General features: G+C 75.9%; 63 protein-coding genes (1 of these 63 only partly in view). 37 read left to right on the plus strand and 26 right to left on the minus strand.

Annotated features, from left to right (window positions below; all coding sequences use genetic code 11):
• Window positions 1-140: 140 nt before the first annotated feature.
• The 4 genes from C8D89_RS24215 to C8D89_RS30530 all read right to left on the minus strand — a co-directional run bounded on the left by C8D89_RS24215 (window position 141) and on the right by C8D89_RS30530 (window position 4270).
• Window positions 141-872 carry a DsbA family protein gene (locus tag C8D89_RS24215; RefSeq protein ID WP_116710707.1) on the minus strand — a complete coding sequence of 244 codons (732 nt, stop codon included), beginning with the start codon at window positions 870-872 and terminating at the stop codon, window positions 141-143.
• 88 nt (window positions 873-960) lie between these two features.
• Window positions 961-2934 (minus strand): cytochrome c oxidase assembly protein, encoded by a 1974-nt coding sequence (locus C8D89_RS24220; RefSeq protein ID WP_116710708.1) that lies wholly within the window; start codon window positions 2932-2934, stop codon window positions 961-963.
• Window positions 2915-3694: a zf-HC2 domain-containing protein gene (locus C8D89_RS24225; protein ID WP_116710709.1), complete on the minus strand. Its 780-nt coding sequence runs from the start codon at window positions 3692-3694 to the stop codon at window positions 2915-2917. Before C8D89_RS24225 ends, C8D89_RS24220 begins: the two co-directional genes overlap by 20 nt.
• A 12-nt stretch (window positions 3695-3706) precedes the next feature.
• On the minus strand, window positions 3707-4270 hold the full coding sequence (locus C8D89_RS30530) for a sigma-70 family RNA polymerase sigma factor (protein WP_116710710.1): 564 nt from the start codon (window positions 4268-4270) through the stop codon (window positions 3707-3709).
• A gap of 313 nt (window positions 4271-4583) precedes the next feature.
• On the opposite strand from C8D89_RS30530, the gene C8D89_RS24235 reads away from it, so the two are divergent.
• The 7 genes from C8D89_RS24235 to C8D89_RS29505 all read left to right on the plus strand — a co-directional run bounded on the left by C8D89_RS24235 (window position 4584) and on the right by C8D89_RS29505 (window position 10453).
• Window positions 4584-4820: a hypothetical protein gene (locus C8D89_RS24235; RefSeq protein WP_116710711.1), complete on the plus strand. Its 237-nt coding sequence runs from the start codon at window positions 4584-4586 to the stop codon at window positions 4818-4820.
• Window positions 4817-5482 carry a DUF5134 domain-containing protein gene (locus tag C8D89_RS24240; RefSeq protein WP_116710712.1) on the plus strand — a complete coding sequence of 222 codons (666 nt, stop codon included), beginning with the start codon at window positions 4817-4819 and terminating at the stop codon, window positions 5480-5482. Before C8D89_RS24235 ends, C8D89_RS24240 begins: the two co-directional genes overlap by 4 nt.
• A gap of 14 nt (window positions 5483-5496) precedes the next feature.
• A complete protein-coding gene (locus tag C8D89_RS24245) occupies window positions 5497-6933 on the plus strand; it encodes a PepSY-associated TM helix domain-containing protein (protein WP_116710713.1) in 1437 nt (478 codons plus the stop codon).
• 96 nt (window positions 6934-7029) lie between these two features.
• A complete protein-coding gene (locus C8D89_RS24250) occupies window positions 7030-8406 on the plus strand; it encodes a UDP-glucose dehydrogenase family protein (protein ID WP_116710714.1) in 1377 nt (458 codons plus the stop codon).
• 96 nt (window positions 8407-8502) lie between these two features.
• A complete protein-coding gene (locus C8D89_RS24255; RefSeq protein WP_116710715.1) occupies window positions 8503-8982 on the plus strand; it encodes an SRPBCC family protein in 480 nt (159 codons plus the stop codon).
• Between the two features lie 65 nt (window positions 8983-9047).
• Complete coding sequence (locus C8D89_RS24260) at window positions 9048-9848, plus strand: DUF1990 family protein (RefSeq protein ID WP_116710716.1); 801 nt, start codon at window positions 9048-9050, stop codon at window positions 9846-9848.
• A gap of 215 nt (window positions 9849-10063) precedes the next feature.
• Entirely contained in the window at window positions 10064-10453 is a 390-nt protein-coding gene (locus C8D89_RS29505; RefSeq protein ID WP_165825915.1) for a hypothetical protein, read from the plus strand.
• Here C8D89_RS29505 and C8D89_RS24270 read toward each other — a convergent pair.
• The gene (locus tag C8D89_RS24270; RefSeq protein ID WP_116710717.1) at window positions 10450-11409 is read right to left on the minus strand and encodes an endonuclease/exonuclease/phosphatase family protein; all 960 of its coding nucleotides are present in this window, start codon (window positions 11407-11409) and stop codon (window positions 10450-10452) included. The two genes, C8D89_RS29505 and C8D89_RS24270, sit on opposite strands and share 4 nt — an antisense overlap.
• Window positions 11410-11479: 70 nt before the next feature.
• Complete coding sequence (locus C8D89_RS24275; protein ID WP_116710718.1) at window positions 11480-13012, minus strand: heparin lyase I family protein; 1533 nt, start codon at window positions 13010-13012, stop codon at window positions 11480-11482.
• A gap of 526 nt (window positions 13013-13538) precedes the next feature.
• Here C8D89_RS24275 and C8D89_RS24280 point away from each other — a divergent pair.
• Together C8D89_RS24280 and C8D89_RS24285 are read left to right on the plus strand one after the other, a co-directional pair.
• The gene (locus C8D89_RS24280) at window positions 13539-14432 is read left to right on the plus strand and encodes a hypothetical protein (RefSeq protein ID WP_116710719.1); all 894 of its coding nucleotides are present in this window, start codon (window positions 13539-13541) and stop codon (window positions 14430-14432) included.
• A gap of 115 nt (window positions 14433-14547) precedes the next feature.
• The gene (locus C8D89_RS24285; RefSeq protein ID WP_133252051.1) at window positions 14548-15369 is read left to right on the plus strand and encodes an SCO4651 family lipoprotein; all 822 of its coding nucleotides are present in this window, start codon (window positions 14548-14550) and stop codon (window positions 15367-15369) included.
• A 97-nt stretch (window positions 15370-15466) separates the two neighbouring features.
• On the opposite strand, the gene C8D89_RS24290 is transcribed toward C8D89_RS24285, so the two are convergent.
• Window positions 15467-15790 carry a hypothetical protein gene (locus C8D89_RS24290; protein WP_116710721.1) on the minus strand — a complete coding sequence of 108 codons (324 nt, stop codon included), beginning with the start codon at window positions 15788-15790 and terminating at the stop codon, window positions 15467-15469.
• Window positions 15791-16156: 366 nt separating this feature from the next.
• Between C8D89_RS24290 and C8D89_RS24295 the strand changes: the two genes are divergently transcribed.
• Entirely contained in the window at window positions 16157-18175 is a 2019-nt protein-coding gene (locus C8D89_RS24295; RefSeq protein ID WP_243418343.1) for an acyltransferase family protein, read from the plus strand.
• 7 nt (window positions 18176-18182) lie between these two features.
• On the opposite strand, the gene C8D89_RS24300 is transcribed toward C8D89_RS24295, so the two are convergent.
• A complete protein-coding gene (locus C8D89_RS24300) occupies window positions 18183-18368 on the minus strand; it encodes a hypothetical protein (protein ID WP_116710722.1) in 186 nt (61 codons plus the stop codon).
• 205 nt (window positions 18369-18573) lie between these two features.
• Here C8D89_RS24300 and C8D89_RS29510 point away from each other — a divergent pair, with 205 nt between their 5' ends.
• Window positions 18574-18738, plus strand: a complete 165-nt coding sequence (locus C8D89_RS29510) for a hypothetical protein (protein ID WP_165825916.1) — start codon at window positions 18574-18576, stop codon at window positions 18736-18738.
• A 72-nt stretch (window positions 18739-18810) separates the two neighbouring features.
• The gene (locus C8D89_RS24305; RefSeq protein ID WP_116710723.1) at window positions 18811-19566 is read left to right on the plus strand and encodes a C39 family peptidase; all 756 of its coding nucleotides are present in this window, start codon (window positions 18811-18813) and stop codon (window positions 19564-19566) included.
• A 331-nt stretch (window positions 19567-19897) separates the two neighbouring features.
• Here the strand turns inward: C8D89_RS24305 and C8D89_RS24310 are convergent, their stop codons facing one another.
• The gene (locus C8D89_RS24310) at window positions 19898-20506 is read right to left on the minus strand and encodes a hypothetical protein (RefSeq protein WP_116710724.1); all 609 of its coding nucleotides are present in this window, start codon (window positions 20504-20506) and stop codon (window positions 19898-19900) included.
• Between the two features lie 245 nt (window positions 20507-20751).
• On the opposite strand from C8D89_RS24310, the gene C8D89_RS24315 reads away from it, so the two are divergent.
• Window positions 20752-21105, plus strand: a complete 354-nt coding sequence (locus tag C8D89_RS24315; protein ID WP_243418344.1) for a VOC family protein — start codon at window positions 20752-20754, stop codon at window positions 21103-21105.
• On the opposite strand, the gene C8D89_RS24320 is transcribed toward C8D89_RS24315, so the two are convergent.
• The 4 genes from C8D89_RS24320 to C8D89_RS24335 all read right to left on the minus strand — a co-directional run bounded on the left by C8D89_RS24320 (window position 21102) and on the right by C8D89_RS24335 (window position 23879).
• Window positions 21102-21383, minus strand: coding sequence for a hypothetical protein (locus C8D89_RS24320; protein ID WP_116710725.1), 282 nt, complete (start codon window positions 21381-21383; stop codon window positions 21102-21104). The genes C8D89_RS24315 and C8D89_RS24320 overlap by 4 nt on opposite strands.
• A complete protein-coding gene (locus C8D89_RS24325; RefSeq protein WP_116710726.1) occupies window positions 21380-21691 on the minus strand; it encodes a hypothetical protein in 312 nt (103 codons plus the stop codon). Before C8D89_RS24325 ends, C8D89_RS24320 begins: the two co-directional genes overlap by 4 nt.
• Before the next feature lie 133 nt (window positions 21692-21824).
• On the minus strand, window positions 21825-22337 hold the full coding sequence (locus tag C8D89_RS24330) for a mycothiol transferase (protein ID WP_116710727.1): 513 nt from the start codon (window positions 22335-22337) through the stop codon (window positions 21825-21827).
• 30 nt (window positions 22338-22367) lie between these two features.
• Window positions 22368-23879, minus strand: a complete 1512-nt coding sequence (locus C8D89_RS24335) for a class F sortase (RefSeq protein ID WP_116710728.1) — start codon at window positions 23877-23879, stop codon at window positions 22368-22370.
• A 159-nt stretch (window positions 23880-24038) separates the two neighbouring features.
• On the opposite strand from C8D89_RS24335, the gene C8D89_RS24340 reads away from it, so the two are divergent.
• Window positions 24039-24266 carry a hypothetical protein gene (locus C8D89_RS24340; RefSeq protein ID WP_116710729.1) on the plus strand — a complete coding sequence of 76 codons (228 nt, stop codon included), beginning with the start codon at window positions 24039-24041 and terminating at the stop codon, window positions 24264-24266.
• 2 nt (window positions 24267-24268) lie between these two features.
• On the opposite strand, the gene C8D89_RS24345 is transcribed toward C8D89_RS24340, so the two are convergent.
• Window positions 24269-24667 carry a hypothetical protein gene (locus tag C8D89_RS24345; RefSeq protein ID WP_116710730.1) on the minus strand — a complete coding sequence of 133 codons (399 nt, stop codon included), beginning with the start codon at window positions 24665-24667 and terminating at the stop codon, window positions 24269-24271.
• Window positions 24668-25173: 506 nt separating this feature from the next.
• Between C8D89_RS24345 and C8D89_RS24350 the strand changes: the two genes are divergently transcribed.
• Window positions 25174-26040 carry a Clp protease N-terminal domain-containing protein gene (locus C8D89_RS24350; protein WP_116710731.1) on the plus strand — a complete coding sequence of 289 codons (867 nt, stop codon included), beginning with the start codon at window positions 25174-25176 and terminating at the stop codon, window positions 26038-26040.
• Window positions 26041-26073: 33 nt separating this feature from the next.
• Window positions 26074-26346, plus strand: coding sequence for a hypothetical protein (locus C8D89_RS24355; protein WP_116710732.1), 273 nt, complete (start codon window positions 26074-26076; stop codon window positions 26344-26346).
• 4 nt (window positions 26347-26350) lie between these two features.
• On the opposite strand, the gene C8D89_RS24360 is transcribed toward C8D89_RS24355, so the two are convergent.
• Window positions 26351-28669: a CDP-alcohol phosphatidyltransferase family protein gene (locus C8D89_RS24360; protein ID WP_243418345.1), complete on the minus strand. Its 2319-nt coding sequence runs from the start codon at window positions 28667-28669 to the stop codon at window positions 26351-26353.
• A gap of 51 nt (window positions 28670-28720) precedes the next feature.
• Here C8D89_RS24360 and C8D89_RS24365 point away from each other — a divergent pair, with 51 nt between their 5' ends.
• The 3 genes from C8D89_RS24365 (at window position 28721) to C8D89_RS24375 (ending at window position 30397) form a co-directional block, all read left to right on the plus strand.
• A complete protein-coding gene (locus C8D89_RS24365; RefSeq protein WP_116710734.1) occupies window positions 28721-29698 on the plus strand; it encodes a zinc-dependent alcohol dehydrogenase in 978 nt (325 codons plus the stop codon).
• Between the two features lie 69 nt (window positions 29699-29767).
• Window positions 29768-29986: an FmdB family zinc ribbon protein gene (locus C8D89_RS24370; RefSeq protein ID WP_116710735.1), complete on the plus strand. Its 219-nt coding sequence runs from the start codon at window positions 29768-29770 to the stop codon at window positions 29984-29986.
• Window positions 29987-29998: 12 nt separating this feature from the next.
• On the plus strand, window positions 29999-30397 hold the full coding sequence (locus C8D89_RS24375; RefSeq protein ID WP_116710736.1) for a 6-pyruvoyl trahydropterin synthase family protein: 399 nt from the start codon (window positions 29999-30001) through the stop codon (window positions 30395-30397).
• 1 nt (window position 30398) lies between these two features.
• Here C8D89_RS24375 and C8D89_RS24380 read toward each other — a convergent pair whose 3' ends face one another.
• Together C8D89_RS24380 and C8D89_RS24385 are read right to left on the minus strand one after the other, a co-directional pair.
• Window positions 30399-30878, minus strand: coding sequence for a L,D-transpeptidase (locus C8D89_RS24380; protein ID WP_243418346.1), 480 nt, complete (start codon window positions 30876-30878; stop codon window positions 30399-30401).
• A gap of 95 nt (window positions 30879-30973) precedes the next feature.
• On the minus strand, window positions 30974-31282 hold the full coding sequence (locus C8D89_RS24385; RefSeq protein ID WP_116710737.1) for a DUF3040 domain-containing protein: 309 nt from the start codon (window positions 31280-31282) through the stop codon (window positions 30974-30976).
• A gap of 107 nt (window positions 31283-31389) precedes the next feature.
• Here C8D89_RS24385 and C8D89_RS24390 point away from each other — a divergent pair, with 107 nt between their 5' ends.
• The 5 genes from C8D89_RS24390 to C8D89_RS24410 all read left to right on the plus strand — a co-directional run bounded on the left by C8D89_RS24390 (window position 31390) and on the right by C8D89_RS24410 (window position 35840).
• Complete coding sequence (locus C8D89_RS24390; RefSeq protein ID WP_116710738.1) at window positions 31390-32412, plus strand: glycosyltransferase family 4 protein; 1023 nt, start codon at window positions 31390-31392, stop codon at window positions 32410-32412.
• 20 nt (window positions 32413-32432) lie between these two features.
• Complete coding sequence (locus C8D89_RS24395) at window positions 32433-33302, plus strand: methyltransferase domain-containing protein (protein ID WP_207787401.1); 870 nt, start codon at window positions 32433-32435, stop codon at window positions 33300-33302.
• A gap of 131 nt (window positions 33303-33433) precedes the next feature.
• On the plus strand, window positions 33434-34495 hold the full coding sequence (locus C8D89_RS24400) for a lysylphosphatidylglycerol synthase transmembrane domain-containing protein (RefSeq protein ID WP_116710740.1): 1062 nt from the start codon (window positions 33434-33436) through the stop codon (window positions 34493-34495).
• On the plus strand, window positions 34444-35040 hold the full coding sequence (locus tag C8D89_RS24405; RefSeq protein WP_165825917.1) for a histidine phosphatase family protein: 597 nt from the start codon (window positions 34444-34446) through the stop codon (window positions 35038-35040). The genes C8D89_RS24400 and C8D89_RS24405 overlap by 52 nt, the downstream gene beginning before the upstream one ends.
• An 83-nt stretch (window positions 35041-35123) precedes the next feature.
• Window positions 35124-35840, plus strand: coding sequence for a GNAT family N-acetyltransferase (locus C8D89_RS24410; RefSeq protein ID WP_116710742.1), 717 nt, complete (start codon window positions 35124-35126; stop codon window positions 35838-35840).
• A gap of 9 nt (window positions 35841-35849) precedes the next feature.
• Here the strand turns inward: C8D89_RS24410 and C8D89_RS29515 are convergent, their stop codons facing one another.
• The 4 genes from C8D89_RS29515 to C8D89_RS24420 form a co-directional block, all read right to left on the minus strand.
• Entirely contained in the window at window positions 35850-35999 is a 150-nt protein-coding gene (locus tag C8D89_RS29515; RefSeq protein ID WP_165825918.1) for a hypothetical protein, read from the minus strand.
• 126 nt (window positions 36000-36125) lie between these two features.
• Entirely contained in the window at window positions 36126-36251 is a 126-nt protein-coding gene (locus C8D89_RS30875; RefSeq protein ID WP_279323404.1) for a hypothetical protein, read from the minus strand.
• An 85-nt stretch (window positions 36252-36336) separates the two neighbouring features.
• On the minus strand, window positions 36337-36792 hold the full coding sequence (locus C8D89_RS24415) for a hypothetical protein (protein WP_116710743.1): 456 nt from the start codon (window positions 36790-36792) through the stop codon (window positions 36337-36339).
• 82 nt (window positions 36793-36874) lie between these two features.
• Window positions 36875-37852, minus strand: a complete 978-nt coding sequence (locus tag C8D89_RS24420) for a GDP-L-fucose synthase family protein (protein WP_116710744.1) — start codon at window positions 37850-37852, stop codon at window positions 36875-36877.
• A gap of 125 nt (window positions 37853-37977) precedes the next feature.
• Between C8D89_RS24420 and C8D89_RS24425 the strand changes: the two genes are divergently transcribed.
• The 6 genes from C8D89_RS24425 to C8D89_RS24450 all read left to right on the plus strand — a co-directional run bounded on the left by C8D89_RS24425 (window position 37978) and on the right by C8D89_RS24450 (window position 41098).
• On the plus strand, window positions 37978-38217 hold the full coding sequence (locus C8D89_RS24425) for a ribbon-helix-helix protein, CopG family (RefSeq protein ID WP_116710745.1): 240 nt from the start codon (window positions 37978-37980) through the stop codon (window positions 38215-38217).
• On the plus strand, window positions 38214-38648 hold the full coding sequence (locus C8D89_RS24430; RefSeq protein ID WP_116710746.1) for a type II toxin-antitoxin system VapC family toxin: 435 nt from the start codon (window positions 38214-38216) through the stop codon (window positions 38646-38648). Before C8D89_RS24425 ends, C8D89_RS24430 begins: the two co-directional genes overlap by 4 nt.
• 32 nt (window positions 38649-38680) lie before the next feature.
• Window positions 38681-39655, plus strand: a complete 975-nt coding sequence (locus C8D89_RS24435) for a glycosyltransferase family 2 protein (protein WP_116710747.1) — start codon at window positions 38681-38683, stop codon at window positions 39653-39655.
• A gap of 78 nt (window positions 39656-39733) precedes the next feature.
• Complete coding sequence (locus C8D89_RS24440; RefSeq protein WP_116710748.1) at window positions 39734-40411, plus strand: TetR/AcrR family transcriptional regulator; 678 nt, start codon at window positions 39734-39736, stop codon at window positions 40409-40411.
• Between the two features lie 94 nt (window positions 40412-40505).
• On the plus strand, window positions 40506-40712 hold the full coding sequence (locus tag C8D89_RS24445; protein WP_207787402.1) for a ribbon-helix-helix protein, CopG family: 207 nt from the start codon (window positions 40506-40508) through the stop codon (window positions 40710-40712).
• Window positions 40709-41098, plus strand: a complete 390-nt coding sequence (locus C8D89_RS24450; protein ID WP_116710749.1) for a type II toxin-antitoxin system death-on-curing family toxin — start codon at window positions 40709-40711, stop codon at window positions 41096-41098. Before C8D89_RS24445 ends, C8D89_RS24450 begins: the two co-directional genes overlap by 4 nt.
• Window positions 41099-41166: 68 nt before the next feature.
• Here C8D89_RS24450 and hepT read toward each other — a convergent pair whose 3' ends face one another.
• Together hepT and C8D89_RS24460 are read right to left on the minus strand one after the other, a co-directional pair.
• Window positions 41167-41586 (minus strand): type VII toxin-antitoxin system HepT family RNase toxin, encoded by a 420-nt coding sequence (gene hepT, locus C8D89_RS24455; protein ID WP_116710750.1) that lies wholly within the window; start codon window positions 41584-41586, stop codon window positions 41167-41169.
• Window positions 41576-41956 (minus strand): nucleotidyltransferase domain-containing protein, encoded by a 381-nt coding sequence (locus C8D89_RS24460; protein WP_116710751.1) that lies wholly within the window; start codon window positions 41954-41956, stop codon window positions 41576-41578. Before C8D89_RS24460 ends, hepT begins: the two co-directional genes overlap by 11 nt.
• A 104-nt stretch (window positions 41957-42060) precedes the next feature.
• On the opposite strand from C8D89_RS24460, the gene C8D89_RS24465 reads away from it, so the two are divergent.
• Entirely contained in the window at window positions 42061-43947 is a 1887-nt protein-coding gene (locus C8D89_RS24465) for a hypothetical protein (RefSeq protein ID WP_133252052.1), read from the plus strand.
• Window positions 43948-43954: 7 nt separating this feature from the next.
• Here C8D89_RS24465 and C8D89_RS24470 read toward each other — a convergent pair whose 3' ends face one another.
• Window positions 43955-44488 carry a helix-turn-helix domain-containing protein gene (locus C8D89_RS24470; protein ID WP_116710753.1) on the minus strand — a complete coding sequence of 178 codons (534 nt, stop codon included), beginning with the start codon at window positions 44486-44488 and terminating at the stop codon, window positions 43955-43957.
• A gap of 89 nt (window positions 44489-44577) precedes the next feature.
• Here C8D89_RS24470 and C8D89_RS24475 point away from each other — a divergent pair, with 89 nt between their 5' ends.
• Window positions 44578-45543, plus strand: a complete 966-nt coding sequence (locus C8D89_RS24475) for an alpha/beta hydrolase (protein WP_116710754.1) — start codon at window positions 44578-44580, stop codon at window positions 45541-45543.
• On the opposite strand, the gene C8D89_RS24480 is transcribed toward C8D89_RS24475, so the two are convergent.
• Window positions 45519-46355: a class I SAM-dependent methyltransferase gene (locus C8D89_RS24480; protein WP_165825919.1), complete on the minus strand. Its 837-nt coding sequence runs from the start codon at window positions 46353-46355 to the stop codon at window positions 45519-45521. The two genes, C8D89_RS24475 and C8D89_RS24480, sit on opposite strands and share 25 nt — an antisense overlap.
• A 135-nt stretch (window positions 46356-46490) precedes the next feature.
• Here C8D89_RS24480 and C8D89_RS24485 point away from each other — a divergent pair, with 135 nt between their 5' ends.
• Together C8D89_RS24485 and C8D89_RS24490 are read left to right on the plus strand one after the other, a co-directional pair.
• Window positions 46491-46733, plus strand: a complete 243-nt coding sequence (locus C8D89_RS24485; RefSeq protein WP_116710756.1) for an AbrB/MazE/SpoVT family DNA-binding domain-containing protein — start codon at window positions 46491-46493, stop codon at window positions 46731-46733.
• On the plus strand, window positions 46730-47095 hold the full coding sequence (locus C8D89_RS24490) for a PIN domain-containing protein (RefSeq protein WP_116710757.1): 366 nt from the start codon (window positions 46730-46732) through the stop codon (window positions 47093-47095). Before C8D89_RS24485 ends, C8D89_RS24490 begins: the two co-directional genes overlap by 4 nt.
• Here C8D89_RS24490 and C8D89_RS24495 read toward each other — a convergent pair.
• Window positions 47083-47991, minus strand: coding sequence for a hypothetical protein (locus C8D89_RS24495; RefSeq protein WP_116710758.1), 909 nt, complete (start codon window positions 47989-47991; stop codon window positions 47083-47085). The two genes, C8D89_RS24490 and C8D89_RS24495, sit on opposite strands and share 13 nt — an antisense overlap.
• 95 nt (window positions 47992-48086) lie before the next feature.
• Between C8D89_RS24495 and C8D89_RS24500 the strand changes: the two genes are divergently transcribed.
• The 3 genes from C8D89_RS24500 to C8D89_RS24510 all read left to right on the plus strand — a co-directional run.
• On the plus strand, window positions 48087-51428 hold the full coding sequence (locus tag C8D89_RS24500) for an ATP-binding protein (protein ID WP_165825920.1): 3342 nt from the start codon (window positions 48087-48089) through the stop codon (window positions 51426-51428).
• A 543-nt stretch (window positions 51429-51971) separates the two neighbouring features.
• Complete coding sequence (locus C8D89_RS24505) at window positions 51972-53444, plus strand: sugar transferase (RefSeq protein WP_116710760.1); 1473 nt, start codon at window positions 51972-51974, stop codon at window positions 53442-53444.
• A 68-nt stretch (window positions 53445-53512) separates the two neighbouring features.
• On the plus strand, window positions 53513-54567 hold the 5' portion of the coding sequence (locus C8D89_RS24510; protein WP_116710761.1) for a glycosyltransferase. Its footprint extends 295 nt past the window's final position; the window shows 1055 of its 1350 coding nt (coding positions 1-1055); it begins with the start codon at window positions 53513-53515; the stop codon falls past the right edge of the window.

The following is a 54567-nucleotide window of genomic DNA, read 5'->3' on the forward strand; positions in this document are numbered from 1 at the left end:
ATCCCGATCCACCGGTCGATACCTCTTTGCCACCCCAAGATCCTCCCGCTCAAAGGAGATCAACAGGGGGAGGCGCGCGATTTGGCAACAAGCTCTGAGATCGGGTCCGCGGAGCACCGGGAGCGATCACGGCGCTCGACTCACCCCGTCAGCACCGCGTCCAGCGCCGGCGAGCCCGGCTCGAGGCGCCGGCCGTCGAGCACGATCGTCGGGGTGCCGAAGGAACCGCCCTGCAGCAGCGCCGGGTTCGTCACCGCCTGCTGGTAGTTCTGCGCGATCTGCGCGTCGTACCGCCCGCTCTGCACGCACTCCGCGTACCCCGGACCCGCGCCGGCACGCTGACCGAGGTCGACGAGCTGCGCGGTGTCGTACGCGGCCCCGCCCTCGGCCGGCTGGGCCGCGTACAGGCTCGTGTGGACGGTCGGGAAGGCGCCGTGCTCGGCGGCGCAGATCATCGCGTTGCCCGCCGCGGTGGAGTAGCCGGGCGGGTCGGAGCGCTGCTCGAGCAGGTTCACGAGGTGGTAGCGCACCTGCAGCCGCCCGGCCGCGACGGCCTGGGCGATCGCGTCGCCCGCACGCTGCTCGAAGGACCGGCAGGCGGGGCAGAGCGGGTCCTCGTAGAGGTCGAGGGTGTGCGGCGCGGGGCCGCCCGCGACGACGACGCCGTCCTCGACGGTCGTCGGGTACGCCGTCGGCGCCGGGGTCACCGGGATCGCGCCGCTCGACTCCTCCGAGCCGCCGGAGAGCAGGACGCCGCCGAACACCACCGCCGCCACGAGCACGACCACGACGACCCCGACCACCACCGGCGTCCGGGACGTCGAGCGCCGGGGTCGGGCGGGGCGCCGGGGGCGCGACGAGCGCGTGGCCATGCGGGGGACCTCCTCGGGTCACGGGTGCGGGCGCCCTTCCGGTCGCGGCGCGGGGTCCGTGGGTTCCCGGCATACCCGGAACGGGTGGTCAGCGTCCCCGGGAGAGGTCGGCGAGGATCGCGTTCCACGCCGCGAGCTCGGCGTCGCCGTCGCGGTCGGCGTGCCGGTCGCGGCGGGCGGCGTCACGCTGGTCGGCCCGCGACCACTGCACGAGCAGCGCGGCGATGACCACGAGCACCGGCACCTCGCCCGCGGCCCAGGCGAGACCGCCGCCGAGGCTCTGGTCGGCGAGCAGGTCGGGCACCCACGGCAGGGAGAGCTGGCGGAAGAACTGCTCCCCGATGACGAAGCCGGCGCTCATCAGCGCGACGCCGAAGAACGCGTGGAAGGGCATCGAGGCGAGCAGCAGCGCCAGCCGCCCGACGTGCGGCAGCGGGCGGGGGCAGCGGTCGACGCCGATGATCGGCCAGTAGAAGAGGTAACCGGTCAGCAGGAAGTGCACGAACATCGCCTGGTGGGCCCAGTGGTAGGGCAGGGCCGTGGCGTAGAGCGGGGAGAAGTACAGCGCGTAGAACGAGCCGACGAACAGCACCAGCGCCACCACGGGGTGGGTCAGCAGGCGCGGGAGCGGCGCGTCGATCAGCGAGACCAGCCAGTCGCGGGGTCCGTCGGGCCCACCCCCGCCGCCGCGGGCGGGCAGCGCGCGCAGCGCGAGCGTCACGGGCCCGCCGAGCACGAGCAGGACGGGCACGAGCATCGACAGCAGCATGTGCACGCCCATGTGCGCGCTGAACGTCGCCATGGCGTGCGCGCCGAGGCCCGAGCTCGTCGCCCACGCCAGCAGCGCGCACGCCCCGATCCACGCCGCCGTCCGGCCGGCGGGCCACGCGTCCCCGCGCCGGCGCAGGTGCGCCACGCCGGCCAGGTAGGCGCCCGCGACCACCAGCGCCACGAGGGCCCACCCGAGGTTCAGCCGGCCGGGCCCGAGGAGGGCGAGCACGGTCGGCGGGTCGAGGGTGTAGCCCAGCAGGATCTCCTGGACCGTGGCCGCCGTGGTGGGAATCCACGTGGTGAGGGCGGGCGGCGGTTCGGTGGCCAGCAGGGCGCCCGCGCCGGCGGCGAGGACGAGGACCGACGCCACCGCCGGTCCGGGGACCCGGCGGCGCAGGGTCAGCCCCGCCGCGCCGAGCAGCAGGACGAGCTGGACGACGGCGAGCGCGCCGTGGAGCCCGGTCGGCCACACGCCCCGCAGCAGGACGGCCTCGACGACGACGGTCGCGGCGATGGTCACCCCGGCCGCGGCCAGGGCGACGGGGCGGGCGCGCGGGGCCGTCGCGCGGTCGGGGTCCCGGTCGCGGCCGGGGGCGGGGCACGGGGCGACGGCCTCGAGCACGGCCAGGCCCAGCCACACCGCGCCGGCCACGGCGGCCAGGGCGGCCGCGTCGGTGGCGATGTCGTGCCCGGCACCGGCGCTCGCCACCTGCCCGGCGACCACGGGCGCGGCCACCGCGAGCGCCGCGAGCGGCACCGCGCCGGCCACCGTGCGCCACGACAGCGTGATCCGGCACATCGCCGCCACCACCGTCGCGAGCGCCGCGGCGACGAGGAAGCCGACGGGCTCCTCGAGGGCGCCCGCCGAGACGAGGATCGCCTCGGGGCGGCGGAGCACCGCGACGTCGGCCCCGGTGCCCGCGAGCACGGTGGACAGCGCCGCGGCCAGGGCGGCGACGGCCCACACGACCGCCGCCGCGCCGGCGACGCGTGCCGCGCGGAAGCCGTGCGCGCCCAGCACCCGCGCCCCGCCCCTGGACGGGCGCGCGACGAGGGCGCCGACCAGCCCGCCGAGACACGTCCCGGCGGCGAGCAGGACGGTGAGGCGCAGCAGCGGCGTCGCGACCTGGACGAGCACCGGGGGGACCGTGACCTCGAGCGCCGCGTACGGCGCCCCGCCCCGCAGGACGGCGGCGACGGCCACGAGGACCAGGGCGACGAGCGCGGCGCCCGCGACGGCCGGGGCCGCGGCACGGGTCGGCGCGGGAGCGTCAGGCGACGTCGGACTCACGCTCCCACCGGTCCGCGACCGCGGGGGCGTGGCCGTCCGGCGCCCCCCGCTCGTCCCGCCGCCACCAGCGCGCGCCCGGCGTGGGCCCGGGCCCCGGCCGCGGGACCGTGCGCACGACGGCGAGCCCGAGCACGAACCCCGCGACGAGCAGCAGGTGCGTCGCCACGCGGGCGGGGTCGACGCGTCCGGCGACCAGGTCCAGCCCGCTGACCACGGCGAGCACCGCGATGAACGCCCCGAGCGCGGGCAGTAGCCCGGCCAGATGCCGGCTCCACAGCGCGCCGGCGAGGAAGGCCACGCCGAGCGCGAGGTTCCAGGCCGCGCTCTCGTGGGTCGCGTGCGCGATCCCCGCGCCGAGGACCATCAGCGGATCGGTCATCGCGTGGGCGTGGGTCACCGCGCCGAGCAGCGAGACCAGCCCGATCGTCGCCTGCGCCACGCCGACCGCGGCGAGCCCGGCGCGGGCGGCGGTGCCCCGCCAGCGCGCCCGCGGCCCGGGGGCGTGGTCGACGACGCGGGCGACGAGGTCGGGTCCGCCGGTCGCGAGCCCGGTGCGGGCGCGCCGGGTGATCGCCGTGACGTGGGCGGCGTCCTGCTGCCAGGCCCGGCAGTCCGGGCAGCCGGCGAGGTGCGCGTCGACGGCCGCCTGCTCCGCGGCTGCGTCCTTCGCGGCCTCGCCGTCGAGCGCGGCCGACATCGCCTCACGGCAGCGGTCGCAGCGGTCCCACTCCATGCCGTGCTGGTCGTCGACGGGACGCACTCGGTTCCCCGGCTATCCCGACCGGTGCGGGCGCTCGGCCGACGGCGGGTGCTCGCCGAGGGCGGCGACGAGGTCGGCCCGGGCGCGGGCCACGCGCGAGCGGATCGTGCCGATCGGGCACCCGGCGACGGACGCGGCCTCGTCGTAGCGCAGCCCGAGCAGCTGGGTGAGCACGAACGCCTCGCGGCGGTCGGGGTCGAGCGCGGCGAGCGCGTGCCGCACGGCGACCGACTCCGCCGGGTCGGCGCCGGACACGTGGCCCAGCGGCCGGTCGTCCTCGGCGAGCGTCGCCGGGCTGACCGGGCGCCGGGCGCGGCGGCGCAGGTGGTCCGCGGCCACCCGGCGGGCGATCGAGAGCAGCCAGCTGCGGGCCGGCGCGTCACCGCGGTAGCGCCGCAGCGACCCGAGCGCCCGCTCGTAGGTCTCCTGCGCCAGCTCCTCGGCCACGGACGCGTCGGCGAGGTGCACGAGCAGGCGCCAGACCTGCTGCTGGGTGACGGCCACGAACTCGCCGGCGGCGGCGCGGTCGCCGTCCCGGGCGCGCAGCGCCAGCGCGGTGATCCTCGCGTCGTCCACCCGTGCCGCTCCTCGTTCCACCTCGGCGCCGCCGCCCCGGCCCGCGTCGTCGCGCGGGGCCTCCGAGTTCCCGACCGTGAGCGTCCCGACAAGCGGGCCCGCGACCGCACCGACGGTCCCTACCGTCCCCGCCGACGGTAGTCCCACCCCGCTCGGCACCGCCTGCGCACCCGCTCCTGAGAAGGGACGCGCGCGGCGCTGAGAACGCTCCGCCGTCCGGGCACACCTGGTCCGCGCGCCAGGGCGAACGGTGGGCGGGGCAGGAGCACGCTCGTACCGTCCCCCGCACGACACCACCCCCACGGAGGACGCCATGACGGTCCAGGACCCGACGCCCACGGCCGGCCTGCAGCACGTCGCCACGTTCTGCGGACAGTGCTCGTGCGGCTGCCCGGAGCTCTACGTCGACCCCGCCGCCGACGACGACCGTCGCGTGGTCATCACCGACGACTTCGGCCAGGCGATCCGGATGAGCCTCGCGCAGCTCGCGGTGATCGTCGACGACGCCCGCGACGGCGTGCTCGACGGCCTGCTCGCCGACGCGCGGTGAACGTCCCCGCACCCCTCGCCGGGGTGTTCGCCGCGATCTTCCTGGCCGCCGCCGCGCTGTGCGCGGTGAGCCTGTGGCGTCGCCGGGGCCGCCACGACGGACCGGCCGCGGCGGCGGAGGCCAACCACGTCCTCATGGCGCTGGGGATGGCCGCGATGGTGCTGCCCGCCACCGCGACGGCCGTGCCCCCGGTCGCCGGCGTCGTGCTGTTCGCCGGGGTCGGGGCCGCGTGGACGGTCCGGCTGGTGGCGCTGCGCGCGAGGGGCCGGGCGCTGGGCTCGCCGATCGGCGGGGATCGGTGCGCGGCCCACCCGACGCACCTGCTGCTGTCCAACGCGGCGATGGCCGTCATGTACGCGGCGATGCTCCCGAGCGGCGGGGCGATGGCGGGCCACGCCGGCCACGGCGGGCACGGCGGGCACGGCGGGCACGCGGCCTCGTCGCCGCTCGCGCTGTCCGCGGTCGGTGTGGCGCTGGCCGTCTACCTGCTGGTGCACGCCGCGGCGACGGTCGCGGTGCTGTCCCGCTCCTCCGCGCCGGTCGCGGTCGCCGCCGGCGGGGGTGCCGCTCCGGTCGGCCGGGTCGTCGACGCGCCCGTGGTGCAGCTCGGCTGCCAGGCGGTCACCGGGGCCGGGATGGCCCTCATGCTCCTCGTCCACTGAGCCGGCAGCCCGCCGTGTCCGTCGACCAGTCCGCCCCGCCGCCGCAGGCCCCCGCCCCGCCCCGCCGGGGCGCCTGGGCGCTCCTGCGGCCCCTCGTGCTGCGCGTCCACTTCTGGGGCGGCGTGCTGGTGGGCCCGTGCCTGCTGGTCGCGGCGCTGACGGGGCTCGCGTACACGCTGATGCCGTCGCTGGAGCCGGTGGTCTACCGCGACGTGCTCACGGTGCCGGCGTCGGACGCGCAGGTCCCGCTCGCCGACCAGGTGCGCGTGGGCATGGACGCGATGCCGGACACCGAGCTGCGCTCCGTGCGCCCCGGCCCGACACCGACCGACACCACGCAGGTCATCGCGAACGACCCCACCCTGCCCGAGTCGTTCTACCGGACCGCCTTCGTCGACCCGCACACCGGCGACCTGCGCGGGGTGCTCGAGACCTACGGCTCCGGGCAGGCGATGCCGCTGCGCGCGTGGGTCGACCAGCTGCACCGCAACCTGCACCTCGGCGACGCCGGGCGGCTCTACACCGAGCTCGCGGCGTCGTGGCTGTGGGTGCTCGTGCTCGCCGGGCTCGCGCTGTGGATCGGCCTGGTCCGTCGGCGGCGCAAGGAGCGGGCCTCCGCCCTGCTCGTGCCCCGGACCTCGGGCGGGCGCCGCGCCCGGCTGCTGTCGTGGCACGCCGTGGTCGGGCTGTGGGCCGCGATCGGGCTGCTGTTCCTCTCGGCCACCGGCCTGACGTGGTCGACCTACGCGGGCGAGAACATCAGCGCCCTGCGCGCCCAGCTGTCGTGGGAGACCCCGGAGCCCGACACCGCGCTGCCCGGCAGCGTGGCCGTAAGGCCCGGGGCCGGGGAGCACGCCGGGCACGGCGGGACGGCGGGGATGGCCGTGCCCGCCGAGGTGGCGCCCGCGTCGTTCGACGTCGCCGCCCGGACCGCCGCCGACTTCGGCCTCGACGGCCTCATCCAGATCACCCCGGGCGACGAGCCCGGCGCGGCGACCACCGTCACCCAGATCGACCGGACGTGGCCCGAGGAGCACGACGCGATCGCGATCGACCCCGCCACCGGGCAGGTCACCGACGTCGTGCGGTTCGCGGACTGGCCCCTCGCGGCGAAGCTCGCGACCTACGGGGTCGACGCCCACATGGGTTACCTCTTCGGCGTCGCCAACCAGGTGGTCCTCGCGGTGCTCGCCCTCGGGCTGGCCTGCATGGTCGTGTGGGGCTACACGCTGTGGTTCCGCCGCGGGCCCGGGCGGCGGCCCGGCCACGTGCCGTCCGACGGTGTCCTGCGGACCCTGCCGCGCGGCCTGCTCGCGGCGGTGGCCGTCGTGACCGTCGCGGTCGGGGTCGCGGTGCCGCTGCTCGGCGCGAGCCTGCTCGCCTTCCTCCTCCTCGAGACCCTCCTCGACCGCCGCCGCACCGCGGCCCGGGAGGACGCTCCACGCCCGTGACGTGCTCCGGACCCGGCCCCGCCTCCCCAGCGTGATCTGGCAGCGTGTGCGGCGATCGAGGTCGGGGATCGTCCGCGGGAGACCGGAGGGGGAGCCGTGTTCACGCGTCGGGTCGCGGTGGTGGGGACGGGTTACGTCGGGTTGACGACGGGGGCGTGCCTGGCGTCGCTGGGTCATCAGGTGGTGTGCGCCGACATCGATGCCGTGAAGGTGGAGCGGTTGCGGCGCGGCGTGGTGGACATCGTGGAGCCGGGTCTGTCGGAGCTGGTGAGCGAGCAGGTCTCGGCGGGGCGGTTGTCGTTCGTGGTGGGGGCCGCGCAGGCGGTGAGCGCGGGGTTCCCGGGTGAGGGTGCCGGCGAGCTGGACGCGGAGATCGTGTTCCTGTGTCTGCCGACGCCGATGGGTGTGGGTGGGGTGGCCGATCTGCGGGCGGTGGAGGCGGTGGTCGAGGAGACCCGCGATCTGCTGGCGCCGGGGACGGTGGTGGTGAACAAGTCGACGGTGCCGGTGGGCACGACGGTGCGGACCGCGGAGCTGCTGGACCGGGCGGATGTGTCGGTGGTGTCGAACCCGGAGTTCCTGCGTGAGGGTTCGGCGGTGCACGACTTCCTGAACCCGGACCGGATCGTGGTGGGGTGCGACACCGCGGAGGCCGCGGAGCGGGTGGCGGCGCTGTACGCGCGGTTGGGGGCGCCGACGGTGCTGACCGATGCGGCGTCGGCGGAGCTGATGAAGTACGCGGCGAACTGCTTCCTGGCGATGAAGCTGTCGTATGTCAACGCGATGGCCGAGCTGTGCGAGCGGGTGGGGGCGGACATCTCCGACGTGACCGAGGGGATCGGTTACGACCGGCGGATCGGGCAGGCGTTCCTGTCGCCGGGTCCGGGGTGGGGCGGGTCGTGCCTGCCGAAGGACACGCACGCGTTGTTGCAGGTGGCGGACGCGGCGGACTTCGAGTTCCGGTTGTTGCGGGCGACCATCGACACCAACACCCGGCAGCGGCAGCGGATCGTGGACAAGGTGCGCGCCGCGGTGACGGGTCGGCGGACGGGGTCGTTGACGCGGGTGCGGTTGGGCCTGTTGGGGTTGACGTTCAAGGCGGGCACCGACGACCTGCGGGACTCGCCGGCGCTGGCGATCGCGGCGTTGTTGCGCCAGGCCGGGGCGGACCTGGTGGGCTACGACCCGGCGCTGGTGGCGGGTGGCTCCGACGGCGCCGTGGACGGGGCCGTGGAGGGGGTGGCCCGCGAGGTCGAGGGCGTGCCGCTGGTGTCGGATCCGGTGGAGGCCGCCCAGGGCGCCGAGGCGGTGGTGGTGCTCACCGAGTGGCCGGTGTTCCGCACGCTGGACTGGTCGGCGATGGCCGGGGTGATGAAGCAGCCGGTCGTGGTGGACACCCGCAACCTGCTCGACCCCGCGACCCTGCGCCGCGCCGGACTGACCGGCATCGGCCTCGGACGTCGCGAGGCCTGAGGCGGGTCTGGTCCCGCGATCCGCGCCCGCCTACCGTGGGTGGGCGTCGGGGCGGCCGTCGACACGGTGCGTCGAACCTCATCGGAGAGGTGAACCATGCGCTGCGAGATCGCGGTGGACGTCGACGCCGTCCCGGAGCACGTGTGGGCGGTCCTCACCGACGTCATCCGCTGGCCGGCGTGGACCAGCGTGGTGCGCGAGGCGACCCTCGTCGGCGGGGGCGCCCTCGCGCTCCACGGTGTCGTGCGCCTGCACCTGCCGCGCCTGCCCGAGCGCACGTGGCGGGTCGGCGAGTTCCAGACCCGGCGGCGCCGTTTCACCCTGCACGGCGAGGGGCTCGGCGGCGGCGCGAGCGTGCGCTTCGCCCTCAGCACGCCCGAGGGCGGCGGCGGCCGCACCCGCGTGGTGATCACGCACGAGCGGGCCAACCGGTGGCGCTCGGCGTTGACCCGCCTCACCGGACGCACCGTCGACGGGCACCTGCAGACCCTCGCCGGCGACCTCAAGGAGCACTGCGAGACCCGGCGACGCGCGGGGATCGCGACCGCGGTGCCGGGCGCCTCCACCGCGTCCTGACCCGCCGGCGCACCCGGTGACCGGCGCGACGGGGTGACCGGGGCGAGGGAGGGTAGTCAGCGGGCATGGCGCCCGACCCCTCCCTCTACACCTCGCACTGGATCCCGGGTCCGTACCAGGTCCTGCGGGAGGCACTGCTGCTCACGCGACTCCCGCGGGGCGTCGCCGGACTCCTGTGGCGCTGCGTGCGTCCCGACGTCCCGGTGCACGTGCGCGAGGAGATCGGCGACCACCGCGACATGCCCCCGCGCCTGGCCGACGCCACCGAGCGCGACCAGCCCATCGAGCACGGCTACGGGCCCGCGCTGCACCGCGAGTTCCGCGTCCGGGTGCTCGGCGCGCGGCGCCGGGCGTCCGAGCTGATCGACGCGATCGCCCGGGACATGAACCGCGCCGTGGTGCCCGGCGTCGCCCGGTTCGACTACGTGGCGTGCAGCGGGGAGATGACCGTCGGCGAGGAGCTCGTGGTGCGCATGCCCGGGCCGTGGGACGGGCCGGTGCGGGTGCTGCGCCGGGACGACACGGCGTTCCGTCTCGGCACGCTCGTCGGGCACCTCGAGGCCGGGCAGATCGAGTTCGCCGCCCGCGACCTCGACACCGACGAGCTCGAGTTCGCGATCACCACGTGGGCGCGGGCGGGTGACCCCGTCGCCGACGTCCTCTACACGCGGATGGGGCTGGCCAAGCAGGTCCAGTACCTGCTGTGGGTGGAGTTCTGCGTGCGCGCCGCGGCGCTGGCGGGCGGCCGGGTCTCCGGCGGCGTCGACGTGGTGACACGCACCGTGCACTGGCCCGACGGGGCCGGCCCGGACCCCGCCGAGGAGCCCCCCGAGAAGTCCCCCGAAAAGTCCTCGCGGGCCGTGTAACGACCGGCCGACCCCGGACGACATCCCGGGTGCCCCGCGCGGCCACCGGACCCCCGACCCGGTGGCCCGCGGGGCTCTTCTCGTCTCCGGCCCGTCTCCGGACCTCCTCGTCCGTGGCCCTCCTCGTGCCCGGATCGCGTGACCGGCGGCGCGCCGGGGACACGCGGGGTCGCGGTGCCGCGGTTCTCTCGCTCGGCGGGCTTACCCTCGCTCGCGTGGGCGACGACCTCCGCGTGACGACGGTGATCGTCGGGCTGCTCATCGCCTTCTGCGCCCTGCTCCTGGCCAAGTGGCTCGCGCTGGTCGCGTTCGCCGCGCTCCTGCTCGCCCTGGTCCTGCGTTTCGCGGTGCGCCGCGTGGTGCGCGCGGTCCGGTCGCGACGGGCACCGGTCGAGCCCGTCTCCGACACCGCTCTGGACCGGGCCGGCGGCGCGGCCCTCGACAGGGCGGGAGACCGCCGCGCCCCCGTCGTCCCGGTCACCGCGCGGACCGGCGCGCCCTGCTCCTGGTGCGGCCTCGTCGGGGGCCACCACGACCTCGCCGGCCGGCCCGTGCGTCCCCGCCACGCGCACGCCCTGCCCGCGCCGACGCGCCGGGCCTCCTAGCGCGCCTCCTCGCGCCCGAGCCGCAGGCGCACCACGAGGCCGCGGTGGTCGGAGCCGGGGACCTCGACCAGCGCGACGTCACGGACCTGCGGTCCGCGGGCGGTCAGCACGTGGTCGATCGGCGTGCCGAGCGCCGGCGGCCACCCGGCGGGCCACGTCCCGGCGAGGCCCTCGCCCCGCGCCGACGCCGCGTCCGTGCAGCCCCGCGTGCCCGCACGGAACGCGGAATGGTCCGGGGTGGCGTTGAGGTCCCCGACGACCAGTGCCGGGCCCGCCCCGGGCGCGCACCAGCGCTGCAGCAGCGCCAGCTCGCCCGGCCAGTACCGGATCCAGTCCGGGACGATCGACACGACGTGCACGGCGCCGAGCCGCACCGGGCCCAGCAGCCCGCCGGTGACCTCGGCCCACGGGTAGCGGGTGTCGGTCGGCGAGCCGGGCGGGTCGGAGATCACGCGCGCGGTCACGTCGCCCGCGCGGGGCGCCGCGAGCACGGTGATGCCCCGGACGTCGGCGGCGCGGGGCGGGACGTTGGTCCACGACCGGTACTCCGGCAGCAGCGCCGCGATCCGGCCGCGGAACCGCTCGCCGGCCTCGGGCAGCACGACGAGGTCGGGGCGCTCGCGGCGGACCACGCCGGCGAGGACCGCGACGTCGGCGTGACCCTCGAACGCGTTGAGCGACAGCACGGTCAGCGCCGTGCCGCCGGGCGGGGGCGGGTCGGCGGCGACGGTGCGGGGCACGACGAGCGAGGCCGCGACGCCGACCACGACCGCGGTGCCGGCGAGGGCGACCGCGCCGGGGCGCCGCACGGGCAGGCCCCGGCGCCGGCGGCGCCACCGCCGGGCGACGAGCAGCAGGACGAGCAGCGCCGTGGCCGCGGTGAGGGCGGGCCGCAGGGCGGCGAAGACCGCGAACGGGAGCCCGTGGTCGAGCGCGACGAGGTCGGGCAGCAGCACCGCGGCGGCGAGCAGGACGGGGACGACCGCCAGGGCCGCCGCACGGGCCCGGCCGGATGGGCGCCCGGGGTCAGACGCCAGCGCGCGGCCCGATGCCCCCGATCCCGCGGGCGTCGCGCCCGATCTTGAGGTCGGTGACCAGGATCGAGCCCGCCTGGTCGATCTTCGGGTCGCGGTAGAGGCCCATCTTGAGGTAGGCGCCCTCAGTGCTCATGGTGCCCTCGCGCGGGCTCCAGCCGGTGACGCCGGTGGGCCGCCCGTCACGCCACACCGTCACCGAGCTCTCGCCCGGGTCCTGGGAGAACTTGACGTGCATCGTCAGGTCGATGCGGTCGCCCGGCGCGACCGGGCCGATGGCCTGCAGCTCGTCCTCGCCGCTCGCCATCATCAGCTGCCCCTCGCGGACCTCCAGCGCCAGCGGCGGCGAGCCGGTGGGCGAGTTGTGGTGCCACTGCAGGATCAGCTGCCAGGACCGGGTGTCGGTCGGGAAGTCCTCGTCGAGGATCGCGGTGTAGCGGACGTACTGCTCGTCCCCGTCCTGCGGTTCGGTGCCGGGCCCCTGCGGCAGGACCTCGCTGCGCTTGCCGCCGGCGGGCACGGAGAACTGCCAGGCGCTGCGCCCCGGATCGTCGGGGTTGTCGACGACGCGGGGACGGGCGGCGCCCTCGACGAGGCCGGCGTCGCCGCTGTTGTCGAACAGGTCGGAGAACGGGCCGGTCGCCGCGTCGAACAGGGCCCCGATCACCGGTTGCGGCTCCTCGCTCGTGGGGGTCGCCGCCGCGAGCGGCGGCGCGGGCAGCGGGGACGGACGGACCGGGGGCGGGCTCGGCAGGACCGCGGACGCGTTCCCGGCCGGTGCCGCGAGCTGCGGCGGCACGTCGGCCGGGGTGGGCGCCGGCGGGGGCGCGCCGGGCGTGGTCAGGGCGACCACGGCGGCGACACCACCCACCCCGAGCAGGCCGATGGTGGCGCGCAGCGGAACCGTGCGGCGGGGCGCGGCGGGCGCGGTCGACGGGGTGGGGGCACCGACGGCGGCCGTGGGGGAGGCGGCGGCGGTGGGTGCGGCCGCGGCGGTCCGGTGGCCGGCCGGCCGGGCGGCGGGCGGGCCGGCGGGCGGCGCCGGGGGCGGGGTGACCGGCTCGGCGGCACGGTGGGCGCCGCGACCGGGGGTGCGCTCGCCGACCGCGTGGGAGCGAGGGACGGAGCGCGGGGTGGGCGAGGTGGTGCGGCCCGCCGTGGGGATGGCGCCGGTGGTCGGGTCGAAGGCCTCGCCGGGGTGGGCGGCGCGGTGCCGGCGGATCTCGCCGGTGGTGGTCGGCACGGCGGAAGGCACAGCGGAAGGCACGGCGGTCGGCACGGCGATCGGCTCGGTGCCGGGGGCGCGGCGGTGGCGCGGGCCGGCGTCGCCGCGGGGGTCGGGCGACGGCGCGGTGGGCGGCGTCGTCGCGGGAGACGTCGCGGGAGACGTCGCGGGGGCCCGGTGGGCGGCCACGCCGTGGGCGCCGCCGCTGGGCACCCGCAGGCCCAGCTGCCGATGGCGGCGGGTGCTGCGGCGTCCGTCACCCGGGGGCGTGGGGTCGGCGTGGGTCACCACGTCGGTCATCGAGGGCGTCTCCCGGGTCGGTCCGGACGGGGATGGCCCCGCCCCGCGGCCGTGCGGATCATGGTCGTGCGCGGACAGCGTGTCACCCGACCGTGGGCGCCGCGTGCTTCCCAGCGTGTCGCTGGGCCGAACGGCGTGCCCCCGGCGGCGGATGGCTGCTCCACCCTCTCGGAGCACCCGGGCCACGCCGCCTGGGCGTCTTCCGGCTCCGGAACCCGGCTCCGGTCGCGGTACGGTCACGGCGCGGTGTCGCCCCGGTGTCGACGACCGGTCCGGCGGGCGGCGGGGGTGATCCGGGGCGCCGGGCGGCGGCGGCCGTTCGGCGCGCGTCCTCGGCGGGTCGTCGCCGGGACGGCCGGCCCGATGTCCGGTCTGAGGGCCGGGTGGCCGGCGCCACGGGCGTTCGTGGTCCGAACGGGTGAGTGGCCCGGCCGGTCGTCGCGTCATGCGGGCGCGTGGGCGGCGGGGCCTTCAGGGATTCTCAGGTTCGCGGTCCGTGGCCGCTCGGCTCCCTAGCGTTCCCGACGTGCCGACGACGACCACCCCGGAGCGCCCCACCACGAGGCCCGCCTCGCGGACGCCCGGCTCCCGTGACGGTGCGGGCCTGCTCCGCATCGGGCTGCACCTGCTGCTGGCCGCGCTGCCCCTGCTGGCCATCTCGGCCCACGTCTTCGGCGTCATCACCATGCAGGCGTCGGCGGCGATGCTGGTCATCCCCCTGGCCACCGCGGTCGTCGCGCTGACGGTGCTCGCCCCGCACGCCGGCGACCGGGTCGTCGCCGACGGCATGCTGTGGGGCGTCGTCGGCTGCGCGATCTACGACGGTTTCCGCCTCACCACCGTGCACGTCTTCGGCTGGTGGGCCGACTTCATCCCGATCATGGGCACCTGGATCACCGGGGACCCGCAGGACCTCACCGCGGGCGCCGTGGTCGGCTACCTCTGGCGCTACATCGGCGACGGCGGCGGCATCGGCATCACGTTCTTCGCGCTCGCCTCCGCGGTCGGCCTCCAGCGCTGCTCGCGGCGCACCGCGGTGCTCGCCGCGGTCGCGTTCTCGGTCTTCCCGGTGTGGGCCGGGCTCATCGGCACGGTGGCGCTGGCCGAGCGCGGGCAGACGATGATGTTCCCCCTGACGTGGGTGACCCTGACGCTGTCGCTGGTCGGTCACCTGATCTTCGGTTTCGTCATGGGCCTGGGCTTCCACCGCTCCCGCGCCGTGCGCGAGTCCTGGCCCTGGGTGCCGCTCACCGGCGAGCTCCCGGCGGCGCGCCCGGCCCTGCCCGCACCGCGGGCCCCGCACACCCCGCCCGCCGGCCAGTCGCTGGACCCCGACACCTGGGAGCTCTGGCGCCGGCAGCTCGAGGCCAACGCCCTCGAGACCAGCACCCGCGGTCGGCGCGCCCACGGCGTGCGCTGACCCCCTGTCCCCGCTCCCCGGCGCCGCCCCGGCCCCGGCCCGCCCCGCGCGGGCCGGGGCCGTCGCGGTGGGGTCCCGAGGCGTGCACCGTGCCGGCAGCGGGCACCGTGTCCGGATGACCCGACCTCGCCCGGCGGTGCTGCTCGCGCTCGTGCTCGCGGCCGTCCTCGGCCCGCTCACCGCCTGTGCGGGGGCGCCGCCCGACCCGCTGACCGCGGTGCGGGCGGCCGTGGCGCAGACCTACGGGGAGGGGACCGCCCGGCTGGCGTTCACGTCGAGCACCGGCCCGCCGGGCGACCCCGGCACGCCGGTCACCGGCCACGGCGTCGCCGACCTCGTCGCCGGCACCGCGGACGCGACCGTCGAGATCCCGCTGCTCGGGGGCGGAACCCGGGTGCTGCTGGTCGGCGGCACGCTCTACGCCCAGGTGCCGCCGACCCTCGCCGCCCTCGTGCCCGGCGGCGCGCCCTGGGTGTCGGTCCCGCTCGACCGGCTCACCGCGCGGGCCGTCGGCGGCCCGCTCGCCCTGTTCGGGGGCACGCCGATCGACCCGCTGGGGCAGATCGATCAGCTGCGGGGCGTCACCGAGGCGCGGGTGGTGGGACCCGAGCCGGTCGACGGGACGCCGGCGACGCACTACGCCGCCGTCGTCGACCTGCTCACCACCCCGGCCGCCGGCGACCCGGCCCGACGCCCGGCGGTCGACCGGTTGATCGAGGAGATCGGCACGCGCCGCCTGCCCGTCGACGTGTGGGTCGACGACCGGGGCCTCCTGCGGCGGGTCGCGCAGACCGTCACCGCACCCGAGCGGCCCGGCCGCCCGGCCACGGCCACCACGACCACGGTGACGCTGACCGAGCACGGACTGCCGGTGACGGTGACACCGCCGCCCGCCGACCAGGTCACCGACGTCGGGGTGCTCCTGCCCGCAGGCTGATCGATCCGGAACACCGCCGGACACCCCCCGTACAGACCACGGCCCCGGCGACGGTTCGCGTGACGTCGCCGGGGCCGTGGAACCGTGCGGGTGGACCTCAGGCGGGGGTGGGCACCTGGCCGAGGAGGTCGCGCGCCGGCGGGCAGACGGCGTCGTGGACCGGCGCGGTCGCCTCGGTCCCGGCCTCGAACACCGGCGCGGTCGCGTCGCCGGTGGCCTGGTTGACGGCCTCCTCGCCCGCCGTGACGGTCGGGTCGACCACCGGGATCTCGCAGGGCTCCGGGGCGCCGGCGGCGTGCTCGTCGGCGAGTGCCGTACCGGCGGGCGCGCCGACCAGGGCGAGCGCGGCGGCCGCGGTGAACAGGCCGCGGCGGGCGAGCCCGGTCGTGGCGACGGGGCGGGGAGCGGTGTGCATGCCCATGATGAGGACCTCTCGCGTCGGGTGGGAAGCGGGTAGTGGCGCGCCGGGAGCACCCGGTCGGCCCAGGGAACGTGACGCTGCGTTCCTGGAGCGGCCCAACGAGTGACATCACGAACCGATAACGACGGATCTCGGAACGTCACCTGATCGAGGAGCAACCACGACGGTCATCCCCGGTCGGACAGGTCCCCACCCGCCGGGCGGCGGCGAGGGGGAAGACCCGAGGGGGCGGACGTCACACCGCCGTCGGGGTGCCCGACGTCGAGCACCGTCCGGCATCAGGGAAGCTGGAGGGCGCGGCGTGTGATGGCCGCGGACACGGGCCGTGACGGCGACGGCGCAGGAGACCGCAGAGGGGGGCGAGGGGTGACCGGAGCCGGGGCCACGGTCGGCACGCACACCCCGACCGCGCGCAGCGCCCGCCGCCCGGAGATCGAGGGGCTGCGCGGCCTCGCCGCCGTCCTGGTGGTCCTCTACCACGTGTGGGTCGGGCGCGTGTCCGGCGGCGTGGACGTGTTCTTCCTGCTCTCGGGCTTCCTCGTCGTCGGGATGCTGGCCCGTACGGCGATCCGCGGTGCAGCGATCGACGTCGTCGGCACCTGGACCCGGCTGTTCTGGCGCCTGGTGCCGACCGCCGGGCTCGTGCTGCTGGCCAGCACGATCGCCGCCGCGGTCCTGCTCCCGCCGTCGACCTGGTCGCGCAACCGGCACGAGCTCCTCGCCGCCGTGGGCTTCGTCGAGAACTGGCGGCTCGCGGCCGACGCGGTCGACTACTACGCGAGCAACGGCGCCGCGAGCGTCGCCCAGCACTTCTGGTCGCTGTCGATCCAGGCGCAGTGCTACCTGCTCGCGCCGCTGCTGGTGCTGCTCGTGGCCTGGTGGGCGCGTGCGCGGGGGGCGGACGTCCGCGCCGCCCTGATCGCCGCGCTCTCGGCCGTCGCGCTCGCGTCGTTCACGCACTCGGTCCTCGCCACCGCCTCCGACCAGGCGTTCGCCTACTTCGACGCCCGCACCCGCATCTGGGAGTTCGCGCTCGGGGGCCTGCTCGCGCTGGTCGTCGACCGGTTCGTGCTCGGCCGCCGGACCCGGGCCGTGCTCGGCTGGGGAGGCGTCGCCGGGCTGGTGACCTGCGGCGCGGTGCTCGACGTGGGCGCGGCGTTCCCCGGGTACCTCGCGCTGTGGCCCGTGCTGTCCGCGGCGGCGGTGATCGTCGCCGGGCGTGCCGGCGCCGGGGACCGGCTGCTCACCACCCGCACCGCCCAGTACCTCGGGCGCATCAGCTACCCGCTCTACCTGTGGCACTGGCCGGTGCTCGTCGTGTCCCTCGTGCTGTCGGGGCGGGCGGTGGCGGGCGCGGTGGACGGCCTGGTCGTCGTCGTGCTCGCGCTCGGGCTGGCCGTCGTGACCCACCACCTCGTGGAGGAGCCGCTGCGGCAGGTGTCGGTGCACGGGCGCCGGCTGCGCGCCCCGGTGCTCGTGGCGCTGCCGCTCCTGCCGGCGCTGGTCGCGCTGGGGGTGTGGTCCGCGGCGGCTGCGGCGAGCACGGGGCCGCCCGTGGCGGTCGGCGACCCGGACCACCCCGGCGCGGCGATCCTCCTGCAGGCCCACGCGCCGATCTCGGAGGTGGCGCCGGTGCGCCCGGCGATCGCGCAGGTCCAGGACGACTGGGCGCAGTACCGCGACGGTTGCGCGCCGGTCGAGGGCCACCCGGTGCTCGAGGAGTGCGTCCCCGTCCGCGCGGAGGGCGAGCCGCAGCGCCGCGTGACGGTCGTCGGCGACTCCCACATGCAGCAGTTCCTGCCCGCCCTCGAGCCACTGGCCCGCGAGCGCGGCTGGGAGGTGCGCACGCTCGTCCGGGCGCGGTGCCCGTTCGCGACGACCTCGGAGAGCGACCCGGCGGACAGCACCTGCGTCGAGTGGAACGCCGCCGCGATCGAGCACCTCGCCGCAGACCCACCCGACGCCGTCGTCACCAGCGCCACGCGCGACGTCCGCGTCGGGCTCACCGAGCAGACCCCGGACGGGTTCGTGGCCGCGTGGCAGCGCCTCGACGGGCTCGGGATCCCGGTCCTGGCCGTGCGCGACAACCCGCGCTACGACCACCGCCCCTCGGAGTGCCTGGAACGCCACGGGCGCGGGGCGCCGGAGTGCGAGGTGCCGCGCGGCGACCTCCTGGCCGCCGACCCGCCCTACGCGCTGCGCGACGACGTGCCGTCCGGCGTCGCGTTCCTCGACCTGTCGAACGAGATCTGCACCCCCGCCACGTGCCCGCCGGAGATCGGCAACGTGCTGGTCTACCTCGACGACAACCACCTGTCCGCGTCCTACAGCCGGACGATGTCGGCCGCCGTGCGCCAGCAGGTGCCGACGCTGCTCGGCTGGTAGGGGCCGGCTAACTGGTGGGTTCGTCGGCGGCGCCGGCGAGGCCCTGCTCGTCCGGCTCGAGGTCGATGTCGAACGCGGGCTCGACGTCCTGGGGGGTGTCGTCGGGCGCGGCGTCGTCGGTGGGTTCGGGGCGGGTCATGCCCACCTCGGCGTCGAGGGCCTCTTCGTCGGATCGACCGGGGTCGGTGCTCATCACGGGATCCGTTACCCCCGCGCCGCGGTGCCGACGCCCCGACCGTGTCACGGGCAGGTGACGCCGCCGAGGTTGCGTCCGGGTCGTCGGGTCGCGGCGTGACGTGGGTGACGGGGTGTAGCCGCCAACCCGCGGGCCCGACACCCGTCTGGATCCGTGAGTGCAGGGCGTACCCGGCACTCGCGGGACGAGGGAGAGAAGAAGGATGTTCGTGATCGTGGGCCTGGTCGTCGTCGGTGTCGTTTTCGTGGTCGGGGCACTCCTGGGTGTCAGCGTCGCGCAGAGCTCGGCCTCCGACCGCGCGCGCCGCGACGCCCGGGACCGCCGGGTGTCGGCCCTGCGCACCGAGGCGCTGATCACGCAGCCCTGAGCCCCGTCGGAACACCGCCGCCCGAACGAAGCGCGTCGGAACAAACCGCCGCCGGCCGGCCGTCGAAGGGTCGTGGACCTGGACCCGGCCGAGCTGTTCGAGCTGTGCGGTGACCTCGACGACGAGGGGCACGTCGACGTCTCCGCGGTGGACACCGACGGCGACGGCGTGCTCGACCTCGGCTGGACCGACCTCGAGGGCGACGTGCTGGTCGTCGCCGACGCGGTGCACCCGATCACCGACGGCGGCCGGTCGACCGACTGGTACCGCCACGAGGAGAACTTCCGCGACGGGGTGCTGCCGAGCGAGGCGTCCGCGGCCCGCGACGACGGGATGCACGGCGACCCCGAGCAGGCGTCCTCGTACTGGTACGCGCAGTCGGTCAACGGCTACTGCGTGCCCGCGGCCGTCGCGCAGATCGTGGGCGAGTGGCAGGGCACCAACGTCGGGGAGACCGAGGTCGTCGCCCGGGCCGTCGAGCACGGTTGGCTGACCACCACCGACACCGACGGCGACGGCACCGTCGACGACGCGTCGGGCATGACGTCGTCGGAGGCCGAGGCGCTGCTGGAGAGCTACGGCATCCCGGCGACCACGACGCACGGCGGGATGGACGACCTCGCGGCCCTGCTCGACCAGGACCGCGACATCGTCGCCTACGTCGACTCCGACGAGGTCTGGTACGACGCCGAGGACGACGGCACCGACGGCGGGGCGGACGCGGACCACGCGGTGGTGGTGACGGGTATCGACGACGAGAACGTGTACCTGGCCGACCCGGGCGACCCGAGCGGGGCGATCGCGGTCGTGCCGCGGGAGACGTTTTGACGACGCCTGGTCGGACTCGGGGTACGAGATGCTGGTGACCGACACCGCGCCGCCGCAGTCGGTGCCCGCGGACAACGCCCCGCAGCACGAGCTGCCGGCGGAGGGGCCGGCCGTCGACGGGACGTTCGCCGCCGAGACCCCGGGTACCAAGCCGGTCCCGGCCGCGGGCGCTCTGATCGCGCCGGGGTCGACGGGGGTGGTGCTGCTGCCGGTCGTGCTGCGCGACGTCGCGGTGGCCACGGCGAGCGTCTCGGCCCTGCTCGTCCGCCGGGGTGGCCCGTCCACGTGCGTGATCTTCCGAGCTATAGCTCGGAAGATCACGCACGTGGGGTCAGGAGGCGCAGGTCGCGGCGACCGATTGCGCGACGCGGGTGCTGACGGCGCCGTAGTCCTCGGGCGCGTCCTCGCGCAGCCAGCCCAGGATGTCGTCGGCCCCGCCGGCGTAGGCGCGCTGCTCGCGGGAGGCCTCGCCGTAGGTCGCGCCCAGGGACTGCTCGCGGGCCTCGACCACCTGCGCCCACTGCCCGCTCGGCGTGCGCCCGAGCTCGGTGACGGTGTCGTCCAGGGCGCCGGCGACCACGGTGGCGCACTGGCCGACGACGGCCGGGGCGGGTGCGGCCTGTGCGTCGGTCGGAGCGGTGCTGGCGGTGGTGGCGGTGACCGCGTCGACGAGCCCGGGCAGCTGGGCGCCGACCCCGATCAGCCCGACCGCGGCGCCCGCGACGGCGACCGCGAGGGGCGCGCCGGTGCGGGCGGGCCGGCGGCGCGCGAGGGCCGCGCCCCACGGGGGCGTCGGGACCCCGGTCACCGGGTCGCGGCGGTACGAGGTCGGCGCCGGGTAGCCGAGCCCGGCGGGCGGCGCGTCGTGGGGCACGAGCGGGACGTCCGGGACGGCGTGACGGGCGACGTGCCGGGCGACCGGGGCGAGCGTGACGGTCACGGCATTGTCCTCCCGCCAGTGGTGCTGCCCCATGGTCACTCCCCGAATGGCCTATCGCGCGGTGCCGTTGCGGACGCTGTGTGAGCGGTGTCGCAGCGGCGATCCAGGTCGTTAGCGTGCGGCGTGCCGCAGGGCCGGGGTTCACCACATGGAGTGACGGAAAACGTGCCGCGGCAAACTGACGGAAGGTGTCAGGAACGGGTCCTACCGTCGGCCGCGTCCGTACCCCGAGGATCGGAGGATCGGTGTCGACCACGCTGGCGATGATCAACCTCGACGGCCCCGACCCGCGCGCGCAGGCCGCGTTCTACGGCGCCCTGCTCGGCTGGGAGACCGTCCACGCCGAGGACGAGTACGCGATGATCTCGGGGGAGGGTGCGCCCGTCGGCTTCGGCCGGGTCCCGGGCTGGACGGCGCCACCGTGGCCCGATCCCGAGGGCGCGAAGCGCTACCACCTCGACCTCGCCGTCGACGACCTCGACGCCGCGGTCGCCCGGGCCCGCGAGCTGGGCGCGACGCTGCCCGAGCACCAGCCGGGCGAACGCTGGCGGGTCCTGCTCGACCCGGTCGGCCACCCGTTCTGTCTGTGTCCGCGCTAGCCGGCGCGTGTGGTGAGCACCTGGGTGGCGAGACGGGCGGCGAGGGCGTCGTCGCCCAGCCGGCAGCCGAAGTCGGCGTACGCCCGCAGCTCCCGAGCCACGAGCTCGCCGAGGGCCCCGGGGTAGACGCGCCGGGCGTGGTGGGCGGCGGCGCGCAGGCGGGAGGCCTCGTGGAACGGCATGCCCGCCGCGTCGCCGCGCACCCGGGGCGGGGCGGGGACGCCGTGGGTGGCACAGGCGCCGTGGACCAGCGTGGTGGCCCAGGTCGGGGTGGTCACCGGTCCGCTCCCTCGCGTGCCCCCGGGCCGGCCGTGTCGCCGTCGCGGACGGCCGAGAGCACCTCGGCAGCGAGGCGGGCGATGAGCCCGTCGCCGGCCAGCCGGTACCCGAAGTCGGCGAACGCCCGCAGCTCGCGGTGGACGAGCTCGCCGAGAGCGCCGGGGTAGGCGCGCAGCGCGTGCTCGGCCGCCTCGAGGTACCTCTGGCGTTCCCCGCTGTCGAGCCCGCTGTCGAGCCCGCTGTCGAGCCCGCTGTCGAGCCCCCCGTCGGCGCGGGCCGCCCGGCGTCCCGGTGTCTGCGTCGTCATCGTTGCCCCCTGGGGATCGCCCGCCCGCCTCCCCGGGCGTCGTGATCCCCCCCGGAGGCTCCCCGTCCGCCGCCGGGGCGGCGTCAGGGTCCTCCCCCGATCCTTACCGGGCGTGACCGTGTCCCCTCGGGCGTCAGGTGCGCCGGCGCGCCAGCCCCGCGAGGTAGGCGGCCTGGCCCGCGTGCTGGATGTCGTCGTCGACGACGCTCACCAGCCGCACGCCGCGCGTCACGGGCGGGTCCCAGGCGTCGTCGATGACCTCGTCGAGATCGGTGTCGGCCAGGGTGCGCAGGTAGGCGATGGTCCGCTCGTACACCGCGTCGTGGTAGCCGGTGAGCAGCGCGGGGTCGTCGACGCGCACCGACGCCACCTGCTCGCTCGTGTGCCCGAAACCGATGGACGCGTCGTCGAGCGGCAGGTCGAAGCGCCGGGCCCAGCCGTCGCCGGTGTAGGCCTGCTCGGTGCCGGCGAGCTCGGCGACGTGGTCGTCCTGCACCCTCGTCAGGTGCCAGGCCAGCCAGGCCACGTGGTTGGCCTCGGCGTCGGGCCGCCAGTTCAGTTGCTCGGCGGTCAACCCGTCGAGCGCCCGGGTGAGGTCGCTGCGCGCGCGACCGAAGGCGTCGGCGAGCACGTCGATGGCGTCCACGGTGATCTCTCTCCTGCCCGCCCCGGTCGCTCAGCGCGCCGAGGCGAAGACGACGACGTTGTCCTGGTACGACAGCGTGCCCTCGTCGAAGGGACCCCCACACGTCAGCAGGCGCAACTGGGGTGTCGTCGCCGGCCCGTAGATGCGGGCGGAGGGCATCGCGTCCTTCGGGAAGTACTCGACGGAGTCGACGGCGTAGCGCGCGGTGCCGCCGTCGGACCGGGGCACCTCGACGAGGTCGCCGGGGCGCAGGCGGTCCAGCTGGGCGAACACCGCCGGCCCGTGCCGGGTGTCGACGTGCCCGGCGAACACGGCCGGGCCGGGGTCCCCGGGCACGGCGCTCGAGGTGTACCAGCCGACCTTGCCGAAGTCGGTCGGAACCTGCAGGGCCCCGCGGTAGTCGATGCGGAGGTCGACGACGTTGAGCGCGGCCAGCCCGATCGACGGGACGGACATGCCCGTCGGGCGCAGGCCGTCCGGGACCGGGGCGGTCGCGGCGGCCTGTGGCATCCGCGGCGCGGGCGGGGCGTCCGGGGCGTCGGAGAACAGCCCGCCGAACCAGTCGCCGATCGAGCCGAGCACCGTCCGCGCCGCCGACCCGCCGAGCCCGGCCTCGGTGCCCCCGCGCGGCACCGGCGGTACGCGCGGCGGGGCGGGCCGGGGCGTCTCCGGGTCGGGCGTCGGCCGCGGGGTCGGCGTCGGGGGTGCGGGCGTCGGGGTCGTCCCGGGACCGGGCACCCCGGCCGCGGTGGCGGCGTCGGGGACCGCCTCGACGGCGATCCGGCCGTCGGGCTCGCGGGTGACGAGCAGGGTCGTCACGCCCGTGTCGGCGAGCGTCACGGTCGTCTCGTGCGTCGGGCCCCGCCGCGAGCGGACGTCGAGCTCCCACTCGCGCGCGGGCACCGTCGCGTACGGGGTGGTGGAGCCGTAGAAGAGGTCGCGGGCCAGCGGCGGGCCGCCGCGGAGCTCGACGTCGAGCGCGCCCACACCGCCCGCGCCCTGCACCATGCGCACCTGCGCCGTGCCCGGGGCAGCGGGCGCGGTCTGGTCGTCGAGCACCTGCAGCTCCGGGCGCCCACTGCTCGGCGAGTCGACGAACGCCGCGGTCTGCGCGGTCCCGCCCGGGACCTCCACCGACACCTCGACCGCCGGCGGGCTGTCCGGGCTCGCCCCCGCCGGGCGCGCGGTGATCGTGTAGGTGCCGGCCGGCTGGGTCAGGTACGGCGACGCGGCGCGGTAGGCGACCCCAGGCGCGACCAGGGTCTGCGGCTCGTCGGGGCCGGTCACGTACACGTCGATCGCGGACGTGGCGGGGGAGAGGTGCGCGAGCCGCAGCATGCCGGTCGACGTGTCGGCGGTCGCCGAGCGGACCCCGAGCGCGACCGTCACCGAGGCGACCGCGAGCACCACCGCGGCGACCGCGAGCCACAGCACCACTCGGCGGCGCGACCGGGCACCGAGGGCCCGCGCGGACACGAGCTCGGCCGGGCCGTCCGTGGGCGGGAGGACGGGGGCGGCCGGCTGGTCCGGTTCGGGCGGCACGGGGACTCCTCATGGCTGAAGAGGGGGAGCGCGGTCACCCTAACGGGCCACTGCTCTGATCGGAGCACTACCCGGAACGGCCGGTTCCGGGATCTCCGTCCCCTCCTGCCCTGGGCGAACACGGCCGCGCGGGCGACCTCACCGGGCCACGCTGGGCCCATGAGCTCCAGCCTGTACCTGGCCCTGCGCAGCGGCCACGAGCACACCGTGTCCAACCTCGACGACGACGCGGCCGCGGCGCTGCGGGCGAAGATCGTGGCGCACCTCGAGGCCCGCGAGTCGCACCCGACGCTCGACCTCGGCGACGGCACGACGGTGCGCACCGACGCCGTCGTGCTCGCCCGCATCCACGACGAGGGCCCGCGGACGGGGTTCGTGGGCGGCTGAGGTCAGTTCGCGGTGCGTGGCCGCGGGACCATGGGGGCGGTCGCGCACCGCGGGCAGGCCATGGCGCGCCGGCGGGCGAGGTAGGCCGCGATCCGCCGGCGCGCGGTGCTCGGGGCGGGGCGGGAGACGCCGAGGTCGTCGAGCGCGATGTCCCACAGCACGGGCAGGTCCGGGTCGTCCCAGTCGCGCCCGGCGAGGTCGACGAGCAGCGCGGTGTCCAGGCCCGCGCCGACCCAGGCGATGGCGAGCTCGACGATCTCGGCGGGGTCCCACGGCTTGCCCAGCACCTGCGCGGCCCGGGCCTCCGCGGGCGTCATGCCGCGCAGCGACGGCAGGGCCGCGAGGCCGAGGAGCCCCCGATCGGCGGTCGCCCACGCCGTGACGGTGCTCGTGCTGCCCATGGTTCCCCCCACGTGATGGCCGAGCGTGAGCGGGCGCCCCTCCCGTCTCACTCGCTCAGGCTATCGCGTTCCTCGCAGACGTGACCACGGCCACCCCGACACCGGCGTGTACCCGGCCGGCCGGGGGGTGGCACACGGGGTGTGCCAGCAATGCGGCATTGCTGGCGTTCAACGCCAGGATCGCCACATCCTCGCCGGCGCGACACGCCGAGGCAGCCGAGGCAGCCGGGGCCGCGCGGGCCCGCCAGGCACTCGTCCGTGTCCGTGATGTCCCGGTCCGGCGTGTCGCGGGCGGTTCCGCCGGACGTGGGTGCCTCGACCCCCGTCGTCGGCACCGGGTCACCGACCGTCGGCGACCGTCCCCCACGCTCGTCCCGCGCCCACCGGCGCCGTCCCGGTCGGGACCAGCGGACGTGACGACCGGTGGACCCCGCGACCCGGACGTGCCCGGGCCGGCGCGCCGTGGTTCGCCCGCCGCCGGGGCGACCCGGTAGGAGACACGGGCCATGGGGACCACGACACCCATCCACGACGCGCTCGCCGAGGCGCTGCGCGAACTCCAGCACGACCTCGACCTCGCCTGCGAGGTCCCGGTCGGCGAGACCGCTGACACCCCAGCGGACCCCGCCGACGCCGACCCGGCCGACCACGTCGACGCCGACCCGGCCGGCCACGCCGACGCCGACGACACCGACGACGCCCCCGAGCACGACACGCACGACGAGAACGACGGGCACGACGGGCACGACGCGCACGACACGCACGACGCGCACGACGGGCACGACACGCACGACGAGAACGACACGCCCGACGCGCCCGCGGAACCGGACATCTCGAACGCACCCGACACGCCCGCTCCGGACGACGCGGCCCCGACCGTCGCGGCGGACGCCGAGGAGGTCGTCGCGCTGGCGTGGTGCGAGGCCGACGAGCGGGGTCACGGGTGCTTCGGCACCGGACACCTGCTGCTCGGGCTGGTCCGCGCCGACGGCCCCGAGGCGGGGCTGCTCGCCGCGGCCGGTGTCACGCCGGGCACCGCCGACGCGGCCATGGTGCTGGTCGCGTCGAACTCGGTCTCGGAGCCCGTCGTGCCGGGCGCCGGGTACGACCCGGTCGCGGACGCGTCCGTCGCCGAGGTGCTCGACGCCGCCGCCACCACCGGCCACGTCACCGCGGCCGGCCTGCTCGCCGCGCTGCTCGCCCGCCCGTGGGGGCAGGCGGCCGAGATGCTCGCGGCGCTGGGTGTGGCGTCGAGCGACCTCGCGAGGGCGGCGGACGCGATCGCGGAGAAGCCCTCGGCGCCGCCGCGCCCGCTGCCCCGCGACCCGAGCGGTCTGCTGTCCACGGCCTGGCGCGCCCCGGTCGACGCGTGACGATCACCGCCCCGGCAGGGCACGATCGCCCCCATGGCGAAGCCCAGCTGGATCCGCGCCGCGGACGGCGACTGGTACCGCGCGTCGGAGGTCGTCGCGGTCAAGACGATGCCGCACAACCCCGAGGGCGGCTTCATGGTCACCGTCGAGACCCACCGTCACGACAACATCGACGTCACCGGCCGCATCACCGACGCCGACGCGGCGGCGAGCTGCCGCGACGCCCTCGCCCACCTCCTGGCGCAGGCCGACGAGGGCACGGTGATCACCTACGGCGAGGGCCGGTTCGCGACCGAGAGCGTCTGACGTCTCACGGCTGCGGCCCGTACGCGTCCAGGAACCGGTCGCGGAAGGCGTCCATCCGCCACACCGGCGCGCCGGCGTCGGGGCTCAGGCCGTCCGACCAGCCCCAGGACGCGATGCGCTCGAGGACGGCCGGGTCGCGGCTGAGGATCGAGACGGGCACGTCCCGGCTCGCCCCGGGCCCGGTGATCATCGGGTAGGGCTGGTGGTCGCCGAGTACGACGAGCACGGGCGCGCGCTCGGGGTGCTGGACGGCCTGGCGTTCGGTCCACGCGACGACCGTCTCCAGCGAGTACTCGATCGAGCGCCGGTACTCCTCGCGCACCTGCTCCGCGGGCGTCGTGAAGATGGACTCGAAGGTGCGCTGGGCCCCGTCGGCGGGCGCGAACACCGACCCGTCGCCCACGGCCTCCCACGGCACGGTCCGGGGCAGGGGCGCCCACGGCCCGTGGCTCGAGGTCAGCGCGATCTCGGCCATCAGCGGGGGACGGTCGGCGCGCCCGTACTCGAGGCGGTCGAAGGCGGCGAGCGCGTACTGGTCGGGCATCGTCGACCAGCTGTAGCGCGACCCGCGGTAGCCGAGGTCGGCGGCGCCGTAGGCCCGGTCGTAGCCGAAGAACGACGCTTCGGGCCACGCCTTGGTGGTGCCGGGCGCGACGGCGACGGCGCGCCAGCCGGCCTCGTGGAACGCGAGGGGCAGCGTGAGGCGGTCGGAGGCGACGAGGTCGCGGTGGCGCTGCTCGCCGTCGATCCACAGCCCCGACAGCAGCGTCGCGTGCGCGAGCCAGCTCCCGCCGCCGGCGACGGGGGAGGTCAGCACGCCGGTCCGTGCGTCGTAGCCGAGGGCGCCGAGGCGACGCTCGCCGTCGGCGAGCACCTCGCGCACCGGCCCCGACAGCGCCGGGTCATCCAGGGCCGACATCCCGTAGCTCTCGACGACGGCGACGATCACGTCGCGCCCGCGCAGGGCGGTGAGCAGCTGGTCGCCGGGCACGTCGCGGTAGGCGTCGACGGACGCCTCGGCCTCGAACGCCTGTTGGTCGCGCAGCCCGTCCTGCACCGCGAGCGTGCGCTCGACCGTGCGGATCGACGCGTCGCGCGCGGCGAGCGGCACCCCGGGCACGAGCTGCGCCGACCCCGCCCACGCCACGGCCCACGCCACCGTCAGCACCGCGGCCAGCCGCAGCGCCCCCGTCCGGTGCCGGCCGGCGATCCGCGCCAGCCGCGCCACGGCCCCGCCCGTCGCCGCCAGCAGCGCCACCCCGAGCAGGGCGACGAGCACCGCGACGACCGTCCCGACCGCCGGCCCCGAGGTCTCGGCGACGAAGTCGTAGGCGTTGCCGAGCAGCACCGCGTCACGCACCGGGTCGAACGGGCGCGCGAGCGACAGCGAGAACCCCAGGTCGAACAGGGTCAGCACCAGCAGCAGCCCCAGCGCCACCCCGCCCGCCCAGGCGGCCCACCGGCGCGCCCGCGGCGGCAGCAGCACCGCGACGACGAGCGCGCCGATCACCTCCAGCGGCAGGCGCACCCACGTCAGCGGGCCCACGAGCGCGAGGTCGCCGGGCGTCAGCAGCGCGACGAGCACGAGCACCCCGGCCGCGACGGTGACCAGCGCGGCGAGCGCCGGGCGGACGCGCACGGGGTGCGTGCCCGCCGCGCGCCGGAGCCGGACGACGTCGCGTCCGAACGACCACGCGAGCGCGGCGAGCGCCGCCGCGACGAGCACCGCCGCCACCACGGCCGGCAGCAGCTGCGACGCCGCCACCACCAGCACGATCCCCTGCACCGCGGCGACGACCTTGCCCGAGAACAGCGGGACGAGCTCCCCGCGCAGCCACGGCAGCACCGTGCCGGCGGCGACGAAGAGGTAGCGCGCCAGGCCGATGAGCAGCACCCACGAGCCGAGCAGGCCGGCGACGTGCACCGACAGCACGAGCACCAGCGCCGCGTCGACCTCCATGTCGAAGCGCGCACCGAACGACGAGGCCACCCCGCGGCGGCGCGCGACCGCCCCGTCGACGCCGTCGAGCGCCAGCGCCACGGCCGCGCACGCGACCAGCGCGGCCACGGACACCGGGTCCGCGACCAGGGCTGTGACCCCGACTCCGAGCACCGCGCGCGCCAGCGTCACCCGCCCCGCGGGCCCCAGCCGGTCCACGCCCGCGCCGACGAGCACCGCGACCAGTGCCGCCGCCGCGGTCGCCCCGGCGACGAGGCCGACCGGGCCCAGCCCGAGACCCAGCGCCAGCGCCGCGAGGAGCGCGGCGGAACCCAGCGCGCCGGCGGCGAGCTCGGCGACGAGGGTCGCGGTCGGGCGGGGCACGTCTGCCAGCATGACCGCCCGCGGTGAGGGCGGATGTCAGGAGGGTCGTCGATGGCGGGCAGGGCGCGGGCGTTCCGGGTCGAGGCCCCGGGGCGGGCGGGGATCGTCGAGGTGGCCCTGCCCGAGCCGGGTCCGGGGGACGTCGTCGTGCGGACCCTGCACTCGGCGGTCAGCCGCGGCACCGAGACGCTCGTCTTCCGCGGCGAGGTGCCCGCGAGCCAGTACGACCGCATGCGCGCGCCGTTCCAGGCCGGCGACCTCCCGGGCCCCGTGGTGTACGGCTACCTGAGCGTCGGCGTCGTGGAGGAGGGCCCCGGGTCGGGGCGGACCGTGTTCTGCCTGCACCCGCACCAGGACCGGTTCGTGGTGCCCGCCGACGCGGTGGTGGCGGTGCCCGCCGAGGTGCCGCCCGCGCGGGCGGTGCTGGCGGGGACGGTGGAGACGGCGGTCAACGCGCTGTGGGACGCCGCGCCGCGGGTGGGCGACCGTGTCGCCGTGGTGGGTGCGGGGATGGTCGGCGCGTCGGTGGCGGCGGTGCTGGCGTCGTTCCCGGGGGTGCGGGTGGAGCTGGTCGACGTCGACACGTCCCGCCGCGCGGTGGCCGACGCGCTGGGCGTGGGCTTCGCGACGCCGGACGAGGCGGCGGGGGAGTGCGACCTCGTGCTGCACGCCAGCGCGTCGGAGGCCGGGCTCGCCCGCTCGCTGGAGCTGCTGGGCGACGAGGGCGAGGTCGTCGAGCTCTCGTGGTACGGCGAGCGCGCCCCCCGGGTGCCGCTGGGCGAGGCGTTCCACTCACGACGGCTGGCCGTGCGGGCCTCGCAGGTGGGGCGCGTCGCGCCGGCGCGCCGGGCCCGGTGGAGCACCACCGACCGCCTGGCCCTCGCCCTGCGCCTGCTCGCCGACCCGCGCTTCGACGCGCTGATCACCGACTCCTGCACGTTCGACGAGCTGCCCGACGTCATGGCAGCCCTGGCGGCGGGCGACCGCCCGGGGCTGGCGGTGCGCGTGGACCACCGCGTCGGCCACTGACGCAGCGAACGCGCTGTTCGCTGCTTCTATGCGTACGAGATACCCGTTCGCTCCACCTACACTGGCGCCGTGCCGCGCTACGAGTTCCGCTGCCGGACCTGCGCGTCGACGTTCGAGGTCGAGCGCCCGATGCAGGCCTCCGGTGACCCCGCCGACTGCCCGGCCGGGCACGCCGACACCGTCAAGCTGCTCTCGACCGTCGCGCTCGGCGGACGCTCGGGCGCCCCGGCGCCCGCCATGGCCCCCTCGGGCGGCGGCTGCTGCGGCGGGGGCTGCTGCGGCGGATGATCTGATGGCGCCATGTTCGCCGTGACGGTCCGCGACCACATCATGATCGCCCACAGCTTCGCCGGCGAGGTGTTCGGCCCGGCGCAGGCGCTGCACGGCGCGACGTTCGTCGTCGACGCCGCGTTCCGCCGCGCCGAGCTCGATGCCGACGGCATCGTCGTCGACATCGGCCGGGCCACCGAGGAGCTGCACACCGCCCTGGAGGACCTGAACTACCGCAACCTCGACGAGCACCCCGAGTTCGCCGGCGTCAACACGACGACCGAGTTCCTGGCCAAGGTGATCGCCGACCGCCTCGCCTCCCGGGCCCGGGACGGGCGGCTCGGCGAGGGAGGGCGGGAGCTCGCCGGCATCACGGTGACGCTGCACGAGTCGCACGCCGCCTCGGCGAGCTACGAGCTGGCCCTCTGACTCAGCGGACGATCTCCACCTCGTCGCCGGGCTCGAGTGCGGCGAACACCTCGCGCGCGTCGTCGGGCTCGAGGTGGATGCAGCCGTGGGAGGCGCCGTCGGTCTCGCCGCCGTGGAAGGCGCGGCCCTCGTCGTCGAAGAACACCGCGTAGGGCATCGGCGCGCCCTCGATCTCCTGGCTGACGTGGTGGCGTTCCTTGCGCTGCACCGCGAACGTGCCGGTCGGTGTCGGGTCCTCCGCCGACCCCGCGGTGATCCGCATCGACGGGCTCGTGGCCCGGCCGTCGTCGGTCAGCCAGGCGCGGTGCGCGCTGAGGTCGACGCACACGTCGGCCGTGTCGTCGCAGGGCAGCGAGCTCGGGGCGGCGGTCGCCGGCGCCGCGGTCGCGGGCGCGGCGGCACCGAGGGTCGCCACGGCCGCGAGACCGAGCGGCGCCAGGGTGCGCGGGGTGCGGGCGTGGTGCCGGCGGTGCCGGGCCATCGCGGGACTCCAAGTCGTCGGGGTCGACGGTCGCCGTGACGATCATGACCGACGGGGGCGGCCACGGGCGCCGCGGGGGAGTCCGCGGCGTGCGCTCAGGGTGTATCCGGCGGGCGGCGCGACGATGCCCGGCGCAGCCCGATCGTGGTGGCGACGGTGGTCCCGGCGATCACCACGAACCCGACCGCGAGCGCGAGCAGCGCCCCCGCGGCGAGGGCCAGGGCGCTGACCGCGAGGCAGGCGACGGCCAGGACGTAGCCCATCCGCCGGCGTCCGGCAGGCCCCGCGGAGTCCGCGCGAGGCCCGGCGAGCAGGTCGGGGTCGGTCCGCGTGAGGTGCTGGGTGATCTCGCGCAGGGCGCGGCGCTCGGCGTCGCTGAGGGGCGCGCCGTCGGGTGACGTCATCGCGGACGACTCCTCCGGGGGACTCACGGAGGCGCCGTCGCTGGGGTCGGCGGACGCCGAGGGGCAGGAGCGGTGTGCCCGCTCCGCTCGCGCGTCATGCTGCACCGGTGACCCGACCGCTCACCGTCGTGCGGCCCGTCGAGGACCCGGCGCTGGTCAGCGGCGGCGACGTCTACGACCGGCGGGTGATCGACGGTCTCCGCGCGCTCGGCACCGAGGTGCACGACGCGCAGCTCAAGGGCGCGTGGCCCCGGCCCGACGCCGCCGCCCGCGCCCGCCTCGACCAGGTGCTGCGCGACGACGGTGAGGGCCCGGTGCTCCTCGACGGCCTGGTGGCGTGCGGGGTGCCGGAGGTCGTCGTCCCGCACACGGCGCGGCGCCCCCTCGCGGTGCTCGTCCACCTGCCGCTCGGCGAGGAGGCGCCCGACCTCGACGCCGGTGAGGGCGCGGTGCTGCGCGCGGCCCGGACGGTGATCACCACGAGCCCCTGGGCCGCACGGCGGCTGGCCGGTCACGGTGTCGACGCCGTCGTGGCCACCCCCGGCGTCGACCCCGCCCCGCTCGCGCCCGGCACCGACGGCGCGCACCGCCTGCTCTGCCTCGGCGCGGTCACGCCCACCAAGGGCCAGGACCTGCTCGTCGCCGCGCTCGCGCAGCTGCGGGAGCACCCCTGGACGCTCGACCTCGCGGGCCCCACCGGCCGCGACCCCGCCTTCGTCGCCGACCTGCGCGACGCGATCGACCGCCACGACCTCGCCGACCGCGTCCGCCTCCTCGGCCCGCGGCACGGTCCCGACCTCGACGCCCTCTGGCGCGCGGCCGACCTGCTCGTCGCCCCGTCGCGCGTGGAGACCTACGGCATGGTGGTGAGCGAGGCGCTCGCCCGGGGCATCCCCGTCCTGGCGGCCGCGGTCGGGGGGTTGCCCGACACCCTCGTCGGCGCCGGAGTCTTAACGCCGCCTGAGGACGTTCCCGCGCTCGTCGCAAGACTGGACCGCTGGTTCGCCGATCATGCGCATCGGGAGGGGCGCCGGATCTCAGCGACTTCTCGGCGTTGCAGGCTTCACGGGTGGACGCAGACGTCGCGACGGGTGGCGCAGGTGCTGGCGAGCCTGCTCGCCCCGGATTGAGCGAGGGACGCCCTGGCTGCGTGACACGCAGCGGGGGCGTCCCTCGCTCCTCGCCGCCGGGCCACGCCGCGCCCGGAGCCCCCGCCGCGCCCGACTGGCTCGCGCTGCGCGAGCCCGCCGACGCCGAGGCGCGCGCGATCGACCTCGTCGAGGACCTGCGCGCCGGGCACCCCGCGCCCGGCCGGATCCTCGACCTCGGCGCGGGCACCGGGTCGATGGCCCGCTGGCTCGCGCCGCGGATGCCCGGACCGCAGCACTGGGTGCTCGCCGACCGCGACACCGACCTGCTCGCCCACGCCCTCGAGCGCCTGCCAACCACGGCCCGCGACGGCACGCCTGTCACCGCCGAGACGCGGGCGCTCGACGTCGGGGCCCTGACCGTCGACGACCTCGCCGACCCCGACCTCCAGCCGGACCTCGTCACCGCGTCGGCGCTGCTCGACGTGCTCACCGCCGAGGAGGTCGACGCGATCGCCGCGGCGTGCGTGGGCGCGGGGTGTGCGGCGCTGCTGACGCTCTCGGTGATCGGGCAGGTCCGCCTCGACCCGCCGGAGGCGCGCGACCTCCCCCTCGCCGCGGCCTTCGACGCGCACCAGCAGCGGGTCGTCGACGGCCGGCGGCTGCTCGGTCCGACCGCTCCGGCCGTGGCGGAGTCGGCGTTCACCCGCCGCGGCGCGCACGTGCGGTCGCGGGCGAGCCCGTGGCAGCTCGGGCTCGACGACGTCGACCTCACCGTCGCCTGGCTCCACGGCTGGGTCGCCGCGGCCGTCGCGCAGGACCCCGACCTCGCGCGCCACGCCGACGCCTACCTCGCCCGCCGGCTCGAGGCCGCCGAGCAGGGGCGGCTGCGGGTCACCGTCGGCCACCTGGACCTCCTCGCCCTCCCCTAGAACCCCGCCTCAGAACCCCGCCCCGGAACCCCGCCCCGGAACCCCCCGGAACCCTGCCCCGGATCTCACGTCCGACCCCCGAGAATCCCCCCGCACGCCGCCCGCTCCCCAGCTCCCCACTGGACCGCACCGTGTCGCTCCCCGACATCCCCGCTCCCCGCACCAGCCCGGAGGACACCCCCCGCCGCACCCGCCTCCCCCTCGGCGCCGTCGTGCGCCTGCTCGTCGGCGTCGGCCTGCCCGTGCTGCTCGTCGCCCGCCTCGGTCCCGGCGGCGTGCTCGACGCCCTGGCCGGGATCACCGCGCCGACGGTGCTCGCCGCCCTCGCGCTGGGCGCCGTCACCACCGTCGCCGGCGCGGCCCGCTGGTGCGTCGTCGCCCGCGGCGTCGGGCTGACCCTGTCGCTGCGCACGGCGACCACGGACGCCTACCGCGCCACGCTGCTGAACTCCTTGCTCCCGGCCGGCGTGCTCGGCGACGTCCACCGCGCCGTGCGCCATCACCGTCCCGGCGACGCGCGCGGCACCCGCGCCGTGGTCCTCGAGCGCGTCGCCGGCCAGGCCGTGGTCGTCGCGGTGGGCGCCGTCGTGCTGCTCGCCCAGCCCTCGCTGCGCGCCGCGCTCGTCGGCCCGGGCGCGCTGGTCGCCGTCGGCGGGCTGGTCGTGCTCGTGGTCGCCGCGACGACCTGGCTCGCCACCGCGCGGCGGGCCGCCCGCTGGCGCGGGGGGCTGCTCGCGGCGGTGCGCGACGTGCGCGAGGGCCTGGCGACCCGCCGCACCGGTCCGGCCGTGCTCGGGCTCTCGCTCGTCGGGCTGGGCGGGCTGCTCGCCCTGTTCGTGCTCGCCGCGCGGACCGCGGGGGTCACCGCGCCGCTCGGGCAGCTCCTGCCGCTCGTCACCGTCGCGCTGCTGGCGATGGTGGTACCGCTCACGGTCGGTGGCTGGGGTCCGCGGGAGGCCGCGGCGGCCCTCGCCTTCGCCGCGGTCGGCCTCGATCCTGGTCAGGGCCTGGCCACGGCCGTGGTCTACGGGGTCCTCGCGCTGATCGCGTGCCTGCCCGGGGCGCTGGTGCTGCTCGCGGACGCCGTCGGTCGTCCGAATGCACACCGGGTGCCCACCCTGGCCCCATTACCGTGGCGTTCGTGCTCACCCTCGTCCGCCACGGTCAGAGTGCGGCCAACGCCCGTGGGGTGATGTGCGGACGGTCCGACCCGCCGCTCACCGAGACCGGGCGCCGCCAGGCGCGGGCGCTCGCGACGGGGCTTCCGCGGCCGACGCGGCTCGTGTCCAGCCCGCTGGCCCGGGCCCGCGAGACCGCGGTGCTGCTCGGCGCCGACGTGCCCGTCGAGATCGACGCGCGCTGGACCGAGATGGACTACGGGGCCCTCGACGGCCAGCCGATGAGCGCGCTCGACGGGGACGCCTGGCGCGCCTGGCGCTCGGATCCCGACCACGTGCCCGCGGGCGGCGAGTCGCTCGCGGCGGTCCGGGCCCGCGTCGCCGCGGCGTGCGCCGAGCTGGCGGCGGAGGCCGCGGCCGGCGAGGTCGTGGTGGTCAGCCACGTCTCGCCGATCAAGGCGGCGATCAGCTGGGCGCTCGGGGTGGGCATCGACATCGCGTGGCGGATGTACCTCGTGGACGCCGCGGTCTGCCGGGTCGACACCAGCGGTTCGGTGCCCCTGCTGCTCGCGGTGAACGACGAGGGGCCGCTGCACGCCGGGTCGGTGCTGCCGGCCTGACGCCCGATGCCCGAACGGGTGAGGACCGGCTGGGACAGTGCACGACCGCGGTCACGTCATCGGCCGCCGAGGAAGGAGGAGCGATGGGGCTCCGGACAGGGCTCACGGGGACGGTGACCCGGTACGCGGGCGCGGCCCGGCGGGCCGTCGCGTCGGGGACGGTGGTGCCGACCGCGAAGTCGGTCCTGCGCCGCGTCTCCTCGACCTCGCACTCCTACGGGTTGCGACGCGACCTGCAGGCGCCCCACGAGACGCCCGCCGCGAAGATCCCGATCACGGTGCGCCCGCTCGTCGAGGCGGACGTCGAGCACATCCTCGACCTGCACGCCGAGGTCGGCACCGCCGAGCGCTGGGAGCGCCAGAAGCGCGTCGGCCTGCTCGAGCGCGGGATCGGACGGCCGTTCGTCGCCGTGGACGCCGACGACGACCCCTGCTACGTGCAGTGGCTGTTCGGCGCGGACGAGAACGACGAGGTGCGGGACTTCTTCCACGGCCTGTTCCCGACGCTTGCCGTCGACGAGGCCCTCCTGGAGGGCGCGTTCACCCCGGAGCGGCACCAGGGGAAGCGCATCATGAGCGCGGGCATGTCGATGATCGCGGAGAAGGCGTCCGACCTCGGCGCGCGCCACGTGATGACGTTCGTGGACGTGGACAACCTCGCGAGCCTCAAGGGCTGCGAGCGCGCCGGCTTCGTCCCGGCCGTCGACCGCTGCGAGACCACGCGCTTCGGGCGCACGCGCGTCGCGTTCGAGGAGATGTCTCCGGCCCGGGTCGAGGAGGCCCGGGTCCTGAAGGGCTGACCGGGCGCGTCAGGCCCGCGCGTGCCGCCCGCCCGGCGTCGGGATGACGGTCGTGGCCCCGGACCGCAGGCGCAGGTAGGCCTCGGCGCTCAGGACGATCGGCCGGATGATCCCGGCGCTGGTGGAGGCGGTGGTCTGTGGAGCCGCGTGCTTGGCCATCGGAGTCCCCCCGAGCTCGTGGACCGGCGTCCGTGCCGGCCGTGGTGATCCGTTCTCGCGGGATCCGCACGGATCGTTAACGATCTCACGAGCCGTCGCCCGATCGGGGGATGACCGGGCCGATCGTCAGCGGTGGGTGTCCCACTGGCGCTGGTCGACGGTGCCGTGGACGGCCATGCTCGCCCACGGCGCGATCAGCCACGCCGCCGCTCCCGCCGTCGCACCCGCCACCGCCGTGAAGAAGATGGTCATCGCACCCAACCCCCCGCGCTCCCGGAACGTCTCTGCGCTCTGTCGCGGGGAGGGGTGGCGGGCGTTACGCGGCGGCGGCCCCGGCTCACGGTCCCGCAGCGGCCCCACCCGCCCGGCGCGGGGGCAGCGGGGCGACGAGCCGTCGCACGCCCGCTCGGGCGAGCATGAGGACCACGACCAGCAGGGTCACGGAGAAGAACCCGCCGAGCTGAACGGTGTCGCCGAAGACGAGGTGGACCAGCTCGAGGACGACGAACTTGCTGCCGAAGAGCAGCGCCCACAGGCCCAGTGCAGCCGCCACCTTGCCGGCCGGCCCGCCGGCGGCGCCGAACCACCCCCGGACGCGCTTCTTGGCGGCCACGACGAGCTCGAGCACGCCCTTGAGCAGCACGGCTGTCAGCACCGACAACGTGAAGGTCTCGCTGATGACCGCCGGGAGGTACTCCACGAACAGGTTCAGCACCACCACGTAGACGAAGAGGTCCACGACGTCGGCGGCGGCGCGGGGCGCCACGGGGGGTTCCTCGGCGCCGGCGGCCACCGGCCTCACGGTAGCCGTCGGCGGATCCTCGTGCGAATGATCGATCAGGCGTGACGCGTCCTGCCCGTGGTCGAGGCCCGCGTCACCGGCTCGCCGCCTGCTGCTCGAGGAACCACCGGTAGGTCGAGGCCAGCCCCTCGGCCAGCCCGATCGTCGGCTTCCAGCCCAGCGCCTGCAGGCGCGAGACGTCGAGCAGCTTGCGCGGCGTGCCGTCCGGGCGCGAGGTGTCGTAGACGATCTCGCCCTCGAACCCGACCGTGCGCGCGACCAGCGACGCGAGGTCGGCGATCGGGACGTCCTCGCCGACGCCGACGTTGATCGGCGCGGGGTCGTCGTAGTGCTCGAGCAGGTGCAGGCACGCCGAGGCGAGGTCGTCGACGTGCAGGAACTCGCGCCGCGGCGTCCCCGTGCCCCACACGGTGACCGTGGGATCCCCGGCGACGCGCGCGGAGTGGAACTTGCGGATCAGCGCCGGCAGGACGTGCGAGGTCTCGAGGTCGAAGTTGTCGCCGGGCCCGTAGAGGTTGGTCGGCATCGCCGAGATCCAGGCGCGGCCGTACTCCCGCCGGTAGGACTGCACGCCCATGATACCGGCGATCTTCGCGATCGCGTAGGCGTCGTTGGTGGGCTCGAGCGCGCCGGTGAGCAGCGAGTCCTCGCGGATCGGCTGCTCGGCGTACTTCGGGTAGATGCACGACGACCCGAGCAGCAGCAGCCGCTCGACATCGGCGGCGTGGGCCGCGTCCAGCAGGTTGGCCTGGATGCGCAGGTTGTCGTGCAGGAACTCGACGGGACGCGCCGCGTTGGCCGCGATCCCGCCGACGCGGGCGGCGGCGTCGACGACGACCGCGGGCCGTGTCTCGTCGAGGAACCGGGCCGTGGCGTCGGCGTCGCGCAGGTCGACCTGCGCCGAGCGCACCCCGACGACGTCGGTGAAGCCCGCGGCCCGCAGGTGGCGCACCACCGCGGAGCCCACGAGCCCTGACGAGCCCGCGACGAACACGCGGGCGTCGCGGGTCAGCGGTCGGCCGAGCTCCCAGCCGGTGGCGGAAAGGGGCATGACGTTCCTCCGATGGACGACCGCGCGGGACGACCGCGCCGACGATAGCGACGGTGTCGCGCCCGGTCGCGGTCGTGACCTCTTCTCGCCCCGCATCATGATGCACTGGCCGTATGCTCTGATGCATGCGCACCACGATCAGCATCGACGATCACCTCCTCGACCAGGTGCGTCGCCGTGCCGCGGAGCTCGGCAGGACGGTCAGCCAGGTCATCGAGGACAGCGTGCGCCGCGAGCTGGTGAGACGTGAGGACGATGAGGAGCCGCCCTTCCGCGTCCGTCCGTTCCGCGGCGGTAAGGCTCGGCCGGGTGTCGATCTCGACGACAACGCCGCCCTGCTCGCGACGATGGACGACGACCGGTGATCTCCTGCGATGTCAACGTGCTGGTGTACGCCTACAACGAGGACGGACCTCGGCACGCCGACTACCGCCGGTGGCTCGAGCACGCGGCGAACGGGCCGGAGCCGTTCGGGCTTTCTCCGCAGGTCGAGAGCGGGTTCGTGCGCGTGGTGACCCATCCCAAGGTGCTGGAGTCATCGCTGACGGCCGACGAGGCCTTCGATCTGCTCGCCGACCTCCGACGTGCTCCCGCCGTCGTGGACATGCTCCCGGGCTCACGTCAGCGCGCCGTCTTCGAGGAGCTCTGCCGGGGGACATCAGCACGGGGTAACGCGGTCCCCGACGCCTACCTCGCGGCGCTGGCGATCGAGCACGGCTGCGACTGGTACTCGGCCGACCGCGGATTCACCCGGTACCGGGGCCTGCGCTACCGGCATCCCCTCGACGCCGACTGATCCCGGCGGCGGGACCGTGTCAGGGTGGCGGCGTGGACGAACCCGACGGGGGCGGTGGGCGACGGGCGCGCGTCTCGGTCTGCGTGCCGCTCCGCGACAAGGTCGACTACGTCGGGGCCACGATCGACAGCGTCCTCGCCCAGACGTTCGCGGACTTCGAGCTCGTGGTGGTGGACAACGCGAGCACGGACGGCTCGAGCGCGGTGGTCGACCGGTACGACGACCCTCGGGTGCGGGTCGTGCGGCACGCCGAGACCCTGTCGATGATCGACAACTTCAACGCCACGGTCGCGGCGACCCGCGCGCCGCTGGTGAAGGTGCTCACTGCGGACGACCTGATCGAGCCGCAGGCGCTCGCCCGCCAGGTCGCCGTGATGGAGGCCGAGCCCGATGTCGCGGTCGTGTCCAGCCGCCACCACCTCGTCGACGACCGCAACCGGATCGTCGCCCGTGACCGCGCCCTGCCCACCGCCGACCTCCTCGGGCGGCAGGGTCGGGCGGCGGTGGTGCGGCGGGTGGTGCGCGACGGCGGCAACCCGCTCGGGGTGCCGGGCGACATGCTGTTCCGGCGCTCGGCGTTCGACGCCGTCGGCGGCTTCCCCACCGACGACTCGTTCGTCCTCGACGTCGCCCTCGCCGTCCGGCTCACCACGGCCGGCGACTTCTACGGCCTGGCCGAGACGCTCTCGCGCTTCCGGCTCGCGGTCGACTCGGCCGGCGCGGCCGACCGCCGCCGCAGCATCCGGGCCCAGCGGGCTTTCGTCCAGGGGCTGCAGCGCGAGCACGGCGACGTCGTGCGCCGGCGCGACGTCGCCTGGGGCTGGGCACGGTGGCCGTTGACGTCCCTGCACCACCGGGCCGTCGCGGCGGCGTCGTCGGACCCCGACTCGTGGCGGCACCGCGCGACAGCGCCGTTGTTCCGCAGCGGAGATCGTCCCGACCGCCGATGCGGGGCCACGGACACGCGGGGCACGCCACCCGCTCCATCCCCCCGGAGGAGTGGGTAGCGCGCCCCTGCCGCCAACTTAGAGCACGACTCGGTTGGGTGACCAGGCCAGGGTCCCACGGCGTCTACCGTCGCCCCCGTGCCCGACAGCCCGCCCGCCTCCGCGCGCGAGCGCGCGGCCCGCACGAAGCGGGAGCGCAGCCGGCGGGCGCTGCTGGAGGCGGCGGCCGAGCTGTTCGCCGCGCAGGGCTGGCTGCCGACCCGGCTGGAGGACGTGGCCCGCCGCGCCGGGGTCAGCACGGCCACCACCTACAACCACTTCCCGACCAAGCACGCGCTCATCGCGCACGTCTACGCCCCGCTGGTCGCGCCCCCGATCGAGCGCGCACGGGCGTTGCGGGCGCAGGGTCGCGACGCCGTCGCGGTCCTGGAGGAGCACGTCCGCGACCTCGCCGTGGCCACCCGCGAGCACGAGGCGCTCACCGTGCCGTTCGTGTTCGCCGTCCAGGACCACAGCGCCCGCACCGGCCGGGCGCCCGACCCCGCCGACGACGCCGACCCGCGCATCATCGCCCCGCTCGCGCAGCTGCTCGGCGAGCTCATCGTGCAGGGCCAGGAGGACGGGACGCTGCGGCCGTTCCCGCCCGGGCGGGACTTCGCCACCCAGGTGCTCAACCTGCTCCTGCTGCGGGTGATGAACCGTCGCGGCGAGCCGGCCGAGCTCACCGCGGAGATCGTCCTGACGGTGCTGTTCGGTGCACTGCGCCCGGAGGTGCTCGTCGATGCGGGGAGGGACGGCCGTCCGTTCGCGCGGTGACGCTCCGCGGCCTCGCCCCTCGGCCGGTGCGTCCGCGGCACGCTGACCGTGGATCGGTCGGGCCTGGCGGTATCACAAGCGGTATCGTCAGATCATGGCCATGACCCTGCGCCTGACCGACGAGGAGTCGGAAGCTCTCCGACGTCGAGCCGAGGCCGAGCAACGCTCGATGCAGGAGGTCGCCCGCGCGGCGGTTCGTGAGTACGTCGAGCGTCACGAGCGCGACGATGCGGTGGAGCAGGCAGCGACCTGGGTGACCACGAACTTCCGTGAGGCTCTGGACCGCCTGGGACGGATGTGACGCGGTATCTGTCCCTCGACGAGGTCCTCGGCTTCGCCGAGGCGGCTGTCGGTCACGAACCGCGCGTCCGCGACTTCGGCCTGCTCGAGTCGGCCCTCGCGCGTCCCGCCACGACCGTTCTCGGTCAGGACGCCTACCCCACCGTGTCGCTCAAGGCCGCCGCACTGCTCCAGAGCCTGTGTGCCAACCACCCGCTGGTCGACGGCAACAAGCGTCTCGCCTGGGCGGTGACGGCGGTCTTCCTCGTCCTCAACGGGTCCCCGCCGAAGGTCGACCAGGACGCCGTGGTCGACCTCGTCGCCGCCGTGGCCGACGGGAGCCTCGAGCGGGTCGAGCAGATCGCGGCCGAGCTCGACCGGCTGATCGCGCCCGGGGAGGGCGGCTGAGCGGCGGCCCACCGTGGTGGCGGGATCGGAGTGTGGCGCGACGCCGGGATCACACCGACACGACGACGTCAGGGCTGCCGGGACATCCAGCCGGCGACGGCGGCGACGAAGTCCTCGAACTCGCCGAGGTGGTCGAGGCGGCGCAGGACGACGGCGTCGTCGACCGCGACGTACCCGTGGACCAGCGCGTTGCGGAAGCCCACCGCGAGGGCGAGCCGGCGGGCGAGGTCCGGCTCGAGAACGCCGTGCCGCCCGAGGATGACGAGGGCGTCCGCGTTGGTCGACGGCGGCCCCCACCCCTCCGACGCGCAGAGGTGCTGGGCGACGTCGAGGCACGCCTCGATCGCGGTCACGAACCCGTACTTGACCGCCCGTAACCAGGTGCGGTCGTTGCGCCGGGCGGGCCCCGCACCGGTCTCCGCGCTCAGGAACGCCAGCTCCTCGGTGATCGCGCGGAGCAACCGCCCGACCCGGACCTCATCGACCACGGCGCACGCCCTCCAGGAACTCGCGGTGGCTGCGCTCGAGCCGGGGCAGCTCGTCGAAATAGATCTTCCTGGTGGTGGCCACCCACCGCACCCGGGCTGGTGGATCGTCGTCGAACAGCTCCACCCCGTGCAGCGCGATCCGTCCGGCGATCTCCAGCGGTGCGGTGTCGAGGACCAGCAGGTCCACCCCCGGGGGCAGCGGCACCTCGAACGACGCGGGCGCCCACCGGCCCCACCAGGCGGCGACGTCCACGTCGGAGTCGGGCCGCGCGGTGCCGGCCGCGCGGCTGCCGTGCAGCAGCGCGAACCGCGCCCCGGCCTCGCGCAGGGCGGTGACGATCTCCTGGTGCAGCTCGGGGGCCAGGATCACGGCGCCGAGTGTGACATGCCCACCGCGACCCGCTCGGTGATCGAGAGCACCAGGGCGTCGCCCCTGGGTGTGGCGCAGTCGCCGGTGCGTGCCACGGTGTGCCCGTGGACGGGTGGGTGGACCTGGACGAGGACGAGTTCATGGCGCGCCGGGAGCGGTTGCTCGTCGACTACGAGGAGTGGGCACGGTCCGCGGCGCCCTCGGTGGAGCCGGGCTGGGCCGACACCGCCCTGGACTGGAAGTTCCACTACGGCGACGGTGACCTCACGACGTGGACCACCGCCGACCTGGAGGAGTTCGCGCTGGGCTGGTGCCCGCGCAAGCTCTCGATCCCGGCCGGGGACGCCGAGCCGTTCCTGACCTCGGTCGGCACGTTCTTCCTGTTCCTCGCCGCCCGCGGTCTGCTCGGGTCCCGGAGCTCCGGACCGCAACAGTTGCTGTCCTGGTGCCAACGCCACGTCCGACGCTTCGCCAGGGAGATGGCGGACCCGGCGAACTTCGGGATGGCCAAGAGCCTGTTCGCCGGAGTCGGCGGTCTGGAGGGCGAGGCGCGCGACGCCGACGACGTGGCCGCCCTCATGGAACAGGTGCAGGGCCTCTCCCCCGAGGAGGTCGGCGCGATCCTCGCCGGCTCCGGGGAGGCGCCGCGGGTGGGGCCGGTGCGGATGCCGTCGGACGACGAGCGCGCCGCGTCGGCCGCGGCGGCGCCGGTGCTGGTCCAGCTGCGCTCGCTGCACGGGTACTGCGCCGCTCCGGGGCGGACGCTGACCCAGAAGGGCAACCTGCGGGTCGCCGACGCCCGCGAGCTCGTGGGCCTGCTCGAGACCGGGGACCTCGCCAACTCGCCGCCGGAACGGTCGGTGCGCTCGGCCGAGGACCTGCCGGTCCTGAGCTGGCTGGTCGAGGTCGCGCTCAAGGCCCGCGTGGTGCGCCGGAACAAGGGCCGGCTGGTCGCGGTGGCGGCGTGGGAGCGCCTCGAGGCGGTCGAGTCGCTCGACCGGATCGTCGACGCCGCCCTGGACGTCGGGCTCGGCGGCCCGCGGTACGACATCGGCGCGTTCGGCCAGGTGTCGAGTCTGGTCGACGGCGGTTGGCGGCAGGTGCTCTTCGGTCTGCTCGACGCGGAGACGGCCGGGGTGCCGGTCGAGATCGACGAGGCCGTCGAGGACGTCCTCGAGATCGCCGGGAACGCCCTGCGGGGCGGCCACCACCTTCTGCAGATGCTCGGCGAGGGGCGGGTCCGGCGGCAGTTCGAGCGACTCGAGCAGCTCGGCGTCCTCACCCAGGAGGGCGTCGAGATCGAGACGGACGACATCGGCCTGCCGGAGCCCACCGGCGGGCAGGCCCGCCTCACCCCGGCCGGGATCGCGGTGACCGCGCGGCTGCTCGAGGAGGACGGGGTCGTGGTCTCCACCCGTTCCGACCCGGCCACGGCCGACGCCGAGGAGATCGTCGCCCTCGCCGAGCAGATCGCCCCGGAGGCCTGGGTCGAGGACGCGACGGCGTGGGCGGCCGCGCGGGGCGAACGGGCTGCGGCCGAGCTCGGCGAGGCCCTGGCCGACGGCGGGCGGGAGGCGCTGACCGTCCTCGCCGTCGCCGTCCACCTGGAGACCGTCCTCGGGGACCGGGCCGAGGTCGCCGTCCGGCAGATGCTCGGCGGGCGCTGGGACGGGGTCGCGGTCAACTGGCTCGCCGAGCGCGGTGACACCGAGCTGGTCGACCGCGATCCGCAGCGGGGCCTCGCCGGGATCGCCGACGTCCTCGGCGTCCTGCTCGACACCGAGGGCCCCGAGGCCGTCGTGGCGGGGATCGATCACGGGGAGCCCCCGCACGCCGTCATCGAGACCCTCGACCGGCTGTGGCGCCTGGAGCACGTGAGGACCGGTGAGCTCCTCGAGGTCGTCGGGCGCCACCACCCTGACAAGGCCGTGGCCAAGCACGCCCGCAAGGTGCTGGCGAAGCACCGGAGCCGGGCCGGGAGCCGCGGCTGAGTGCCGATCAGCGCGGGTCCGGGAACAGGACCGTGGCCAGGTGGCGCCGCCGGCGCGTGCCGTCCTCGTCGCGGAGTGCCCGGTAGGGGGCCACGGCGGAGCGGAGGTCGGCGACGAGACGCTCCGTCTCCTCGTCGGTCAGCCACAACGCCGCGCTGCGGAAGCCGAAGGTCTCGTCCTCGAGGCTTTCGGGAGCGTCGTCGACGAACTGCTCGAATCCGGCGGAGAGCCCGGCGAGGAAGGCGGTGAACGCCTCGCGGACCTCGCCCGCGTCCATCCGGGCCGCGTCCTCCCGGCCGACGTCGACGGCGCCCTCGCGCAGCGCGTAGGTCCGCTCCACCGCGCCACGGATGCGGCGCTCGGCGACGACCTCGAGCGCCTCGCCCTCGACCAACCGCGCGATCTGGCGGTAGAGGGTCGCCGCCGGGACGTCGGGCAGCTCGTGGTGCAGCTGCGCGGTGGTCCGGGTCCGGTCGCCCAGGAGCGCGCGCACGATCCGCATCCGTACCGGGTGCATCAGCAGGTCGGGCCGTGCTCCCATGCGACCGTCCTCACGATTGACAATGTTCTCAGCAGTGAGAAAGATAGCGGCTGCTCGCCACGAGGGCGAGCGCGACATCCGGAGGGCCCATGACCGCCGCCGCCCACGAGCTGAGCTTCGCCTCCGACGGGCACACCCTGGTGGGCTCGCTGCTCCTGCCCGGCGACGCCCGACGTCCCGCGGCCGCCGTGCTCCTGCTGCCCGGGTCCGGACCGGTCGACCGGGATTCGGACCACCCCCGGGCCCGGCTCGGCGTCACCCGACTCCTCGCCGAGGCCCTCGCCGACGCCGGTATCGCGTCCTTCCGCTACGACAAGCGCGGCGTCGGCGCGAGCACCGGCGAGTTCCTCCGGGTCGGCTTCGACGACAACGCCGCCGACGCCCGCGCCGCGCTCGCCACCCTCTCGGCGCAGCCGGAGATCGACGCGCAACGGATCGTGGTCCTGGGCCACAGCGAGGGCGCGTTCCACGCCGTACCGCTGGGCCTCGACCCGGTGGCCGGGCTCGTCCTCCTCGCCGGCGCCGCCGGCCCGGCCGAGGACGTGGTGCGTTACCAGGCCCGCGCGGTGATCGAGGTGCTCCCCGCGCCGGTGCGCGCGCTCCTGCGGCTCCTGCCCGTCGACGTCGGCGCACAGCACCGCAAGAAGCTCGACGCGCTGCGCGCGACCACCACGGACGTCACGGGGTGGGGTCCGACGCGCACCAACGCGAGGTGGTGGCGTGAGTTCCTCGCCGCCGACCCGCGCCCCCAGCTCGCCGCGCTCGACGTTCCCGTCCTCGCGATCACCGGGGACCACGACGTCCAGGTCGACCCGGCGGACGCGGAGGCCATCGCGACCCTCGTCGCGCGGGGCGAGTCCTACCGTGCTCCTAGGGTGACCCACATCCTGCGGCGCACCCCGCGGGCGGTGGGGCCCTGGGCCTACCGGCGCCAGCTCGCCGCGCCTCTCGCCGCCGACGTCGTCGACCGGGTCGTCGCCTTCGTCCGCCGCGTCGGCGCCGAGCACGCGGACGGGGTCGAGCGGACGGGTCAGGCGCGCTGCAGCAGCAGGTAGCCGTAGTTCCGGTCCAGCGTGTTCTCCGGCACCAGGGTCATCACCAGCGGTCGCAGCCCGACGCCTTCCATCGCCGTCCAGAACTCCTCGAGGCGGTAGGTCGTCATGTTGGCGTGGAAGTACCGGTAGTTGCGCCGCGGCGAGGTGGTGCTCGCCGACCCGGTGCTGTACTTGATCTGCACGAACGCGAGCCCGCCGGGGCGCAGCAGCTCGGCGGCCAGGCGCATCACGCGCAGTCCGTACTCCGGGCTGGGCACGAGCTCGAGCACGTAGAGGCAGACGACGAGGTCGACCGAGCCCGCCGGGACGTGGTCCCGCACGGTCTCCGGCGCCCCGACGTCGACCACGACCTCGGTCACCGGCGTCGCGCACGTCTCGGCGATCCGGCGGGAGGCCTCGGCGGGGGAGTCGGGGTTGATGTCGAGGGCGATGAACCGCTGCGCGCGGGGCGCGAGGTGCACGGCGTTGGCCCCGCCGCCGACGCCCCACTCGAGGACGCATCCCAGGTCGGGGGCGCCGCCGACGGTGGCCGCCAGCCGGTCGAACAGGGCGAGGTGCTCGGCGCCGATCGCGTCGAAGCGCTCGCGGTCGATGACCGAGCCCCCGCGCCAGTGCGACTGGTCGCTCCACCGCGGGTCGTCGCGGTCGGCCCAGTACTCGGCGGCGTCGGCGATGAGGCGACCCTCGGTGTGTCGTGCCCCGACCGCGCCCAGGGTGCGCTCGTAGAGTTCGCGGGTCCGCTCCCGCTCGCGATGGAGCCGGCGGTGGATGCGCGCGAGCGCCCTGCCCGGTTTCGGCTGCTTTGTCAGCACTTGACCGATTCTGGCACAGCTCTCCGACCGTGATCAGCCGGCCCGCTCGACCCCGCGACATCGTCTCCCGCCCGAACGCCGCTCACTGCATCCAGCATCGGCCCATCGCCAACATCTTGGTGGTACCGTCACTGCATGAGTGGGACGTACCCCATCACGATGGGCGATCGCGGCCGGCTGGTCGTCCCACGCGAGGTCCGGGAGCGCCACGGTCTGCACGCAGGGTCGTCGCTCCTGCTGGTCGAGACCGCGCGCGGGCTGGTGGTGGCCACCCGGGAGCAGGCGAAGCGTCTCGTCCGGGAAGATCTCACGGGGGCGAGCCTCGTCGAGGAGCTGATCTCCGAGCGCCGTCGCGAGGCGGCGGAGGACGATCGGTGAACCTGTTCGACTCGTCGGCGCTGCTCTGTTTCCTGCAGGGCGAGCACGGCGCCGCCGTGGTCGAGGAAGCCCTCGAGGAGGGCGGCCGGTGCAGTGCGGTGAACTGGTCGGAGACCGCGCAGAAGGTGCTCGGGCGTTCCGGTGACTGGGAGCTGGCGCGCGGGCTGCTGCTCAGCTTCGCCGTGGAGGTGGAGCCGGTGCTCGCCGTCGACGCGGAGCGGGCCGCGCACCTGTGGCGGCGGGGAGAGGGACTGTCGCTCGCGGACAGGGTCTGCCTCGCCACCGGCGAGCGCCTGAACGCGACGATCTGGACCGCGGACGCCACGTGGGGCGAGTCGCCGAGAGTCCGTCAGGTCCGTTGAGCGACCGGCGCGACCTTGCGCAGCGTCCCCTGCCCGAAGGCGGCCCAGAGCATGCGCGGGGTGACGAGGCCGTGGGGGATCGGGTCGTCGCGGCCCGGCAGGTCGGGTGCCACCGGCGGCACGACGAGCGGCTCGGGGACGCTCGGGCCGCCGACGACGTCGTCGCCGAGCACCCCGACCGATCGCGTGACCGCCGTGACGGCCTGCACGAGGAAGTCCTGGTCCCGCGCCGCGAGGATCCCCATCAGCTCGGTCGCGGCGCGCCACTCGTCGACGCGTATCCCGTCGATCTCGTCGTCGAAGAGCCGCAGGAGCCACGCGAACCACCACGACTCGTCGATCGCGTCGCCGATGCCGTGCCCGGTGCCCTGCGGCGGGATCATCTCGCCGCGGGTGAAGGTCCTTCCATAGGCGTTGGCCACGAGCTCGGCGCAGTAGTAACTGGGCCGGCGGGCGCTCGGCGCCAGGGCCGTCGCGACCCTTGCGGCCGCCGTGAAGATGCTCTCGGCCAGCTCGGGGTCCCGGGCCCGCAGCTCGACCGAGCGCAGCGCGGCGGCCACGGTGACGAGCTTGGTGAACGAGAAGGCGCCCTCCTCGCCGGCCTGCTCCCGGAAGCGCGCCAGGTAGCCCAGCGCCCGCCCGCGCATCGGGTCGGACATGGGGATGCAGTACAGGTCGCGGTGGTGTCGCCAGAAGGTCGGGAACGCGTCCCAGCGGACGCCGCCGATGTCGATCTCGCCGTCGTCGGGGATGTCCTTGGCGAGCGCGCTGGCGAGGTGTGTGGCCGGGAGGTCCTCGCGGTCGTCCGTGCGCACGGCGATCCCCGAGTGGGAGAACACCGTGCCGTCGAGCTTGGTCATCAGCTCGCCCAGCGGCTCGCCGGGAATCCGTGTCACGAGGAGTAAGTCCCCCGGGCGCACCTCGTGTGGCTCCACGGCCCCGAAGGTCGTACGTTCTTCACCCACCGTTATCGATGTCCCCGGGGGGTCGCGTGGCATCGTCGCTCGTTCGTGTCCGGCTGCTGGGTGATGTCGCCCTGCTCGCCCCCGACGGCGCCGTGGCGCGCCCGGGTCGGCGGCTGCGCACGGTCCTCTCGCTCCTCGCCGCGGCGGACGGGACCGTGACGGTGTCGACGCTGATCGACGAGATCTGGGGCGAGGACCTGCCCGCCAAGCCCGGCAGCGCGCTGCACGTGCTCATGAGCCGGCTGCGCCGCGAGGTCCCGGACGGCGTGCCGCCGCTGCGCATCGACGTCGTCGGCGAGTCCTACCGCCTCGACCTCCCGCGCGACGCCGTCGACCTGCACCGCTTCCACGACGCCGCCACGGCCGCCCTCGGCCCGACCGCGACCCAGGAGACGATCCTCGAGCACGGCGGTCGCGCCCTCGCCCTGTGGAGCGGCGAGCCCTTCGCCGGCGCCGCCCCGACGCCCCGCCTCGAGGCCGAGCGCGTCCACGCCCGCGAACGCCTGTTCCGGGTCCTCGAGCGCCTGGGCGCCGCGCTGCTCGGCGCCGACCGGCCCGACGACGTCGTCGACGTCGTCCGCCCGTTCCTCGCGCTCGACCCGACCCGCGAGCGCCCGACCCTGCTCGTCGCCGAGGCCCTGCACCGCGCCGGGCGCACCGGCGAGGCCCGCGAGATCCTCGAGGCCAAGCGCCGGTACCTCCGCGAGGGGTACGGGCTCGACCCGTCGCCGGAGCTCGACGACCTCGACCGCCGCCTGCGCGCCCCCGCCCCGACCCGGCCGCGCCCCACCCTCGTCGGCCGCGACGACGAGCTGGCCGCCGTCCGCGCCCTGCTCGAGGCGCCCGACGCCGGCGCCGTCCTCGTGGTCACCGGCGAGGCCGGCATCGGCAAGAGCACGCTGCTGCGGGCCGCGCGCCGCGAGGCCTCCGCCCGGGGCACGGCCGTCGGCGGCGGCACCTGCGACGTCGACGCGCCACCGTGGTCGGGATGGGCCGAGTCCCTCGACGAGCTGGGCATCGACCCCGTCGCGCCCGGCGACCTCACCGCCGGCCGCGCCCTGCGGAGGCGCCTGGCCGACCGCGCCGAGCACACCCCGGTGCTGGTCACCCTCGACGACGTCCACCACGCCGACTCCGCGTCGCTCGCCGCGCTCAAGGCGCTGGCGCGGCTGGGGCTGCCGGCCGGGGTGGTGCTGGTCGTGGCCGCTCGCGAGCCCGACACCCACGCCCACCCCGCGTGGTCGGCCACCCACGCCCAGCTCGCCGTGCTCGAGGGCGTGCAGGACCTGCGCCTGCGCGAGCTCGACCACGACGCCGTCGCCGAGCTCGTCGCCCGCCACCTGCCCGGGCTCGCCCCGCACGGCGTCGCCCGCGTCACCGAGGCGCTGTGCGAACGCACCCACGGGCACGCGCTGCACGTCGCGGCGGTGCTCGAGTCGCTCGAGGGGCTCGACGACCCCGACGGCGAGAAGGCGTGCCGCGAGCTCGCCACCGTCTTCCCCGCGCGCCTGCGGCCGCTGCTCGACCACCACCTCGCGCGGCTCGAGCCCGCCGCCCGCGAGGCCCTCGACGCGCTCGCCGTCCTCTCGCCGATCCCGCTCGCCGACCTCGCGGCCGTCCTGGGCACGGGGCCGCTCGTGGTGGCGACGTCGCTGCGCCGCTCGATCGACCGCGGCCTGCTGCGCGCCACGGCCGACGGCTACGCCTTCCGTCACGCGCTGACCCGCGACGCGGTGCGCGCCGACGTCCCCCCGGCGAGCGCGCAGACGCTGCACCACGCCCGGTTCCGGGCCCTGCCCGACCACGCGATGGACACCGAGCCGTTCACCGTGCTGCGCCACGCCGTCGGTGCCGGCGCGCTCGTCACCGCGCGCGAGCTCGGCGACGCCCGGTGCGCCGCGGGGATCGCGGCCTACCGGCAGGGCGCGGTCGAGGAGGCGCTGGCCCAGCTCGACGGGGTGTCCGAGACGAGCCGGCCCAGCACCGTCGCCCTCTACCGCGGGCTCGTGCTGCAGGCCCTCGGGCGCCACGAGGAGGCCGACGAGCTGCTCGACCAGGTCGTCGAGCTGGCCGAGCAGGGCCAGCCCGCGGCGGAGGGCGGGGAGGTCGACGACGCTGCCGTCGACGCGGCCATCGACACGGTCGACCCCGTGATCGAGGACGCCGTGGTCGCCGCCGTCGGGCACGACGCCATGGGCATCGACGTCTCCGGGCGCCCGCGCCGCGCGCGGCGATTGCGCCGGGTGCGGGAGCTCGCGCTGACCGACGGGCAGCGGGTCGAGGTCCTGCGCAGTCTGATCCTCGAGGAGGAGCAGCTGCACGGGGACGCCGACCCCGACCTGCTGCCCGAGCTGCTCTCCCTCGCCGCCCAGGGGCTCGACGACCCGCGCCTGCTCGCCGGCGTCCGGGTGCTCGAGGCCAACCACCTCGTCGACGCCGCGATCCCGTCGGCGCAGCGCCTGGCGGTCACCGAGCAGGCGTGCGCGCTGGCGCGGCGGGCGGGGGAGGACCACCTGGCGTTCGAGGCCGAGGAGCTGTACATCGCTGCCCTGCTGGCCGCGGGACGCCAGGACGAGGCGCTGGCCGCGCACCGCGCGCTCGGCCCGCTGGCCGCCGAGCGGCACCACCCGCGCACGATCTGGATGGTCGCGCTGCTCGAGGCGGGCCTGCTGCTCGCGCGCGGCGAGACCGAGCAGGCCGACGCGGCGGCGCTGGCGGCGATGACCCGCGGGCAGGAGCTGGGGCTGGCCGACGCGGTCGGGGCGTACGGGGTGAACCTGCTGACCCGGCACTGGCTCGCCGGCACCCTGCCCGAGCTCGGCGGCCTGCCCGCGGCGGCGGCGACGATGTACCCGCACGTGGCCGCGTGGTCGGCAGCCGCGGCCGTCGACGCGGTGCAGGCGGGCGACCGGGACACCGCGGCCGGGCACCTCGCCGACTGGCACCGCAAGCGCGAGGGCCGCGAGGGCCGGCTCTTCGACCGCCCCGGGCTCTGCCTCGCCGCCGCGGCCGGCTTCGCCCTCGGCGACGCCGCGACCGCCCACGCGGTCTGCCGTGGCCTGCCGCCCGACCCGCGGGCAACGGTCGTCGTCGGCATCGGCTCGGCGGTGTTCGGGCCGGTGACGCTCTTCCAGGGCCTCGCCCACGCCACGCTCGGCCGCCGCGGCGAGGCGCGGCGGCACCTCGTCGCGGCGGCGACCCTCGCCGACGAGCTGGGCTGGACGCCGTGGGCCGACGCGGCGCGCGGGCTCGCGCGCCTGGTCCGTCCGGCCCCCAAGGCGTCGGCGCGTGCGACGGGACGTCCGGCGGAGGTCCCCCCGGACGCTCCGCCGGACGCCCGCCCGCTGGGCCTGCGCCCGCTGCCCTGACGTACCCCCCTCGTCAGGGTGCGACGGACGCAGGCCCGCGGCGCGCACCGGCATCGAGGTCTGCGTCGCGGTGTCCGACCGGCGGCCCACTGCCCTGGCTGCCATCGGTCCCGCTCCCCCCGTGTCACCCGACCCGGCGCGTGACGCAGAGCAGAACCTGTCGCGCTTTCAGCGACCTTTCAGACCCGCCCCTGCCGACCGGCCAGCCGTCGCCCGAACGGCCTATGTGCCGGTCTCGCTGACGGTCACACCGCCGACGCGCTCAGCCCCGCCATCCAAAAGCTGACGGGGGATCGAGGAGCGTTACAGATTGCCGACGAGACCTCCTTCACACGGGACTGAACGGGTGAAGCACCGTCATGAAATGCCGCGTGTCGCGGCGACACGCCGGTTGAAGCACGAACTAGGTGTGTAACGGCGCGAGCACGATCACGCGATAGCGGGACAAGTTCGCCGGACCTCGGGCCGGGGCGACAGGTGAGCGAGCGGTCCACCAAAGGGCCGCGTGGGCTCACCAACCGTGATGTAGGGGGGACATCCGAGATGAGCAGTGGCGTCGACATAACGGAATCGATTGAGGGGTCCGTTCCGCGGCCCCGTCGCGATTCCGAGCGCGCACACGCCGTCACCACTCAGCCCGGCTCGCGCCGCTGGCGCCGGCGCCTCGTGCAGATCGCGATCGCCACCGACGTCGCGGTCATTGCCCTCGTCGCGAGCATCGCCACCGTGATCGGCGACTGGGGCCTCGGCCCCTCCGCCCGCTTCAACCTGGTCGCCGCGGCCCTCGTCCTCGCCGGCCTGACGGCCTACCGCGCCTGGGAGCGCGGGGTGCTCGGCCAGGGCGCCGAGGAGTTCAACCGCGTCCTGCGCGGCACCGCGGCCGCCGCTATCGTCCTCGCCCTCGCCGGCATGGCCTTCAAGGTCGAGGACGTCCGACCCTGGATCTTCGGGGTCATCCCCGCCACCGGCGCCGGCCTACTGCTCGGCCGTTACGCGGTGCGCCGCGTGCTGCACCGCGCCCGCCGCGAGGCCCGCTGCATGTCCCCGGTGCTGGTCGTCGGTTCCGAGGCCGCCATCGCCGACCTCGTCGCCCGCACCCGCCGCGTCCCGCACCACGGCTGGACGGTCGTCGCCGCCTGCACCTCCACCGGAGCCGGCGAGATCGCGGGCGTCCCGGTGGTCGGCGACCTCGACGACGTCGCCCGCCACGTCCACGAGCTGGGCATCGAGGTCGTCGCGGTCGCCCCGACACCCGGCTGGACGCCGAAGCGGCTGCACAGCCTCGCGTGGGACCTCGAGGGCGCGGGCGTCGAGCTGGTGGTCGACCCGGGCCTCATGGAGGTCACCGGCCCCCGTCTGCACGTTGCTCCGGTCGACGGCCTGCCGCTGCTGCGCCTCACCGAGCCCCGCTGGGGTGGCCCGGCCCGCATCGCCAAGAACCTCGTGGAGCGTGTCGTCGCCGGCGCGCTGGTCCTGCTGCTCGCGCCGGTGTTCCTCACCCTCGCGGTGCTGATCCGCCGCGACGGCGGCCCGGTGTTCTACCGTCAGGAGCGCATCGGTCGCGCCGGCCAGGCCTTCCGGATGATCAAGTTCCGGTCGATGGTGGTCGACGCCGACCGGCAGGTCGCGCAGCTCGTCGCCACCAACGAGGGCGCCGGCCCGCTGTTCAAGATGAAGCACGACCCGCGCGTCACCCGCGTCGGGCGCTTCCTGCGCCGCCTCTCGCTCGACGAGCTCCCGCAGCTGTTCAACGTCATCGGCGGCTCGATGTCGCTGGTCGGGCCCCGCCCGCCCCTTCAGCGCGAGGTCGCGACCTACACCGAGGACGCCCTCCGCAAGCTCCTCGTTCGCCCGGGCATGACGGGCCTCTGGCAGGTCAACGGCCGCTCCGACCTCACGTGGGAGGAGTCGGTGCGCCTGGACCTGCGCTACGTCGAGAACTGGTCGCCTTTCCTCGACGTCTCGATCCTCTGGAAGACGGTCGGCGCGGTGTTCCGCGGCCGCGGCGCCTACTGAGCGCCCTCTCCGAGACCCACGCAGCTCATTTCCCTAGCTCCCCCTTGCCACTTTCAGGAGATTCGACCGTGACCAAGGCCCTCCGCGTCCTGATCCTCGGCCTCAACTACGCGCCGGAGCCCACGGGCATCGCGCCCTACACCACGGGCATGGCCCACTTCCTCGCCGAGGCCGGCCACGACGTCCACGTCATCACCGGCCTGCCGCACTACCCGCACTGGGAGGTCGCGCCGGGCTACCGCGGTCGCCGCATCCACGAGGAGGACGGCAAGGTCCGCATCACCCGGGTGTCGCACCCGGTCCCCGCGAAGCCCACCGGCAAGAGCCGCATCGCCATGGAGGCGGCGTTCGCCCTGCAGGCGGCCGCCGTCGCCGGTCCGCGGCCGGACGTCGTCCTCGCCGTCAGCCCCGCACTGCTGACCGTCGCGACCGCGCTGCGCTGGCGCTCGCCGGGTCGCACCGCGGTCGGCGTCATCACCCAGGACCTCTACAGCCGCGCCATCGCCGAGACCGGCGCCCTGGGCGGCAAGGGCACCAAGGCCGCGGAGCGCCTCGAGCGCGCGCTGCTGCGCCGCGCCGACGGCGTCATCGCCATCCACGAGAGCTTCCGCCGCTCGCTGGTGAACCTCGGCGTCGACGACGACCGCATCACCACGATCCGCAACTGGACGCACATCAAGGGCGTCGTCGGCGACACCACGAAGCTCCGCCGCCGCCTCGGCTGGCGCGACGACGAGATCGTCGCCCTGCACGCCGGCAACATGGGCGCGAAGCAGGGCCTGGAGAACGTGGTCGAGGCGGCCCGCGCCGCCGACCGCGACGGCCTGCCGGTGCGCTTCGTCCTGCTGGGTGCCGGCAACCAGCGCGCCTACCTCGAGGGGCTCGGCGCCGGCATCGAGCGTCTGCAGTTCATCGACCCGCTGCCCGGCGACGAGTTCCAGACGGCGATGGCCGCCGCCGACGTGCTGCTGCTCAACGAGCGGCCCGAGGTCGCCGAGATGTGCGTGCCCAGCAAGCTGACCTCCTACTTCGCTTCCGGCCGCCCGGTGATCGCCGCGACGAGCACTCGGAGCGCGGCAACGAGTGAGGTCTTGCACTCGGGCGGCGGGCGCCTCGTCGCTCC

Origin of the sequence: Actinomycetospora cinnamomea, from assembly GCF_003096675.1 — a bacterium.
Classification (GTDB): domain Bacteria; phylum Actinomycetota; class Actinomycetes; order Mycobacteriales; family Pseudonocardiaceae; genus Actinomycetospora; species Actinomycetospora cinnamomea.

Excerpts from the sequence above, each read along its gene's own strand:
- C8D89_RS24215 (WP_116710707.1), bottom strand. The coding sequence starts at position 872 with ATGGCCACGCGCTCGTCGCGCCCCCGGCGCCCCGCCCGACCCCGGCGC.
- C8D89_RS24235 (WP_116710711.1), top strand. The coding sequence starts at position 4,584 with ATGACGGTCCAGGACCCGACGCCCACGGCCGGCCTGCAGCACGTCGCC.
- C8D89_RS24255 (WP_116710715.1), top strand. The coding sequence starts at position 8,503 with ATGCGCTGCGAGATCGCGGTGGACGTCGACGCCGTCCCGGAGCACGTG.
- C8D89_RS24260 (WP_116710716.1), top strand. The coding sequence starts at position 9,048 with ATGGCGCCCGACCCCTCCCTCTACACCTCGCACTGGATCCCGGGTCCG.
- C8D89_RS24275 (WP_116710718.1), bottom strand. The coding sequence starts at position 13,012 with ATGACCGACGTGGTGACCCACGCCGACCCCACGCCCCCGGGTGACGGA.
- C8D89_RS24285 (WP_133252051.1), top strand. The coding sequence starts at position 14,548 with ATGACCCGACCTCGCCCGGCGGTGCTGCTCGCGCTCGTGCTCGCGGCC.
- C8D89_RS24290 (WP_116710721.1), bottom strand. The coding sequence starts at position 15,790 with ATGGGCATGCACACCGCTCCCCGCCCCGTCGCCACGACCGGGCTCGCC.
- C8D89_RS24300 (WP_116710722.1), bottom strand. The coding sequence starts at position 18,368 with ATGAGCACCGACCCCGGTCGATCCGACGAAGAGGCCCTCGACGCCGAG.
- C8D89_RS29510 (WP_165825916.1), top strand. The coding sequence starts at position 18,574 with ATGTTCGTGATCGTGGGCCTGGTCGTCGTCGGTGTCGTTTTCGTGGTC.
- C8D89_RS24325 (WP_116710726.1), bottom strand. The coding sequence starts at position 21,691 with ATGACGACGCAGACACCGGGACGCCGGGCGGCCCGCGCCGACGGGGGG.
- C8D89_RS24340 (WP_116710729.1), top strand. The coding sequence starts at position 24,039 with ATGAGCTCCAGCCTGTACCTGGCCCTGCGCAGCGGCCACGAGCACACC.
- C8D89_RS24345 (WP_116710730.1), bottom strand. The coding sequence starts at position 24,667 with ATGGGCAGCACGAGCACCGTCACGGCGTGGGCGACCGCCGATCGGGGG.
- C8D89_RS24350 (WP_116710731.1), top strand. The coding sequence starts at position 25,174 with ATGGGGACCACGACACCCATCCACGACGCGCTCGCCGAGGCGCTGCGC.
- C8D89_RS24355 (WP_116710732.1), top strand. The coding sequence starts at position 26,074 with ATGGCGAAGCCCAGCTGGATCCGCGCCGCGGACGGCGACTGGTACCGC.
- C8D89_RS24365 (WP_116710734.1), top strand. The coding sequence starts at position 28,721 with ATGGCGGGCAGGGCGCGGGCGTTCCGGGTCGAGGCCCCGGGGCGGGCG.
- C8D89_RS24375 (WP_116710736.1), top strand. The coding sequence starts at position 29,999 with ATGTTCGCCGTGACGGTCCGCGACCACATCATGATCGCCCACAGCTTC.
- C8D89_RS24380 (WP_243418346.1), bottom strand. The coding sequence starts at position 30,878 with ATGGCCCGGCACCGCCGGCACCACGCCCGCACCCCGCGCACCCTGGCG.
- C8D89_RS24385 (WP_116710737.1), bottom strand. The coding sequence starts at position 31,282 with ATGACGTCACCCGACGGCGCGCCCCTCAGCGACGCCGAGCGCCGCGCC.
- C8D89_RS24410 (WP_116710742.1), top strand. The coding sequence starts at position 35,124 with ATGGGGCTCCGGACAGGGCTCACGGGGACGGTGACCCGGTACGCGGGC.
- C8D89_RS29515 (WP_165825918.1), bottom strand. The coding sequence starts at position 35,999 with ATGGCCAAGCACGCGGCTCCACAGACCACCGCCTCCACCAGCGCCGGG.
- C8D89_RS30875 (WP_279323404.1), bottom strand. The coding sequence starts at position 36,251 with ATGACCATCTTCTTCACGGCGGTGGCGGGTGCGACGGCGGGAGCGGCG.
- C8D89_RS24420 (WP_116710744.1), bottom strand. The coding sequence starts at position 37,852 with ATGCCCCTTTCCGCCACCGGCTGGGAGCTCGGCCGACCGCTGACCCGC.
- C8D89_RS24425 (WP_116710745.1), top strand. The coding sequence starts at position 37,978 with ATGCGCACCACGATCAGCATCGACGATCACCTCCTCGACCAGGTGCGT.
- C8D89_RS24445 (WP_207787402.1), top strand. The coding sequence starts at position 40,506 with ATGGCCATGACCCTGCGCCTGACCGACGAGGAGTCGGAAGCTCTCCGA.
- C8D89_RS24470 (WP_116710753.1), bottom strand. The coding sequence starts at position 44,488 with ATGGGAGCACGGCCCGACCTGCTGATGCACCCGGTACGGATGCGGATC.
- C8D89_RS24475 (WP_116710754.1), top strand. The coding sequence starts at position 44,578 with ATGACCGCCGCCGCCCACGAGCTGAGCTTCGCCTCCGACGGGCACACC.
- C8D89_RS24485 (WP_116710756.1), top strand. The coding sequence starts at position 46,491 with ATGAGTGGGACGTACCCCATCACGATGGGCGATCGCGGCCGGCTGGTC.
- C8D89_RS24505 (WP_116710760.1), top strand. The coding sequence starts at position 51,972 with ATGAGCAGTGGCGTCGACATAACGGAATCGATTGAGGGGTCCGTTCCG.